This window comes from Lawsonibacter celer, from assembly GCF_014281125.1.
In the GTDB taxonomy this organism is placed as follows: Bacteria; Bacillota; Clostridia; order Oscillospirales; family Oscillospiraceae; genus Lawsonibacter_B; species Lawsonibacter_B celer.
Genome location: NZ_JACOEA010000001.1, coordinates 114,965 through 171,179, shown reverse-complemented (window position 1 = coordinate 171,179; position 56,215 = coordinate 114,965). Strand labels below are relative to the sequence as shown.

Below are 56,215 nucleotides of genomic sequence, written 5' to 3'. Positions count from 1 at the left end.
GCTCCTCCGGGCCGCTCCACACCCCCGTGGCCAAGCCGGCCAGGCAGGCAGCCCCCAGGGCTGTGGTCTCCCGAATGGCCGGGCGGTACACCTCCCGGTCCAGGATATCCGCCTGGAACTGCATCAAAAAGCCGTCCCGGCTGGCTCCGCCGTCGGCCCGCAGCTGCCGCAGGGGCAGGCCCGTGTCCCGCTCCATAGCCCCCACTAGGTCGGCCACCTGATAGGCAATGGACTCTTGGGCCGCGCGGATGATATGCTCCCGTTTGGTGCCCCGGGTCAGACCCACCAGGGTCCCCCGGGCGTACATGTCCCAATAGGGCGCGCCCAGGCCAGTGAAGGCGGGCACCAGGTACACGCCCCCATTGTCCTCCACCTTTTGGGCGTAATATTCCGCGTCCCGGCTCTCGGTGAAAAAGCGCAGCTCATCCCGCAGCCACTGAATCACCGCGCCGCCTACAAAGGCTGAGCCCTCCAGGGCGTACTGCACCCTTCCTCCCAGTCCCACGGCAATGGTGGTCAGCAGGCCGTTGCGGCTGGCACAGGGGGCGTCTCCGGTGTTCATCAGCAGGAAACAGCCGGTGCCATAGGTGTTTTTGGCATCCCCCGGCTCAAAGCAGGTCTGACCGAACAAGGCGGCCTGCTGGTCCCCGGCGATGCCCGCGATGGGCACTCTCGCCCCCTGTATGTCCGTATAGCCGTAGACCTCGCTGGAGGAGCACACCCGGGGCAGCATGGCCCTGGGAATCTCCAGGACGCGCAGCAGGGTGTCGTCCCAGTCCAGCCTGTGGATATCAAAGAGCATAGTGCGGGAGGCGTTGGTCACGTCGGTCACGTGGGCCGCACCGCCGGTAAGCTTCCACAGCAGCCAGGTATCCACCGTCCCGAACAGCAGTTCTCCTTTACATGCCTTTTCCCTGGCTCCCTCCACGTGGTCCAGGATCCACTTGATCTTGGTGGCGGAAAAATAGGCGTCCGGAATTAGGCCGGTGGTCTGCCGGATATGCTCCCCCAGCCCGTCGGCCAGCAGGGCGTCCACCATTTCCGCAGTGCGACGGCACTGCCAGACGATGGCATTATGTATGGGCCGGCCGGTCTCCCGATCCCATACCACGGTGGTCTCCCGCTGATTGGTGATGCCGATCGCCGCGATCTCCCCAGCGCTGACGCCGGTCTTGGCGATGACCTCCATCATCACCGCGTACTGGCTGGACCAGATTTCCATGGCGTCATGCTCCACCCAGCCCTCTCTGGGGTAGAGCTGCGTGAACTCCTTCTGCGACAGGCCGACGATATTCTGCGCCGCGTCGAACAGAATGGCCCGCGAGCTGGTGGTTCCCTGGTCCAGCGCCAGCAAATACTTGCCCATAAAAACGTCTCCCTTTTCTCTTTGGTTGGCTCCGGGTCTAGATATGGTTTTATGATACCATAACTGCGCCCTGATCGCAACGCAAAGGCCGCGCTCCCATCGGAACGCGGCCTTCCCGGTCTTTTACTGGGGCGCCTGATTGCTGAATTTCGTGTAGGCGGTGCTCACCTTGCTGGCCGGGGCCTGCTCCACCTGATACCAGCCTTTGGCCTGGGCAGTCTTGAACAGTTCGGTCTGGGTCTGGTGTCCCTGCTGGAAGATCTTCAGATACTCGTCCCGCAGCTGGACGTTGACGCACTCAGAGGCAAAGGTATCATAGTTGGAACTCATCTTTTTCTCCGCGAGAATCAGATCTGTCATACGTTCCTGGTCGTTCATGAGACGTTCCTCCTTTTACTTCAGGTAGTTGAGCAGGCAGTTGAAATTTTGCTTGTGCTGGTCGGCGTACTTCTGGAAGCAGGCCTTCAGGTCGGATTCCGTGCACTCCTGGGCCGCCGCCTGATATTTGCAGCAGAGCACCTTTTCAAAATCCAGCTGATCGGACAGGCTGTCCAGCTCCTTGGTGGTCAGATTTGCCATGGCGTACTCACTCCTTTTTCTGAATTACGCCATTAGTCTCTCCAGGGCTTTCGTCTTTATGCGGAAAAATCGGGCAACCCTGCTCATTGAAGGAAAAAATCATGTAAGTCTCTCCATCCAGAGTGGCCGGGCGGGCAAAGCAAAACAGCGGCGTCAGCCCAAACGCGCGGCCGCTCCCATAGGGGAGCGCCAGGTGGAATCCGCTCCGGGTCTTTTTCAGCAGCACACCGGACAGCTGCTGCGCCGACCGCGCCAGCAGGCGGTCGCCCAGCAGACGGCCCGGGCAGCGCTCCCGCACCCACCCCGCAGGCGGCTGCGTCTCCCGAATTTCCTCCCGGCGGGCAGCATAGGTCAGCTCCGCCGCTCCGCCGGAGGGGGGCCACAGCTTTCTGTGGTACAGGTCGTCCAGACTCAGGGCGCGGGAGAGGCGGAGTTTTCCTTTTTCCGGAATCATTGCGCCCAGAAGCATCCTCCGCTCCCCATGCAGCAGCCAAACCTTATACAGCCCTCGGTGGTCGTCCTCCATCTCCGCCTGGCATATGGCTCTGCCGCCCTCCTCCCGAACGCGCAGCCATCCGCGGCCGCCGGCCAGGGCATATCGTTCCTCCACTGCGCTCCCTCCCGCCGTATGGTTCCATTTGTCTATATCTATGCGGCGGATTGTGCCGCATGTCATTCCGCATCAAAACACATTCTGAGCCGACCAGGGCCACTCCCCCCTCTTCCATAAATTTATGTCAACCTTTTCCCTCTTATCCATTGACGCGGCCTGTCGAATCCGGTAGAATAGCAGGGTATTGATTGAGATAAGGGGAATCTCTATGAAAAAGGCACTCTCTTTTCTGCTTTTATTTGCCCTGCTGTCCTCGCTGCTGGGAACGCTGACCTTCGCCTCTGCCGCGGGACCGGGCGGCAGTATTTCGGTCTATTTCTACAGCGAGTCGGCCGGGCGTTATGAAAACCTGACAGACGCCGACTTGGTGGCCCTGACGCTGAACGGCAGCAGCCTCTCCCCCGGCGATGTGCCCGCCTTGGTTCAATACCCCGTCCCGGGCGGCAACGGGCGGACGCTGGTCCCCGTACGGCTGGTAGCGGAGCAGCTGGGCGCGCAGGTGCTCTGGGTTTCGGAAAACCGTCAGGTCATCCTGCTGCGGGAGGAGGACACCATTGTTCTCACCCTGGGTTCCGCCACGGCGCTGGTCAACGGGCAAAGCGTGGAGCTGCCGGGCGGCGTACCCGCCGGGGTGGTGAAGTACCAGGGCAAGGAGAGCACCATGGTCCCCCTGCGATTTGTCTCAGAACAGCTGGGCGCACAGGTGGAGTGGGACAATGCCACCTTTACCGCCACCATCCTTACCGAGCAGCCCGAGCCGGAGCCCACGCCGGAGCCTGAGCCCGGCCTTCCGGACTTAGGCCTGGTCACGGACATCATTTCCGATTCGGACGCCCAGACGGTGCAGATCGTCACCGACCACACCCCCAAATACCAGGTGCTGGACCTGGGCGACCGCCTGGTGGTGGATGTTCTGGGTACGCAGATGCCGGACGCCGACCACCTGACCCACACCATCACGGTGGACAACGATTTCATTACCTCCGTGCGCTACGCCCAGCATGGCAATGACCTGGGCTATGGCTATGAGCACTCCGTGCGTGTGGTGCTTGATCTGAAAAAGGGCGTCACCTATGCCAAAAACATCACAGTGTCCGGCCGCTCTGACGGGGTGCTCCTCACCGCCTATAAGAGCGAAGAAGGCGGCACAGACTTTACCCCCTCCACCCCCATTGATCCGTCCAAGTCCACCATTGTGGTGGATCCCGGCCACGGGGGTATCCACCCCGGCGCCGTTTACGAGGGCGTGCAGGAAAAGGATCTCACCCTCTCGATCTCTCTGAAGCTGCGGGATGAGCTGGTGGCCCGCGGCTACAACGTGGTGCTCCTGCGGGAGGAGGACATAACGCTGGACATCTATGACCGGGCATATATTGCCAACGACTTAGGGGCCGACCTGTTTGTCAGTGTCCACTGCAACGCCTCGGGCACGGTGCCCACCTATCAGGGCATCTACACCTACTATCACCCCTCCAGCAACCGCGGAAAGCGCCTGGCCGAAGCCATTCAGAAGCCCCTGTGCCAGATCACCGGCGGCATCGACCGGGGGGTACGCAGCGCCGACTTCGTGGTCCTGCGGGAGACGGAGATGTGCGCCGTGCTGGTGGAGACCGGCTTCATGTCCAACAGTGAGGAGCTCGCCCGCCTGTGTGACGAGACCTACCAGGGCAAGCTGGCCCAGGGGATCGCCGAGGGCGTGGTGCGCTATCTGAACGGGACCTCCGCTCAGATAGCTGAAGCACACGAATAAAAAAGGCCCGCCCCGGCAGCTGCCGGGGCGGGCCTTTTTCTGTCTGATCTCCTAAATGCGCCGGAGTCCCTCCCAGCAGGCCATAATAAAGCAGTGGGGCAAAAACTTGCTGGCCGTGCGCTGTACCAGAGAGGGCAGGCTGCAGGTGGTCACGGCCATGCCCAACCGATTGTCCCGCAAAGCGCGGCTGGCCACCGTCTCCGGCCGGAGGGCAAACGGATAGTGGCGCACGGTCCTGCCATTGGCGGTATCCCTTGCCACCTTCATAAACTCGGTCTTGATCCACCCTGGGCACACCGCTGTAACGCAGATGCCCCGCGGGGCCACCTCCCATCGCAGGGCTCGGCTGTAGTGGAGCAGGAAGGCTTTGGTGGCAGCGTACACATTGAAGCCAGGCAGGGGCTGGAAGGACGCAGAGGAGCAGATCTCCAGGACGCGGCCGCCACGGCCCATGTGGGGGATCACGGCGGCGGTCAGATTGGCTGCCGCTTTGCAGTTGAGATCAATCATATCGCTGGTTTCCGGAAGCGTCATATCCGCATAGGTGCCGAATTTTCCAAACCCCGCCGCGTTGATGAGCACCCGGACATCCGGCTGTTCCTCCTCCATCCGGTCCTTCAGCGCCTCGATGCTCTCCGGCTTCACCAGATCCAGCGCCAGTGCCCGCATGGGGGTGTTCAGCTCAGCCGCCAGCTCTTCCATCCGCCCCGCCCGGCGGGCCACGCCCCAGATCTCGTCCAGTCCGCCTTCCCGGTCCAGCTGGCGGACAAAGGCCCGCCCCAGGCCGGAGGACGCCCCGGTCACAATTGCAATTTTCATGGGTGATCCCTCCCGTCGGGCTCATTGTACCCGTTTTCCCATTTTGCTATAAGCCTATTTTAGTCTATCTCTTCCAGAAAGGCAACCGGTTGACAGATGGACACATTTCTTCTACAATCAAGGTATCTCTTCCTACAGAAAGCGGTGTTTGCTATGGGCGCTCCCGTGCTCTTTCTCTACAATCTGGACACACCCAGGGGCTCCAGGCTCCGGCGCATGTGCCTGCCTCTGGGCATCCGCACAAAGCTGGTGCCGCCCCAGGCCCACACTCTTACGCTGGAGGACCTGACCGGCGGCGCGCCGCCTCCGGAGGACGGCGATCCCGGCTTCTCCGAGGAGATGCTGCTGCTGGCGGGCTTTACCTCGGCGCAGGTGGACGCCCTGCTCCAAGGCTTCCGCCGGGCCAAGCTCCCCCCGGTGCCTCTCAAGGCCGTGCTCACGCCCACCAATTTGAAGTGGACCTCCGTGCAACTGCGGGACGAGCTGCTGCGGGAGCACCAGGCCATGACGCAGGGCCGCGCGCCGGAGCATGCCCGGGACGGGGAATAAAACGCTGCCCGCCCGGGCATGTTAGCCCCAAATGAATTTTTAGGGGGCGATTTTCTTGTATCAACTGCCGGCACTACTGCTAGGCTATGGCTGCGGCTGTTTTCTCACGGCCGAGCTGGTGGCCCTCCGCCGCACCGGCGGCAGCGCCGCCGCCATCGGCTCCGGAAATCCCGGTATGGCCAACATCGGCCGCCAGCTGGGCCTCCGGTGGGGCGCGGTGGTACTGCTGGGCGACATTGCCAAAACCGCTTTGTCCTGTGCCCTGGCCCATCTGCTCTGCCCCGGCCCCCTGTCCACCCTGTACGCCGGGCTGGGGGCCGCTCTGGGCCACAATTTCCCCTTCTGGCGCTCCTTCCGCGGGGGAAAGGGGGTGGCAGTCACCTGTGCTTTTCTCATCCTGTTCTCCCCGCTGTGGGGCGGTCTGGCCTGTCTGGCCGGGCTGGCGGTTACCCTGGCCACGGGATGGCTTCCCCTGGGGGCGGCGGTCATCCCCGCCCTCTTTGTCCCTCTGGCCTTTGGCGCCTACGGCGCGGAGGCCGGACTGCTGGCCCTCTCCGCCGCCCTGCTGATGCTCTCCCGCCATTGGCGCGGCCTGGGGCGCGTATTCCGGGGCGAGGAGCCCTGCGCCTTCCCCTCCAAACAACGCCGGCATCCCTGAGATGCCGGTGTTGTTGCGCCCGTCGAAAAAAAGCGCCCGGATGCATCCGGGCGCTTTCTGGCTGTTTTTTTCGGCTTTACTCCGCCGCGGCCAGCAGCTGCCTGGTGTAGGGGTGCCGGGGGTGGTCGAAGAGCTCGTCCACCGTGTTCTCCTCCACAATGCGCCCGTCCTTCATCACCAGCACACGGCTGCAGATCTGATAGACCACGTTCAGATCGTGGCTGATGAACAGATAGCTCAGGTCGTACTGCTTCTTCAGATCCACCAGCAGCTGGAGGATCTGGGCCTGAATGGTCACGTCCAGGGCGCTCACCGGCTCGTCTGCGATGATGAGCCGGGGGTGGGTGATGACGGCGGCAGCGATGGACACCCGCTGCCGCTGGCCGCCGGAGAGCTCCCAGGGCTTCCGGGAGGCAAATTCCTCCCCCAGGCCGATTTGCTCCAGCATGGCCAGCACCGCCGCCTTCCGCTCCGGCGCGGTCATCCCTCCGGCGGCCCGGAGGGGCTCCTCCAGGATCCAGCCCACAGTGCGGGCTGGGTTCAGGCTGCTGAAGGGGTCCTGAAAAACCATCTGAGGCCGGCTTGAGTGGTGGACGATCTCCCCGTCATAGCCGGGGAGCATGCCCAGGATGGTGCGGGACAGGGTGGTTTTGCCGCAGCCGCTCTCCCCCACCAGGCCCACAATCTCCCCCCGTTCAATGGTAAAGCTCACGTCATGGAGCACCTGCCGGCGCGCCTCCCGGCTGCGGAAGGGGGAGCGATCCACCCGGTAATAGCTGTTGAGATGGCGCACCTCCAGCACCGGTTCTGCCACGTCGGTCGTCCTCCTTTCAGGTGAGCTTTCTTTCCCGTGAAGGAATGGCGGCAATGAGCCGCTTGGTATATGCGTGCCTGGGGCTGCGGAAAATCTCCTCCACCGGCCCGGCCTCGACAATGCGTCCCCCCTGCATCACAGCCACCCGGGCGCACAGCTTGCGTACCACGTTCAGGTTATGGCTGATGAAGAGAATGCCCATGTGATTTTCCCGGTTGAGCCGCCGGAGCAGCTCCAGGATCTGGGCCTGGATCGTCACGTCCAGGGCGGTGGTGGGCTCGTCTGCCAGCAGCAGCCTGGGCCTGCTCACAATAGCTGCGGCGATCATTACCCGCTGCAGCATGCCGCCGGAGAGCTCGTGGGGATACTTGCGGCACAGGGCCTCCGGGTCTGGCAGGTCGGCCTGGGCCATGGCCTCCAGGGCGCGCCGCCGTCGCTCCTCGCGGGAGAGCTTTTGGTGGACCCGCAGGCTTTCCTCCACCTGGGGGCCGATGCGCAGCACCGGGTTCAGGCTGGTCATGGGCTCCTGGAAGATCACAGACAGGTCGCTGCCCTGAATGGAGCGCAGTTCCGCCTCCGAACACTGGAGCAGCTCCCGCCCCCCCAGGGTGATGCTGCCGTCCACCTGGGCCTGGTCCCGGGGCAGCAGGCCGCTGACACTCATGGCCGTGACGGTCTTCCCGCTGCCGCTCTCCCCCACCAGGCCCAGGATTTCCCCCTCCTCCATGGAGAAGGACACCCCGTCCACCGCCCAGCGCTCGGGAGACGCGCTGTGAAAATGGACCCGCAGGTCCGACACCTCTAATAAAGCCGCCATGCTCTTTTCCCCCCTTTTTTACACGCGGCGGCGCCGCTGCTGCAGGCCCTCGCTGAGCAAGCTGAAGCCCAGAATCAGCAGCACAATGGCCCCGCCGGTGCCCAAGGCGTACCAGGGCGCGGACTGGAGATAGGTCTGACTCTCGTTGAGCATGGAGCCCAGGCTGGCAAAGGGGGGCTGTATGCCAATGCCCAGAAAGCTCATGCTGGCCTCGCTGAGAATGGCGTTGTTGAATCCGATGGTAATGGCTGGCAGAAGCACCGGCAGCGTGTTGGGCAGGATATGGCGGAAGAGAATACTCGCGTCCCCCGCTCCCATGAGCTTGGCGCTCTTGATATAATTCAGCTCCCGGCACCGGGCGAACTCCCCCCGCACAATGCGCGCGAAGCTGGGGATGAACAGGATGCCCAGGGCCAGGATGATATTATGGGTTCCGCTGCCCACCACGCTGATAATCACCAGCGCCAGCAGAATGGCGGGAAAGGCCGTGATGGCGTCGCACACCCGGGTGAGGATCAGATCGGGGACGCCGCCGTAATAGCCGCACAGGCTGCCGATGAGAATGCCGAACACACACCCAATGGCCACCACGCACACGGCGATGAAGAAGGAGGTGCCCGCCCCCTGGAGCACCCGGCTGAAAATATCCCGGCCGTAGTTGTCGCCCCCCAGCAGATGCGCCGGAGAGGGCGGCGCGAACTTGGCCGCCGGATCCATGGCCGTGGGGCTGTACGGGGTCCAGAAATAGCCCACCAGAATCAGCAGCACCATGGCGGCGCTGAGGAAGCCGCCGATATAGAGAAAGGAATTCCTTGTTTTTTTCATATTCAAAGGCCCCCTATCTCAGCCGGATACGGGGGTCTGCCAGCTGATAGAGCAGGTCGGCCGCAAAGTTGACGATCACGATCCACGCCGCCAGAATGACCACAATGGCCTGCACCACCGGGAAGTCCCGGTTGGAGATGCTGGCCAGCAACAGCCGGCCGATCCCCGGAATGGTAAAGACCTGTTCGATGATGATGGTGCCCGTCATGATCTCGGCAGCGGACACCGCCAGGAAGGTAATCACCGGAATCAGCGCGTTTTTCAGCACATGCCGGGAGAGGATCGCCCGGCGGCTGTTGCCCCGGCTCCGGGCAGTGCGCACGTAGTCCTGCCCCTGCTCGTTGAGAATTGCCCCCCGCAGCATTTTCACCGTCATGGCGATGCGCGGGATGGCGATGGACAGGGCTGGCAGGATCAGATAGGAAATGCACCGGCCCCAGTCCTCGGTATAGGACACAAAGTCCCCCGGCGAGAAAACCCGCAGCACAATGCCGAAGATATAGCAGGCAAGAATGCCGATAAAGAAGGCGGGGATGCTCATCACCACCTGGTCCAGGGCGGTAAAGAAGCTGTCCAGCGCCCGGCTGCGGACGCTGCCCGCCAGCACGCCCAGCGGGATGGAGAGTACAACGGTAAAAAAGAAGGAAATCACCGTCAGAAGGGCGGTGATGGGCAGCTTCTGCCCGATCATATCGGACACCGGCATATGATAACTGTAGCTGGTGCCCATGTCGCCGGTTAAAAAACCGGTCAGCCAGTCCCAGTAGCGCACCAGTACGGGCCGGTCCAGGCCCAGCTCGGCCCGCAGGGCCTCCTTGGCCGCCTCAGTGGCCTCGGTGCCCAGCAGCTTGGTGGTGGGGTCGCCCGGAATAATTTGAAAGGCGAGGAAGGCGAGGAGCGAAACAATGAACAATGTAATAATGAGAGTAAGAACTTTTTTCGCGGCATATTTCATTCTCCCCGCCTCCTCTCTTTCAGGTTGTGTCCTTATGCCTTGAAAGACAGTTTGGACATGTCAATGACGTAAAGGGGGTAGAAGGTGAAGCCCTCCAGTTTGGGATTGATGGCCACAAAGTCGGCCTGGGCCTGGAGATAGACGTTGGCGGCGGTCTGGCTGAGGATGCTCAGGCACTGCTTGTAGAGAGCCGTCTGCTCCCCGTCGTCCACCGTGCTCTGCGCCTGGGCAAAAACCTGATCGTACTCGGGGTTGTTATAGTTGATCATGTTCTTGTCGTTGTCGCTCACCCAGCGGGCCAGCATGCCGCTGGCATTCAGCGTGCTGGAGTCAAAGCCAACCACTGTGGCCTCAAAGTCCCGGTTGGTGTACACGTCGGTCAGCCAGGTGTTCCAATCCACCTGCTGGATCTGGGCGGTCACCCCCGCCTGGGCCAGCTGCTCCACCAGCACTACCGCGGTGGCCACATGGGGGCCGTAGTTGCTGGGCACCTTGATGGTGAAGGTAAACCCGTCCGGATAGCCCGCCTCGGCCAGCAGGGCCTTGGCCTTCTCCACGTCATGGGGATAGGCATCGGCCAGGCTGGGGTCAAAGTACTTGGTGAAGGCCGGGTACATGGAGGAGCCCACCTTGGTGCCGTGCCCCTCGGCCGTCAGCTCCAGCATAGCATCCACATCCACCGCGTAGCACAGGGCCTGACGCACCTTCTCGTTGTCAAAGGGGGCCACGGCGTTGTTCAGGTAGATGGCCTGCACCAGGTTCATGGTCCCCTCCAGCACGGTGTAGCCGTTGGACAGGTTGTTCACCTGGTCCACGGACAGGTGGGCCACCAGATCCAGAGAGCCGCTGTCCAGCGCGGTAAAGAGCGCGGTGTTGTCCTCATAGATCTTGTAGGTCACCCTGTCCAGGCTGGCGCCCTTGCCGTAGTAGTCTGTGTTACGCTCCAGAATTACATTCTCCTGGACGCTGCGGGAGACATACCGGAAGGGGCCGGTTCCTACGGGCTGGGTGGCCTGGTCCGCATAGTCCTTGGGAACAATGTAGACGCTGGCCACATAGCTGAGAAAATCCGGGTTGGGGGCCGCCAGGGTCATTGCGATCTGGTTTCCGTCCACACTCGTATCCGTGACAGCAGAAAGCGCCTCTACCACGGCGGAAGTCACCGAGGTAGCGGCGCAGGTTTCAAAGGAGTAGAGTACGTCGTCTGCAGTGCAGGGGGCGCCATTGTGAAAGACCACACCCTCACGCAGCGTGAAGGTATAGGTCAGCCCGTCCTCCGAAACACTGTGTTCCGAAGCCACTGCGTCGACATAGTTTCCGTCCGAGTCGGGCTTTACCAGCCCCTCAAAGACGTTAAACATGACCTCTCTAGTTCCTGCGGCCGTCATTTGATACGGGTCAAGACTATCGTCCAGGTCCTGGGCGATCCCCACGGTGATCTCATTGCCGTGGTCCGCCCCGGAAGAAGGTGTAGTTTCGTCGCTGGGGGTGGGGGTCTGTGTCGTGGTTCCTCCGCTGCACGCGCTGAGTGAACCCGTCAGAGCGGCCACCGCCAGGAAAACTGCAAGAATCCGTTTTTTCATTGCCGATTCTCCTTCCGCTGTTTTGTAAAACAGCGTTACAACAAAATAACTTCTTCTCCCATTATTAAATTGTCGCGTTTTATTGTAGAGCATCCCTTTCCAAATTGCAAGGGCTATCTTAAATTTTTTCAGAAAAGCAAACCTGCGCGAAAAAGAGCGCGCGGAGAGTTCTGTGCCGCCTTAGGGCACAGAGCTCTCCGAATCACTCTGCTGAACCATTCCAAACGCCACCATATCCAGGATCTCCTCCGCCGACGTCAGCATGGAGTGCAGGTCGTCCGCTCCGCTTTCCGCGCAGTACTGCTCCGTAATGGTCCAAAACACCGTATATACGCTGTTTAGATAGCGCGCCGCCTTTTGCTCGTCCAGCGTCCTGCGCAGTGTCATACGCGCAATCGTCTGCTGCAGAAACCGGTCATTTTCTTCCCGGAGCGGCCGCCGCAGCTCCTGAATCCGCCCGGACAAACGGCTGGGCGCACGAAGCATGGCGTCCTCAAACATGCGTTTCTCCCGGGGCCGTTCCTGAAAAAAGGACTCCCGGAGCAGAAAAAACGCCTTGATTGCGTCACAGGCGGGCAATGCGGCCAGGTTCTCCGTCTCCTGCCCAATATAGGCCCCCAGCGCCTGAAAAATTGTCTCCAGGCAGGAGAGGAACAGTTCGTCCTTGTTGGCGTAGTAGTGATACATCATGCCTTTCGATATCCCGTGGCCAGCGCAGATTCCATCCATCGTAACCGCGTCATAGCCGGCGCTTCCGAACTCCTCCAGCGCCGCCTGAGCAATCAGCTGTCTGCTTCGCTCCTGCCGCTCCTGCTGTCTCATGCCGCCGACGCCTCCTCTGCTTTATGCAGCTCTCCGGCCCATTCAAATCCCTTTTTCGCCATAAAAACCGCTATGATTTCATTGATGACCGCCGCTGCGGCAATGGTGCCTTGAACAATAGAGGCGTACTCCGGAGCCGGCCCGCTCAAAACGGATACCGCGATGCCGGTAAAGACCAGGGATACCCCGGAGTGGGGCAGCAGGGTAAAGCCAAGATAGCGCTTGACGCTCCTGGGCGCATGGGTGACTGCGCCCCCAAAGTAGGCGCCGCTGTATTTCCCCGCCGCCCGGGCAATGATGTAGACCGCCGTATACGCCCCGGCGCCGAAGATCAGGTGATAATCCAGCGGCGCACCGATATTGAGGATGGCTACAATCAGGGCAAAACCGATCACAGGATTCATTACCCGCATCATCTGATCCAGCTGCTCCTGCGTAATCATGTTGGCAAACACCGTGGAGAATGCCATACCAATCAGCATAAAATTCAGCACCGGAGTGGGCAGTAGGCTGTTGATGAAAAAGCCCAGCCCCGCCGATGCCAGCAGCATCAGGAGCATGGCAGCCAGCGTGCTCCGCGCAGTATGCGTATGGCGCATTATCAGGCCGGCCAGCGCACCGGTGACAATCCCCAGCAGAACCGGAAGAAAGACCAGAAGCAGGACGGCCGCAACGGAAATGTCCTGGGCAGATAGGTTTGCCGACACCAGCGCGATCACCAGGAAGAATACCAGCGCCCCCACCAGATCGTCCAAAGCCGCCATGGGAATCAGGGTTCTTGTCACCGGCCCGGAGGTCTTCATCTCGTTGACAATGGACAGCGAGGGCGCCGGGGCCGTGGCCAGGGCAATCCCTCCGAATACAAAGGCCAGATAAATCGGAATGCCGCTCACCCGGAAGAGAATCCCAAAGACCAGGCTGACCACCAGGAAGGTCCCTAAGGATTCTGTCACCGTTGTGACCAGGATCTGTTTTCCCGCCTTTTTCATCTGCCGCCAGATCAGCTCTGTTCCGATCATCAGTCCCACCGTGCATTCCAGCAGTTTTTCCGTCACCACAAACCAGGATGCGTTTAAAACTGCATTACTCAGCAGATTCACCGCATAGGGCCCCATCACCATTCCGGTTATCAGCCAGCCCAATATGGCGGGCAGCCTCAGCCTGGAAACAAGCTTTCCAGCCAAAAACGCAATCATAATTGTGACCAGCAGCCGTATAATTCCCATCAAGACATCCATACACAGTTCCTTCTTTCAATTATAGACGATATCGTCTATTTTAGAATGGTACAACATTTAGACGATATTGTCTATCAATAATTTGTAAACAATCCCCACCGGACGACACAAAAAAAGACACGACAGATATCGTGTCTTTTTTGACCAATCGGCCCACAGGGCCGGCGCGCGCTGCCCTTTGAAAAAGGTCGGAGCAAGCGATACAGAGCTTGCTCCGATCTGTGTTTGGCTGCCGAAAAAGACGCGCCCGTTTCAGGTTTCGAAAGAAGTGCGCATTTCGATGCGCCGCCTATCTGCCAAAGCTATGGAAACCTTGTTTATTATCACCGTAGACATTGATGTTAATGACAGCACTCGGCTTGTCCGCTTTTTTTACGGAATCTACCTTCTTGTTATTATTGTCCCCAAAAATGAGGGGACTTCTCATCCGTCAATAACATCGACAATATTACAGCCTTATATCCTAATATTGACACCAGCACAAATCCAACTTCTCAAACAGTATGTTCTCTTTGGCCCAACGCCTAACCGCCTGACACAGCCACAGAGAAACACACTTACACATTGACTACGAGCGCAGTCATTGTGCCGTCGTGTCCGTGTGCCACAGTGTCAGGGTGACGAGGGGCTGATGGTGCTTCTCCCGGAAAATATGCATCCATACCTGCAGGTACGATGCCGCTCGCTTTTTAATCAAGAGCCAAACGAAGTCTGATCTGACCGCCCGTACTGGCAGGTGCATTATATTACATCCAGCAGAAGATGCAAAATAATGCGCTATACATTCCGTCTAGCAGGATATGAAAAAGCGGTGTTCTCATAGAGGCTTTTTGAAAATGTTCAGCTGGTCGCTTTAGGGACTTTTCTCTGTTTGGTTGCTCTCAAACAAAAAAATAGAGATCCCCTGTAGTTACAAGGATCTCAGGACATGACAAACCCCGCTTTTCAACAAAAATGTTCGAAAAGCGGGGCTCATTCAATACTGTCACGCCTTCCCCTCCTTTCCGTGGCCGGTAAAAATACCGACACCGCCTCTAATATGGTATTATTATAGCATATTTTCTATTGGGTACAATATATATTATGTACATATTGGGGTACAGTATTTGTTTATAATACGGATCGATATATTGGGTACGATATATTATACTATAATCAGCCAGAGGGACAGGAAACGAAACTTCCTGAACCTGCGAATGGCATACTGGTGCGGTGGCCCAGGAGCTTCACCAACATTCCAGAACGACGCGGGGTCCCGAATGAACCTTGACAACCAAATACCCGACACCGTATAATCAGGACAAGGGGCGATACTGATGGATGAAAGAGCATTGCTTGAAGCTATCGGCCAGATGATGGACGAGAAGTTAGACCAGAAACTACAGCCAATTATTGAGCGGTTGACAACCTGGAGGAATCCAACGAGGAAGGCCGCAGCGGAGTAAAGGCCCTTCTGGAATGGGCGGAAGAGTGTGGGAACGTAATCAAGTTCCTGCTCCCAAAGGTGAAATAAGTACATAGACATAGCCAGACGGTGCCGGATGTTCGATGCCGTCTGTTTTATTTTGCAAGCAAGTCAACACCATGAGCACCAACGAACTAGAGGCGAAGATCCGGGAACTGCGCCAGCTCCAAAGCCTGATTGAGGAGGCCCAGGCGGTGAGCACCGGCCTGCTGGACATCCTGCTGCCCGTCCGGTCTCTGGCTGCCCTGGAGCAGGCGGTGCAGAACGAGGGGGAGGTCACCCGCCTGTCGGAGCGCTGCGGCGTCGGGGGTATGGGAACAGAACATGTGCACCCCCCTGCGCCGTAGCCCACTGCCGCAACTTCGCCTCCTGTACGCCATCCCGGAGGAGGCGGCCACCGGTACATCCAATGGGGCGCTGACCTACTGGCCACCAGGGTGGAGAACCGCTTTGTCCAGGAGGAGAAGATGGGTAAGCCCCCGGAGATCCTCAGCCGCCTGGCCGCAGCGTCGGAGGACGTCGAGGTGCAGGTGGGCGGCCGGGCGGAGACCGGACGCCGGGCCGCCGCGGGAGAGGCGGAGGCCCTTCTGGCCGGGCAGCGGAGGCGGTGGACCTGCGCCTGCGGCGGGGTGATCTCCCGTCTGCTCGGAGTGCGGGCGGCCCGCGGACTAGGAAATGTGAAACTGCCGGATGATCCCCACGCTCATGTACTCGCCCATCTCGCGGGCGAGCTGGTCCAGCAGCAGGTAGAACTCGCTGATGGCGTGGTAATCGCCCAGCAGATCCTGGTCGGCGGCATCGCAGAGCAGAGTGGTATTTTGGACAAACATGCTGCTCCACAGACTGGCGTCCCAGTGGGGGTTGAGCTCGGACAGCTGGGCGGCGGTGAGCCGGTTGAGGTCCAGCCACTGGCGGCGGATGCGCTCAGTCTGGCTGCGCTGCCGCGCGTCCAGCGAGTCCAGATAAGCAGCGTAGTAGCGGTAGAGCGGAGAGCCTGCCGCCGCGGCGCCGACAATGAGCTGGATGCCGTAGTAGCGCTCCATGATCTCGTCGTACTGGGCGGGCTGGGCCTGTAGCTCCTGGTAGATGCTGTCCACGTTTTCCGCGTGAAACAGCCGGCTCTGCATATACATGAGGGCCCAGAAGGTGCTCCCCCGCCACGCATTGATACAGGTGTTGAGTAATATGAGCTGACGCTCGGAGAACGTATATAAGTCAAGCCGTTTCTGTTCCATAAGATCCCTCCTGCCCATAGGGTATGCGCCCGGGGGGCGGTGGGTGCGCGAAGCCTGGGGCTCAGGCGCGGCGCTTTGATATGGTTTGGTTTCCGTCCAATGCCTCTCTTCACAAGTATGAGTGAGGGGGGAGGTGCTGGGCCTCACGTGAGACTGTGTGGATTTCAAGCGGGGAACGGTCACGATCAGCAAGCTGCTCCAGAAGGAGCGCGGCGATACGGGCGCTTATCACCTGGTTTCCACAAAGAACGGAAAGGGGCGCATCATCACCCCCGCCGGCGCCGCTATGGACCTTTTGAGGAAGCACCGAGCCCGGCAGGCAGAGCAGCGGCTGCAAGCCGGAGCACTCTGGGAGGGCTTGTGGCTTGTGTTCACCGATGAATTGGGACATAACCTGTCCGCTCAGACAGTTTACCTCCACTTCAAGAAGCTGGCTGATTCCATTGGCCGCCCAGATGCCCGCTTCCACGATCTACGGCACAGCTACGCCGTGGCTGCTATCCGCTCCGGGGATGATATCAAGACGGTGCAAGGGAGCCTGGGCCACGCTACTGCAGCATTTACCCTAGATGTATATGCCCACGTTACAGAACAGATGAAAAAGGACAGCACAGCCCGCATGGATGCCTACATAAAGACCGTTTCGACCCTGTAAAGGGAAAATTAAAGTGAAAATCAATCCCTAAAAGGCAAAAAAGAACCCCGAAACTATTGCAGTTCCGGGGTTTCTTCTTGGTGCGCGAGGCGGGACTTGAACCCGCACGTGCGTAATGCACACTAGAACCTGAATCTAGCGAGTCTGCCAATTCCACCACTCGCGCATTTGACATTGCGCTTTTGTTTCAGCGCAAGAAAGATATTACCATGGGACATAGGAAATGTCAACCCCCTTTTTTCGCTTTTTTATTTTTACTTTCGGGAAAGGCCGGAAAAATACGGTTGACAAACCTGTGCCGTCCCGCTATAATAATCAGGCAGTCTTTCTTAGACTGTCTGCATTCGCGGATGTGCTGGAACTGGTAGACTGGCTAGCTTGAGGTGCTAGTGGCCCACGGCCGTACGGGTTCGAGTCCCGTCATCCGCACCAAACCAAACATAGCAAAAAGATATCATCGGCATTTCTGCCGATGATATCGCCATTTATACGGCTTTTTAGCCCCCGAAAAGCCCGTTCAAAAATACGTCGTTTTTGAGGATGTCATCAGGTGGTTTTCGCATATTATGTATATTTGAACGCTCATTGTGCCATAACTGTACAGAAAACTATGGTTACAGGTAAAAATGCAAAGAGCGGTCGAAATTGAGGAACAATTTCGACCGCTCTTTTTTGTTTGCAGGAAGGATGAACAATGCTGATCCAAATACAAACGAAACAGACACTCTACCTGCTACGATTTCGATTGCCTGAAAAGAAAAGCCTCCCCGAAGTTGGAGCGCCGATTAAGACACTCGTAACAACGAGGAGGCTAACTTTATGTAGGAATGTGGGTATATGAGTAGTGTGGAATAAAATATGATTGCCTACATTTCTCGTCATTTATCCATTTCGAACTACTCACAAAATGGCGCAGATACAGGGTTACAGAAATTTTTTATCAAAAAAAGGAACCAAAATCCCAACTTTTTATCTGCATTCCCTAGCTAATTAACGATATAGCGCCACAGGAAGGTTACTATCTGACCTCTACTGCAATACGAATCAGGAGAAAAGTGTGTGGTGCTGGTGCCGTTTGTAATGCCGTTTTCAACAGCCCATAATACCGCATCGGCGTAGTATTCATCCTTGGACACATCCACAAAGGGGTTGCTTGCATCCGAATGGATGAAGCCAGCATAGCGCCATAGGAAGGTCACCGTCTGCCCACGGGTAACCACAGCATTTGGAGAGAACGTGGAAGAAGTCGTGCCGGAGGTGATCCCTTTTTCCGCCGCCCACAAGACAGCCTTATAGTAGTATGCATCGCTGTCAATGTCAGTAAAGGAATTGACTGTGGAGGTTGGCTCAGGCTCACCAGCGGCTCTCCAAAGGAACGTCACCATCTCTCCTCGAGTACAGATATTGTTGGGGGAGAAGGTGGTTTCTGTCGTTCCCTTTGTCAAGCCGTTTTGGACCGCCCACAGCACTGCATCAAAATAATAAGCGTTTTCTGCCACATCATCGAAACTTTTAATAGCGGGTTCTTCGTGCTTCTGACTGCTATCCTCATTCGGTTTTGCCACTGTGTCGCCGCTTGTACCGCCGCCACTCGCACCGCCGCCGGTGGAGGTACTTTCCGCGGTAAAATGCTCCGGTAGGCTGCGCGTTATATTGCCAGCCTCATCCGTCAGCACAGTGTACCACTCATAGGTCACATCCTTGGTCAGCCCGACCGCTCTGACCGTCGCTGTCGTATCGCCCGTTACGGTCTTAGTGCCGGCCAGAGATGCACTGCCTGCTGCGAGGGTGATCCCGGTGGTCGTAAAGCTGCGCTCCGTGGTGGCACCCAGATCCAGGGTAATGGCAAACTCATCCTTATTCTTCTGGTACAGGCCTTTTGTTGCCTTGTACTGACCTGAACCGTACAGGGAGAGGGTTTCGCCGGTCAGTGGGGAATAAGTGTTAAAGTACACCAAGTCATTTTCCAGGTCAAACTGCACCATGCGCATGAATTCCTGCCCGCCGTAGGTCAGAGCGGTGTCCTCGCCCTGATAATCCTGCAGAACGCCGTAAAACTCCCGGTCTCCATAAGGACGGATCAGGTCTGCGCCGTCGATATGACCGCAGAATACCAGCTTAATGTTATCGTATTTCTCAATCACCTGAGTGCGCAGCGTTGCGTTTCCGGTAAAGCTGCCACCAGCGTTGAAGTTGTGAGTCAGAATAAACACAGCATAGTCCGGATTATCCTTTACCTGTTGCTCAGCCCAGTCAATGTCATCCTTCTGCATATGGTAGCCGATGGACAAAAGCATGATCTTAGCGCCGCCGAATTCTCCCTTCATACAGATATTATTTGCCGTTCCGGAGGTCGTGATCGTCCAGTCGGTGCCGGCGGCGTTCTCTTCCAGTCGGGAGACCGGGAAATAGGTGTCGCGCAGGCGGTCCTCATTGGGCTTTCCGTCATAGCGATAATCATGATTTCCCAGAGCAAAAGTGTACGGGACACCTTTCTCCTCCAGGACCTTGTAGCCGTCGTCTGTAACTCTCCAGTTGTACTCATAGTTGAGGTTGGAGCGGTTCGAAATATCGCCGGTGTTAAAGGTGATAATGCCGTTCTTCTCCGCAAAGGTGTCCGCAATCCACTGGTATTGGTGGATAAACATCTCAGGATAGAACTGGGACATATACTGGGTATCGGAGTTCCAGAACATGGTGAAGTCGTACTGGCCTTCCTCCGGAATGAAGGAGGTCATATCCGCCGGCTCACATCCCAGGCCGCGGAAAAACAGGACATACAGCAGACCGTCTTCGGAACGGTACTGCTTGCCCTCGATCTGCGCGTCAATGGATACCTTGCCGGAACCGGTGGTCGCACCCACTTTAACCCACTTTTTATCCGTCAGATCATAGGCGTAGGCATGCACCTGGCGCTCGGACTCTCCCTGCCATGTCAGGTGATAGCTGTCCTTGGCTCTCTGCATCTCATTCAGAGTGATTCGGTAGATCTGATAGGGAGCCTCGTCTGTTTTTGTCGTGGTAGTCTGTGCGCTCACAGCGCTGTAATCTACGGCAAGCGGATCGATTGCATCGGGTACATAGGCGTTGGTTCCGCCCTCGTAAACCGCCATATTGGTTTCATTCAACACAACCCTCTCGTTGGTATAGAACTGAACGGTCAGCTTTTCGCCCTGCTGTGCTCCAGTCTGAACCGTCAGCTGCTGGCCGCCGCTGACCGCTTCGCTGCGCAGCTGCGGTGCTTCAGGCGCCTTTGTATCCTCCGTGACAAAGGCGATGACAGCAGTGGCTGTGCCGGTCGCAGAACGCGCCTGCAGCCTGACTTGCTGCTGACCGTGCCCTGTTACAGGCACCTCGACCCGAAAGAAACCGGCCTGAACCGCACCCAGGTCAAAGGTCTGATCGCCGACGATCGCTGTCAGTGCGGCATCCTGGCTGACCATACCGCTCACCGCCTGTTTGCCAGCCTGACAGGGACCGTTCTTGCCCGCTGCATCCGCAGTCAGGCTCAGGGTGTTAGCGCCCTGTTTCTCCGCTTCGCCCACTGTGACGGCATCGCCCAGATAGTTATCCGCACGGAACCGTTCCCACTGCGCGGTAGTGCGCTGACCTGCGATCTGCACCTCGTACAGCGTACCCTTGAACGCGCCGTTGAGATCTCCTGCATCTGTACCGGAATAGGCGCCAATCACCGTAGGCAGATCCGGATTCAGGAAGCTTGCGCTCTCAATAAATACGGTATCCTCCGAAGCGACTTCGCCGTCGATATAGGTGACCACGGTGAAGCCGTCGTAGGTGACCGTGACCAGATGGGGCGTGCCGTCTGCCGCAGGCAGAGCATTGACATAGTTGTACTTCTCCGCCTTATTGCTGCGCCACCACATGCATCCGTAATAGCTGCGCAGTTGGTTGTTCGCATTGACGCCCAGCAGATAGGTATTCTCGCCGGAGGGGTCGCCGGGGTAGTACTTGGACACAATGGCCCGTTCCTGATAATTCATGTCGGCCAGATCCTTTTCAGTCAGGGAGATCACGGCACTGACGCTGATGTGGTCATAGTCGTCACCGACGCTGCCGTACTGGATCTTGCTGTTGGCAAAGGTGGCCGCCTGCTCACCGCCGCGTTCGGAAACCTTGAACGCGCCCGTCACGGTGCCGGTCTGCTTACCGGTGGAATCAGTACGCCGGTCACCGTTTCCGGCGGGCGCCGCGAAGTGCTCGACCAACTGATAATTGTCATTCCAGACATCTTCCCCGGCGTAAGAGGATGCCTTACCGCCAAAATAGACCCACAGGCCGGTAATTCCTTCCGCAGCAACCGCGGGCACACGAACCCAGACCGTGCTGATGCCATTGGCGTTGTAATTTTCCACCTCACAGGGCAGCTCTTCACCGGCCGCAGTATAGAACTTCATGCTTTGGGAGGGTGCTTTGTCGATCTGCACCCGCACAGGCACATCGGAAAATTCCAGATCAGTGTCATTGCGCACGGTGACAGCGCGGCGCTCAGCGGCAGTCTCGTCCAGCCACTTGCCGGCGGTTCCCGCTGCGATGCCGCTCTCCGCGCTGACCAGCGCGTCATAGTTGGTGATTTGTTTCTGCTGCTCATCGCTGAGGGTGTTGTACGCCGCTCTGGCCGCAGCCGTATTACCGCTGCCGATCAGCTTCTCCACGGCTCTCACTTCTTTGTCAATGCCAAAGCCTTCGATCATGGTGGGATTCATGGATTTTTTGATCTCGTAGACCGCTACGCTCAGGCGACCGCCGTCCACAGTGATTCCCGCAAAGGTCTGCACAGAGCCAGCGGATCTGCCTGCCCGCTGGTCGCTGCGCGCAAACAGCGCGATATAGTTTTCCAGCTCCTCCGTCGTCATGCCGATTTGCTGGCTGATTTTCCGGCCGGAGGTGCCGGGCATCATGTAGATGGTGCCGTCGGGATCCACGCTGTATTCAAATCGTTTTCCGTTGACCATCTCGGTGTAGGCGGTCTTCCCGGTAACCTTCCCGTCTTTGACCGCATAAGTGCGCCCCAGAATATGATCGTGCCCCTGGATTACCAGGTCGATCTTCAGCTCGTCAATGATGGGCAGCAGCACTTCGCGCAGCCCCTGAATTTCTTCATCCTGCGCATGGGAGCCGGAGGTATAGGGTCCCTTATGGGTGTTCAGAATGATCCATTCGGCTCCATTTTCCCGCGCCAGCGCCACATCCTCGCGCAGCCACGCCAGCTGCGTGTTGCTGATGCACTGATTGCCGTCCTCATTGGTATTGAGCACCGCGAAATGGACGTTTGCATAATCAAAGCTGTAATACCCTGTGTCGCCCACATTGAAATAATCGGTGAAACCGTCGGCATCATATTCGCCCGCTGCCGGAGCGATCAAAGTATTCATCAGCGTATCCTGGTTGAGATAGTAGAAATATTGCCAGTCAGTGCGCTTTCCCCCAGTCATATCGCCGCCGTGGAGAATGAACGCAGCCTCCGGCACTACCAATTGCGCCGCCTGCAGCGTGGATTGTGCAAGCGTCATGGCAGATATGTCACCGGCATCGGCATCAGAAAGGCTGATCAAGGAGAAGGCATCCTCCCGAGGGGCAGTGGTAAAACTACCCACCTCGGAAAAGGCCTGATTTGTTTTGCTTCCTACGCGATAATAATAGGTGGTATTGGGCTCCAGACCGGTTGCCTTTGCCCGATACTGCATACCCATGGTACCTGCGGCCTCGGCAGGAAATTCCACGGGAGCCTCCATGGATTTACTGGTGCTCAGCTGCACCACGCCGTCCACATTTCTCTGATATTGCCAGCTGAAGGACATTTCCGTGGAAGCATCCCCATTGGGAGTCACAGCCACGCAGTTGACACTGTCACTGCTGTAGCCGAACACTTTGGGCACCGGGTACCCCTCCTCAGACATTTTCCACTGGAGACTGAAGTTGTATCCGATGGCTTCGTAAGTGCTCTGCTCTTTCAGCTGCGCTGCAGTCTTGCTGATCCCCTGCTGATCGCCGTCGTCCGTCACCTGTTGGCCGTTGATGGTGTAGGTATCCAGTGCCAGATTGTTTGCGTAGATGTTCTTCCCATAGGGATCGCTACCGGTAATGCGGTTGGCCTCTTTTTTCTGAACCCCCTCATTCACAGTGATTCCGCCGCCCAAAACTACGTCGCCCCGGAAGGTCATGCTGTTGGTATAGCCACAAATGCCGCCAATGCTAACTGCTGCTGGCGTTTCCAGCACTGTGATCTTTGCGTCGCTGATACAGTACTCAATGGTGCTGGTGCTGGCATAAGCCGCAATGCCGCCGGCCATGGGACCATAGTTACCCGTACGGGGGCCGCAGGTCAGCGTTCCGGTGAACACACTGCTGCTGATCGTGGCGCTCCACTGGCCGTCGTAGCCCAGCATACACACAAGGCCGCCCGCCTTGGAGAGCTTGGGAACGTTCACTTCGCCGTCAATGACCCGGCAGCCGGACACCATAGCGCCCTCTTCCATCAGACCTACGATGACCGCAGCGCCGGAATAGCCGTCAGAGCCGCTGTTGGCCTGGCTTGTGACCTTGGGGTGATCAAACACCAGGTTTTGAATGGCGCCGGAAAGCGAGCGGACAAACCCCAGGCGGTACTGCTTTACCGATGCTGTGTTGGTGTCGTTGATCACCAAATTCTTAATCGCGTGGCCGTCGCCGTCCAGCACGCCGCTGAAGAACTCAATCATGGGGAAATCTTCTGTCAGTGTAATGTCGTCGGTCAGGACAAAACACTTGCCCTGCAGCCGTGCATCGTCCCGGTTCAGCCGCACGGTCACATACAGCAGATCCTCCGCGTTTTTCAGCTGATAGGGGTCTGCGGAGGTGCCTGCGCCCGAAAGCCGGACCGGCGCAATCTCCCCCGCCGCGCGTGGGATCGGATAGCCATTCTCCCCCAGCTTCCAAGCAGCCTCCATATCCCAGCCGTACTGCTCCCAAGTATTCTCCTTCTTCAGTTCGTCGGCGGTAACAGTAATGCCGTCCTTGTCGCTTGGGCTGCTCACAGTAACTTTGTTGACGGCAATGCTGCTGTCGGCGATTTGGTAGTCGCTCGTTCGGAGATTCTGGGCGTCGCCGTAAATGCGCCCCGCACGCATGTAGCCCTGTTCTTCACTCGCTGCGTCATAGGTAATGCTGCCGCCCAGTGCAGCGTTGCTGCGCAGAGTTGAGTAATTGGCGTAACCGCAGATGATACCGGTTCTGGGGTTTTTGCTGGAACCATTCACGATGATTTCCGCGTTTGCCGCACAGTATTCCAGCGTGCTGGTGTGGTTCTGTGCTGCAATGCCGCCGGCCATCGGCCCCCACGTCCCCGTCCTGGGTCCGCAGGTCAGCTTCCCTTGGAAGCGGCATCCGGTGACGGTAGCGGGATTATTTCCATCACGTCCGCTCATGCCCACAATTCCGGCTACCTTGGGCACACCGGGGGCATTGACCTCGCTGTCCATGACACAGCAGCGGCTGATGACAGCGCCTTTGAGGTTTTCGCCCGCCACCACGGCAACTGCAGCGTATGGCGTTTGATCCGAGGCAGCGCTGGAAATGAACGCTTTCTCAAAATGTAAATTCGAAATGGTTCCCCCGTTCTTGCGGATAAAGGCAATCTGATAATCGCCAATGGAACCGGTCTTCTCGTCTTCGATCTTCAGATTGCGGATGGTATGATCCTGTCCATCAAAAGAACCTGTGAATTTGTCGATTGGGGTATAGGTCACGCCCTGCATGTCAATGTTGTCAGTCAGAACATAGTGCGCCGCAGCATAAGCCGTCTGATCCGTATCCGCATTCATCTGCTCTGCCGCATAAACCAGTGTTTCGGCAGTGGCGATCCGATAGGGATCTGCGGCAGTGCCTTTGCCCTCCAGCGTCACGGTCTGCACCTCGGCATCCCTTTCCTGAGACGCTGTATCACCGTCTGCCGGCGTTGCATCACTGCCCGTCTCCATCTGAGCGCTGTCCGCAGCACCGCTCTCCACAGGAGCCTCCTCTGCTGCAACCGCAGTGGCAGGCAACAGCGAAAGCAGCATAGACAGCAGCAAAAGAATGGATATCAGTCTATGTTTCATTGGAAATACTCCTTTAAACTTTATGTCTGGAATAAACAGCGGCGCCGACAATAGTCGCTACCGGAACGGTCAGGATGACGGCGGCAGTCCCGCAAAGCCCCTGCGCCAGCTCCACCGCCAGGTAATCTGAGCTGAGCAGCTGATGCAGCTGCACTCCGTAGGAATAAAACACCAGCATGGTTGTCAGCGCCCCGCCGGTAAACGCAAAAATCAGGGTATTGCTCATGGTGCCAATTATATCCCGCCCCATATTCATCCCTGCCGTAAAGAGCCCGCCTGCCGTTGGACGCGCGGCAGCCTGCGCTACCTCCCGCAGTGCTGAAAGCATCGAGACAGCCACATCCATCACCGCGCCCAGCGAAGCGATCATGGTGGCTGCAAACAACAGCGTAGTGATCTTCAACCCGGTGTTCTGGGCAATGAGCAGCAGCCCCTCTGCCGAATCGGTCTGAAAGCCGCTGATGTGCAGCATGCCGGAGAAGATCCCGAACAGAATGCAGGCGGCGATCTCACCGACCAGTGTGACCAGCATGCTGAGCAATCCCTGGATCGTAAAACCCTGAAGCAGGCCGATGGTGATCACTGTTGAAAGAATGACCACCGTAAAGCCCACCAGCATCGGGGAATGACCGCTGTAGAGCAGCGGCAGCGCCCACCGAACCACCAGCACCACTGTGAAGATCAGCGCCAGCGCCGCATAGACGCCCTTTCTGCGGCCCACCAGTGCCATCAGTGCTAAAAATACCAGCACCATGCACACAATGGACGACGTGCGATCATAGTTGTAGATTGTATAATAAGGTTCCACGCCCTCCGGAGCATCCACACAAACGACCACATGCTGGCCGGGTCGGGCCAAAATATTGTGGGTCTCTGTTAAATAGTTGTCTATCTCCACCAGCGCGCCATCGCTCAGGCTCACCTCAAGGTGCTGTACGCCCAGCGTCTGTCCTGTTCCAAGTGCGCTTTCACTGCACTCTTGGGAGAGAACCTGTGTCACTGTGCCCCGGACATACCGCAGGGTATCGGTCTCATACCTGCGGTAATCCGCACCGTTACCCGGGAACAGCAAAAGCCCAAGGGTGGCCAGCAGCACCGCAAATCCCAAAAGATATGGGATAGAATCCACCACTTTCCTGCGCAACTTTTTATTTCACCACATTCTCTATTTGTCCGGACGGATGATCCTATGCCATCCGTCCGGCAAATTCTTTCTTTATGCTTCTTTCCATTGCAAAAAGCGGGAGAAGATCACCGCCATCTGCGCTCTGGTAGCACCGCTCAGGGGGCTGAGCGTCGTCTGGCTGGTACCGTTGATCACACCGCTTCCGACGCACCACTCCATAGCGCTGCGCGCCCAGCTGTCAGGCTGGTCCGTAAAGTGGGAAAGCTTTCCCGTGGCAGTCACATCCAGGCCCTGGAACTGTGCAAATCGATAGAGCATAGCAGCCAATTCCTGGCGGCTGAGAACGCGCTCCGGTGCAAACACACCGGCTCCAACGCCGTTAGCCAGACCATTGGTCTCCGCCCAGGCAACTGCGTCCGCATAATAGCTGCCCGCAGGTACATCGTTGAAGCTGGCGGCTTTCTGTACTTCTGGTTCCCCGGCCAGACGGTAGAGCATGGTCACCATCATGGCGCGGTCCGTGGGCTGCTTCGGGCTGAATTGATCGTTGCCGATGCCGGACATCAATTTCCGGGATGCCATGTACTGCACGGCATCGTAGAACCAATCCTGCTCATTTACGTCATCAAACACCACAGGCGGTTCATCCTTGGGCTGCTCCGGCTTCACCGCAGACCCATTTCCGGAGCTGCTGCCACCGGAACTGCTGCCACCGGAACTGCTCTTCGTTTCAATCTGTGCCACAGTCACCGTTCCGGAGATCTCGTTTGCTACCAGGATCATCGCGTTGCCTGTAGGGCTGTCATCGGCAGACACAGTGCAGATGCCCTCTGCGCCCAGGTCGCCGGCTCGCGCCAGATCACCGCAGGTAAAGTCACGGACATTCAGATAATCTGCATAGGTCACATGGTTGAGATCGCTGATATCAAAGGCCATGATGCCGCCCATACGTTCCAGACCCACTATGGCATAAATCTTTCCATTTGCCGTTACCGTTGCCACGCTTTCGGGCTCCGGCCCCTTCTTATTGCTGCGCTTGTCCAGCTCTCCGGCAGCGTCGTGACCGGAATTGAAATAGGCGGGGAAGTTCTTGGCGGAAATCTGTTCCAGATTGTCGCCGCTGTCGTAAACCTGCTTCAGCGTCTCCGCATCCCATATAGAGAAGGAGCGGCCGCCCAGCAGATAGGTTTTCCCTTCTTCCAGGCCATCGGTAGCGTCCGTTTTCAGGTATTCGATCTTCTTTCCTGCCTTTGCACCGTCGCTGAGGGTCAGCTCGCCAGAGTCGATGTTTTCATAATCTCCCCACTCCCGGGCGTCACCCTCGTTAGCGGTGAGCAGATAATCCTTGCCGTTGATGGTCGCGCAGGCAATGCCGTCGGGCATATAGACACCGTACACAGATTCATTGCGGATGGCAACGGCTTCGTCCCCATCCAGATCCAGCCCATTGCCTGCCGCGCTGTGATCCTTAAAGCCCAGACCCTTCACATAGACCCACGAATGGTTGGTGAGATCCAGCGCCGCCACGGCATTGTTTTCCTGCAGTGTAACATAGGCGGTTTTGCTGTCCGCCGACACCGCAATGTACTCCGGTTCCAGATCCTCGGCGGGGGATGCATCCTTCTTGAGCAGCACGCCGTCCGCAATCATCTTTTCCCGATCGAGATTCTCAAAGGTGACGGTCTGCGCTTCAGATTTGTCAAGATCCACCACGGTGACGGAGCCCTTTGGGTCGACGGCGTTCTCACCGTAGCCCTCCCGGGGCTCACCTTCGTTGGCTGTCAGGATCTTACTGCCGTCCGGGGTAAAGGTCAGCATATCCGGCTGTACGCCGGCGTCGAATTTCTGCACGAACGCTCCGTTATAGTCCAGCAGGACGATGGAGCCGTTTTCCCTGTAATCGCTGTTCTGCACCGCGATGGCCACCAGATCTCTCTGGGGATTCACATCCACGCTGGTGATATCCCCGGCGCTGAAGCCGTGGAGCTTGCCCATGAGCGCCACGTCGATCCGCTTGATCAGACCGGTGCGGCCGTTTTCGTCGATCTTTGCGATGTCCACTTTCTGGGTCTGACCGCTGACCAGGTACATGCAGTCATTTTCAGGGTTGAACTTGACGATCTCCGCTACGCCGCCATCCTCATCGGCTGTGCCGGTAGCATAGCTGTCCAGATATTGCAGCAGGCCTGTTTCGCTCTTGGTGTTCACATTCTCGGTAAAGTCACGCTCCGCCCCAGAGTGGTTGATGGTGAAGGCGTCCACCACGGTCAGTTCGTCGTTGCTGAGCCGGTAGGTGATAATGCGGAAGCTGTCATCGGTCACGTCTACCCGGGAGACATTGGGGGTTTTCTCCTGATTTTTGACCGCCGCATAGGGGAATTCCTTGTTTTGGATGTTATAGTACTTGCTGCCCGAAGCGGAGTTGGCGGTCACATACAGCACGCCCTCCGGGTCGGTCACGGCGGTGGGGGCATTGCTGCTGCCGTTTTCATATTCATAGTTGTCCGCCGCCGTCACCGGAGTCAGCCCATCCATGATGTAGCTGCGGACATAGACATGGTCATGCCCCATCAGCACCACATCAATGCCCAGCTCGTTGAACACCGGCACCAATCCATTCCGGCGGTCCAGAATATCCTGTTCTACCGCATGGCTGGCCACAGAGTAAATGGAGTGGTGGAAGGTGACCACCTTCCAGCGGATGTTCTGTCTTTCGGTGGCCTTGATGGCCTGCTCCATGAATGCTCTGTGTTCCGCCGTAGACAGATTATTGCTGTTGAGCACCATGAAAAGGGTGTTATGATAGACAAAGTAGTTGTCGCCGCCGGCATTGGAAATGCCCAGCGTCTCCGACTCGTTAGCCACATGGAAGTGATCGTTGTAGGCGCTGCTGGCAGTGTCGTGGTTGCCCACCACGGTGGCCACGGGCATGCCGTACAGCTCCTCATGCTCCAGATATCCGCTGTACTGCGTCTCGTCAGCGGCGGAATTGACCTGATCGCCCGCACTGAGGATGAAGTCCGTTCCTGCAAAATTCGCATCCGTGGCAATTTTGTTCAGGGTCTTACCCCAGTTTTTCCCGTCGTTAGTGCCATTGCCGGAGGCGCCGATCTGGGGATCGCCCACAAAGGCGAAGGTGAAGCCATCGCCGCTGCCGGTGGTAAAGGTGTGAATATCGGACAGGGTCGCACCATTCTTCATCTGATAGGCATAGGCTGTGTTCTCCTCCAGATCGGTTGCGGTAGTCTGGTAGCTGTAGTAACCGGTCTTAGCCGCAGCCTTGCCTTCCGCCTCAAACTGGCGGGCGGTGTCGGGCATTGTATCCGCCGTTACCTCGTCCGCCTTCGCCAGCAGCAGGACGCCCTCGGTCTGTACGTTGGTGTACCATGTGAAGTTCATTTCGCTCTCATCGGCACCCATGGCCAGATTGATACCAGACTGCTTCTCCGCCATGACCTCCGGCTCTTTTGCCGCAATCTCAAACTGGGGCATATAGAACCACACATCAGAGCTGCTCGGCCGCCCTTGATGGATTTCCACGGCGAGGACGTTTTTGCCGCTCTGCAGATTCAGATCGGACAGATCAGCCTTCGTAAAGGTCACCGTCTTGGGCGTAGAAGCGTTGGAGCCACCGTGCTGTAGGTTTGCGGTGATTTCACTGTCATCATAGCCTGCCACCTTTGTGCCGTTAATGTATACGGTAGCCGCATCGTCATATTGGAGCGTGCAGGTCAGGTATTTCATATCTGCGGGATTGTCCACCGTGAAGCTGTGGCGGAAGAAGTAGGCATAGGCATCGTTTGTGCCATCACAGCCCGCCAGCAGGTTGTCTGCGGTATAGCCCTCTTCCAGTTCCTTTGCTCCCTTTTTGGAACCGAAGCTGCCGCTTGCAGTCTTCCACTCGGAGTCGTCGTAATCCACAGCGGTCCAGCTGGTACGCTCATAGCCCTCAGCAGAGCTATCCCCTGCCGGATCAGTATTATTGTCCAGATAGCACCACGTCAGCGCCGCACTTTGCGCCGCAGGCACTGCGGCCTCTTCTGCGACCGCAATTTCCGCTGCTGCTGTGTTTGTGTTCATCTCCGCAGCAGCAGCGGGCATCATACCGACCGTCAAAACAGCCAGCAGGCACCAGCTTACTGTGCGTTTCCATTTTTGTTTGTACACAATATATCCCCCCTTGTCTTATATAAGTTAGGATACTGCGTTTTTCCGTCTGCTCACAACCAACCCAAAGTTATATTCAAGTAAAATTTACGTAAGCTTGCGTTGCTGTCTTGAATCTGTATAATGCTTGGTTTAATACACCGTAGGCAATGTCCGGCCAGGAAAATAGATTTCTTTCTATTTTTGTTTTAATCTGGTGGTACAAAGAAATCCCATCAAGCAAATAGCCGTGCGTTAGCTGGGAAGGAAGGTGTGTGCGTGTCTAAGCTGTATTACAACGGGACCATTTTGACCATGGATGAGAAGTGCCTCGGGCGGAGGCCATCCTGGTGTGGGACGGCTGGATCACCGCCTGCAGCGGACATGAGGCAGCCTTTGCCGCCAAAGACTCCGGCTACACCCGTATCGACCTGGGAGCAGGGCCCATACTGACTGGTTTTCTCGACGGTCACAGTCACATCGCGGGCCTGTCCGCCTCCCTGTCCCAGTACGATCTGGCCCGGGTGACGGAATTCCAGGGCCTTGTCCGTGCCATGCGGGCATTCATTGCGGAGAACGCCATTCCGAACGCTGAATGGGCGGTTGGCACCAATTACGACCACAACTTTCTGACCCAAAGGTGCCACCCAGATCGCAGCATGCTGGACGCTGTCTTCGGCACCCAGCTTGGCATTCCTGCCCAGAGCTAGCTTTATGCCGTCCTTGGTGACTGCGGTCTTTTTCATCCGCTCCCTGTCACACCGTCAGCGCGGACCAAATAGACAACCGTGCTGGGGGTGGCTTTTTTTCGCCTTTGACGGCAATAGTCTCTTCGCCGTCCGCCGCCGCCACGGCTTTCAATATTGCTATCAATGTCCAGACTTTTATGCTGGGCCAGCGAATAAAAAACGCAAATCTGCCCAGACTAACTTTATCTTATAAAGGGGCTGGAAGTTCTATGATTGAACAGGACACAATAAGACTGCTTCGGGAATGTGATGCAGGCGTTAAAATGGGAGTTGCATCTATCGATGATGTGCTTGATCAGGTGCACAGCGATACCCTCAGGGACTATCTGACGGAGTGTAAAAAGCAACATGAACAACTAAAGGACGAGATTCAGACGCTGTTGGACAAATACCATGATGACGGAAAAGAACCAAACCCCATTGCAAAGGGAATGTCTTGGATTAAAACCAACATGAAAATGGGGATGGATAACTCCGATCAAACGATTGCAGACCTGATGACAGATGGCTGTAATATGGGTGTCAAATCGCTGAATCAGTATCTGAACCAATATGAGGCGGCAGATGAAGTTTCCAAGGATATTGCCAAACGGCTGATTCATTTGGAAGAGCAGCTCGCCGTGGACATCCGTAAATTCTTGTAAGAAATAGAGACACCACCTTCACTGCCTAAAAAAGCAGAAGGTGGTGTTTTTTGAAGACATATCGCTGTTTGCCTGCCGTCTAATTCAGCTGATAGATACCCCAATTTAGATATCCGGCAAATGTGACCCATAACAAATATGGAAGCATCAGATGCCCTGCTGTCTGGGAAATCCGATAAAACCATACAGTAGTTGCAAAAATAAGGAGCCATAAAAGAATGAGCCAAAAGAAGGAGAGCAAGTAAAGTGACAAATTAAAAAAGATGATTGACCAGAAGAAGTTAACTCCTAACTGTATTCCATACAGCCACAGTGCCTTGTTGATCGTTTGCTGTGGTTGTGCTGACCTGAGAACCAGATAGGATGCAACTCCCATTAAGACAAACAAAATTGTCCATACTACCGGAAAAAGCCATCCCGGCGGGGATAGAGGCGGTTTGTTAAGGATTGCAAAGGTGTTCATGCTTTCCCGGGATAGCCACGCAGAGATTCCACCAACCGCAAGCGGGACAGCAACGCAAATAAACAGTTGTCTTAGTTTTCGATTCAAAAAATCACCTCCGTGGAACAATTCTATTAGTTTCCATGCCGCACCATGCACTGATACTCCTGGAAATTTTTATACATTATATATTGAAACATGCCTCCAGGGCTCGGCCGGCATCGAATGCATGAAGACGCCTGGCCGGGGATTCAGCTCAAGCGTGCAACGCCCTGACGCTTTAATCAACCATAAAAAATGCCATTAAAAATAGCCTATTTATCGTATTGGGGTAAATCGCCGCAAGCATCCTATCGCTTGCGGCGAGCTTTTCGGTCTCATACCGGAAAGCACCGCGCGCTCCTTCTGACGCTCCCCCCAAAACGCCTCCCTGCGCGGCTGTCGGCGGCCCTGCCGTTTTACTGATGCAGCACATATGCCCGCAGACACGTCAGCACCGCCCCAATATCCCGTTCCATGCACAAGGCGCGCCTGCCCAGCTCCAGGGGTGCCCAGGCCTGGCCGCGGTTGACGCTCACATAAAGCGCACGGGGGTTTTGAGCGGCCATGCGCCAAAACGGGTATTTGATAATCACAGGGGTGTTCTCCCCCACGCCCAGCTCCAGCAGAAGCAGGCGCGCGCCCTCATGGCGGCGCAGGAACTGCTCATAGCGCCCGGCCGCGGCATACCAACCCTCATCCTGGACAAAGGAGGCGTCACTGCGCAGATTCATGGTCATGGGCCTGCCGCATTTGGGACAGTAGGGAATGCATTTAGTGGGAATCCGCATGCTCCTCTGCTCCGCCACCATGCGGCGCACCGCGCTCTCATTGTCGTAGGTAGTCCTGTGGCAGGGCCCGGAGCACTGCCACAGCCCGTAGTCTCCTTGGGTGTAGAACAGCCGTTTTTTATCAAATCCCGCCTTTTGGAAGCAGTGATCCACATTGGTGGTCAGCACAAAATAGTCCTTGTCCTCCACCAGTCGAAGCAGGTCCTCATAGACCGGCTTGGGCGGGTCGGTGTAGCGGTTGATGAGGCTGTTCCGGCTCCAGAAGGCCCAGAACTCCTCCAGGGTCGGATAGGGATAGAATCCGCCGGAGTACATGTCGCGAAAGCCGTACTTGGCCTGGAAATCGGCAAAGTGTTCCTCAAAGCGGGGCCCGGAATAGACAAAGCCTGCCGAGGCGGACAGGCCAGCCCCCGCGCCCACCAGTACGGCATCGCAAGCGCTCAGCCATTCGCCAACCCGTTCAACCTGTTCCGAGAAGCGCCCGGTAGGTCTGGGCATCCAAATCCTTGAAAACATTGAAAATCACCTTTTGAATGGAAGTTTTCTCCTTGAGGAAGTCCCTTACCGTGGCCACGGCGATTCGGGCGGCCTCCCGGCGTGGGAAGTGAAACTCCCCGGTGGAGATACAGCAGAAGGCCACGCACTCCAGTCCGTGCTCCGCCGCCAGCGCCAGGCAGGCGCGGTAGCAGGCGGCCAGCTGGGCGCGGTCCTGCTCCGTCACCTGGACCCGGACGATGGGCCCCACGGTGTGGAGGACATACCGGGCGGGGAGGTTATAGGCCGGGGTGAGTTTGGCCCGCCCGGCAGGCTCCTCATGCCCCTGTTCCGCCATGAGCCGTGCGCAGGCGTTCCGGAGCTGTAGCCCCGCCGCTGAATGGATAGCGTTGTCAATACAACCGTGGCAGGGGCAGAAGCACCCCAGCAGCGCTGAGTTGGCGGCATTGACAACGGCGTCGCATTTCAGCCGGGTAATATCCCCCTGCCATAGGGCCATCCCCGGCCGGCCCGGGACCTCCAGGAGGCCGGAGGCATCCACCACGCCCCGTTCCTCCCGCTCCTCCGATAGCAGCCTGTCCTGGGCCGCCAGAAATTCCGGATCCAGGGACATGGGCGGCCGCAGGTTCATCAGGGAGCGCAAAAGCCGCCGGCGATGCTCCGTCTCCATGGGAACCCGCGCCGCCCAGTCGCGGTATTCCGGCATTTCCGCCAGCAGGCGTGCGTTCAGCGCCTCGATCTGTTCTAGTCTGGTCATTGGCTTTTCAAAGGCGGCGGACGGCCCCCACCGGGCAGCGCTCCAGACATCTGCCGCAGTGCAGACAGTGCTCCTGCCGGATGCGGAAGGGCGTCCCCGCGTCGATTGCCCCCTGGGGGCAGACGGCCTGGCACAGCCCGCAGCCGACACACTCCCTCGTGATCTCATAGCCCCTGACCCTGGGGCGGCTGTTCCCCACGGCATAGGTCTCCCGGAAGATGGGCCTGACCCCCAGGTGGAAATATTCAATGGAGAAGTCCCGGATGCAGAAGATGACGCCAGCCTTCCGGCTGTCCCCGGGGTAGACGTTGGCCAAATAGGGCTGCTCGGAAAAGATCACGTCCAACCACCGGGCCTGCGCCTCCTCCGGGACGGCCTGGGCCCGCCCGGACAGGCGGACCATCTCCTTGAATTTGGTATAGCCCATCACCTGGACCCGGCCGTCCCGCTCCAGCTCCCGGCAGAAATCCTTCCCCCGGGCGGTAAAGAAATACAGGCTGTCCGCCTCATAGTGGATGGCGCTGATGCACCGCACCTGGGGCGCGCCCCACTCATCCACGGTGGCGAAGGACAGCACACCCACATAGCTCAGTTTCTCCAGGCAGGTCTCAGCGTTCATAGGATTTCCTCCTGTTCAATAATCTTGATTCGGCCCGCTCTGCGCTCTTTGGGGCTGGGATAGCCCCCCTCACAGTAGCCTAACGTAACGAAGCACCGGGCGATCCAGCCCTCCGGGATACCCCACTTCTTCATCAGTTCCAGACCCAAAAGCGTGTCAAAGGTATCCTCCCCACGAGCGATGATGCAGGAGGCAAGCCCTAACTCGGATGCCGCCAGAACCATATTCTCGGCACAGCAGAAAGCGTCCGGGACGCCGTATAAAAAGCTTACGGGCGTGAACACCACGCATACCGTCGGCGCGCCATAAAACCCGCTTTTTATGGAAGGGTCGTCGATGATGCTGGGCTGATCAGCGGAAACGTAGCCACCCAACAGTTTGCGCCTGTCCATACTGGCTGCGTTGAGCCGTCCCAATCGCTCACCAGTTCCCGGTCATGAATCGCCGCCAGTACAGACCTCTGCCCGCCGCCGGCGTTGGGGGCATAGCTGCCCACCTCCAGCACCTTCTCCACCAGTTCGCGGGGAATTTGGCGCTTCTGATATTTGCGGATCGACCGGCGGGAGCGCATCAAATCAAAAATATCCATTTCAAACCTCCTTCCAGCACTGGGGGTCGGCGGCGTACATATCGCCGTGGTATCCGGCGGCCACGGCAGGACAGCCCCGGCAGAACCGCCGCAGCTCGCACTTGACGCACTTCTCAAATTTATCATACCGGCGGTATGCCTCATAGGCCTCCCCGGTGAACAGGTCATAGAGGTCGTCGGCGAGGACATTGCCCACCCTGCTCTCCATCCGGCGGCAGGCGTACACCGCCCCGTCGGAAAGAATGGTCATGTGGCAGTTGCCGCAGTTGCAGCCGCCGTAGATCATGTCGTCCTCCGGATAGTCCCTGAGATCAAAAAGGCCCTCCTCATACTGGAATAGGGTCCACAGGTGATCCTTCAGGTTGAAGGAGGTCTTGCAGCCCTCCGCTTCATATTTCTGGAACTTCTCCCAGCACTGCTCCATCATGTCCCGGTATTCCTGGGGCGAACAGGTGGTATCCCGGTCGGCACGTGAGGGACAGTACCGGGCAAATGCAAAGACATCCGCCTCGTGCTCCACCGCCACATCCACTAGAGAGGGAATTTCCGCCACGTTCCATTTGGACACGGTAGCCATGACGGCCACGCTGATGCCCGCCCGTTTCAGGGGCGGGATGGCCGCCAGGGTCTCGTCATAGGAGCCGGGGCGGCGGATGCGGTCGTGTGTGTCCCGCAGGCCGTCCAGGGACAGCTGGTACTTCCGGCAGCCGCAGGCGGCTAACCGCTCACACACCTCATCGCTGAGATGGAAGGGATTACCCAGGATGGCAAAGGGCAGGTCCCGCTCACGCAGCAGCTTGGCCAGGGTCCAGAACTGGGGGTGCAGGATGGGGTCGCCCCCAGTGAGGTAGAAGTAGGGCATCCGGCCCGCCTTTTTACAGAAGGTCCGGCAGTTCCCAATGACCTTCACCATGTCCTCCACGGCCATTTCCCTGAACTTGGCGTGGGAGCCCAATGCGTAGATGTAGCAGTGCTTGCACCGCTGGTCGCAGGCCTCCGTAATATGCCACTGAAACGCAAAGTATTCCATCGTTCACTTCTCCTTAAGGGTTCTGATTGATACACACGCGGGAGCGCGCCTCCCAAAGGGCCGCTGTGCCCTCTCGGAGCCGCCCTCCCGCAGGGAGGCGCGGCCTTGCTCACTTCCCGTCGCCGGCACCGCAGGCGCTGCCGCACGCGCTGGGCTTGGGGTCCGGCTTGGGATCTCCCGCCCCGCAGGCCGTGCCGCAGGCTGTCGCGGCTTTCGTCTCGGCATCCGCGTACCAGGCAAACAAATTCTTCAGTCCCATGATACATTCCTCCATACTTTTGATTGGACCGGGGCGGTTTTCCCGGCCTCTGAACACAGCATAGCATCCGGGAACCGCCCTGAAAAGTACGCACTTTTTTATAACCCAGTCACCTTTTGGTGACCTTTGTGCCGTTGACAGCGCACAAGCGCGGCACTATAATGAGATTATCACGTCCACAAGGAGGTCGTCCGATGCTGACCAAAGAGGAGATGCCCGCCTGCCCGGTGGCCACTACGGTGGCACTCATCGGCAGCAAGTGGAAGCTGCTGATCCTGCGCAATCTGATGGACCGCCCCTGGCGGTTCAATGAGCTGAAAAAGGACCTGGAAGGCGTCAGTCAAAAGGTGCTTACGGACGCTCTGCGCTCCCTGGAGGAGGACGGTCTTGTCACCCGCACGGTCTATCCCGAAGTGCCCCCACGGGTGGAGTACGCACTGAGCCAACTGGGAGAATCCATGCGCCCCATTCTGGACTCCATGAGGCTGTGGGGCGAGGCGTACAAGGCCAGGCAGCTCTGAGGAGGGCGTGTTATGTTTGATCTGACCCAAATTCCCTCCTACCGGGAGAACAACCGTCTGGAGGCCAAGCTGGCCACCGGCGGTCTGCCCCACAGCGTTTGGGAGACCTATTCCGCCTTTGCCAACACCTACGGAGGGCTGATTCTGCTGGGCGTGGAGGAGCTGCCTGACCACTCCCTGCGGGTGCAGGGCCTGCTGAATCCCGAGGAGCTGGCGGCGGAATTCAAGGCCCTTCTGAATGACCGGAGCGTGGTCAGCAGCAACATCCTTACTGACGATCAGATCCGGGTGGAACACGCGCCGGGCGGAGACATCGTGGTCATCGAGGTCCCTCCCGCCCCGACGGACCAGCTGCCCGTCTATCTGGGCAAAAGCCCCTTCACCGGCGCCTACCGCCGCAGCGGAGACGGGGACTACCACTGCACCCGGGCGGAGCTCAACGCCATGCTGGGCGGAAAGGCACATTAACCGGCTTTCCGGCGTCTGTGCCCGATTCATGTTGCCGTGTTCGGAGGAATCCGCCTCAACTAAGCGCCTATGCACATCAGCGTGTGGAATCCGCGCTTTACTTCCTTTCCGCGCTCTGATAGAATCCGTTTATCGGCCGCACAGGCCTATCCGGAGGAGGACCCGGACGCCGCCCCGCCTCCTGTTGCAGAAAGGATGTATCACAATGAAGTTGCTGACCTATCAGTACAGATTCTTTGGTCCCCGCGCCGGTATGAAGCTGGACGATGAAGTAGTGGATCTGACCGCTCTGCTGGGCTGTTCCGAGGTCATTCCGGACATCGGCGCGCTGATCTGCCGCTTTGACGATCCCGTCGCCGCCATTCAGGCCGCTCTGGACAGCGGGGCAAAGCGGGAGACCCTGCCCCTGAGTGCGGTATCGCTCCACCCGCCCATTCTGCGCCCGGCCTCCATCCGGGACTCCAGCCTGTTTGAGGCCCACTCCAACGGCACCAGCAAGCGCAGCGGCCATACCACTCCCCCCATCTGGTACGAACGCCCCATCTATTTCTACGAGAACCCCAATGTGCTCAGCGGGCCAGAGGCGGTCATCTCCCGCAAGGCCGGATCTGTCACCCTGGACTACGAGGCGGAGCTGGCGCTGGTGGTGGGCAGGACGGGCCGCGACATCAAGGCCGAGCACATCCTGGACTACATCTTCGGCGTCACCATATACAACGACTGGACGGACCGGGCGGAGGGCGGCCGTGAGGTGGGCTTCCTGGGGATGCACAAGAGCAAGGATTTCGCCGCCGGGTTCGGCCCCTGGATCGTCACCATGGACGAGGTCATCGACCGCTGGAATAACGGGCGGCTGGACCTGAAGGTGGACGCCTTTGTCAACGGAACGCAGACCACGGATTCGGCCACCGGGGATATGTACTGGACCATCCCACAGCTCTTTGAGGTGGTGACCCAGGACTCCCCTGTGGTCCCCGGTGATGTGATCGGCCTGGGCACCGTGGGCGGCGGCTGTCTGGCCGAGCGCGGCGGGGCGCTGCCCTACCTCTCCGACGGCGACACCGTGGAAATCCGGATTGAGCGCATTGGAACCCTGCGCCAATATGTAAAGAAATGAAAAAGAGGTCCCCCCGGCATATACCGGGGGGACCTCCTTTTTTCGCCCAAAGGATTAAGCGCGCGGCGCCGGGCGGTATTTGAAATTAGATAGTGCTAGCAACACAAAGCTGAACGCCGAAATAACGCCCCAAAACAGATAAACTCTGGCATAGGTCCCGGACAGAGATGCGCTGGCGCCGATCAACAGGTAGCACAAATTGCGAATCAGGCTGGCACCGGTGAACAGTACAGACCACACGCTGGCATAGTTGGCGCGCCCGTACTGGCTGACCAGGGCGGAGGCCATCAGGTTGGCGTTGGCCCCGCCGCTGGCCATTGCCAGCCAGAGGGGCAGCAGAAACAGCCTCTCCGTACCGGTCAGCGCAAAGGCCCCTGAATAGCCGACCACATACAGCGTGGCAAAAATCAGGCTGGCCTTTTTGGTACCCAACTTGGTGTCCAGCACGCCGATCACAAAGCTGCCCACCAGAGAAAACAGGCTGGTCAGGGACATCAGCCCCACGGCGTCCACCTGGGAATAGCCCCGCTCCTGCATATAGGGGACAAAGGCAGTAATGCCGCCCGTGGTGGCGATAAACAGCAGGCCAAACCCTACGATATAGCACAGCCCGTCCTTGGAGCAGATCAGCTCCCGCGCCCTCCAGTCCTGACGACCGGTCCCGCCAAAGGCCTGCCGCTCCTTCCTCGTCAGGGGCAGGTTGTCCGGCAGGAGCCCACACTCCTCCGGGGTATCCACGATCCACCGCAGGGATACGAGCCCCAGCGCCGCAATCACGGCCGCCAGGATATAACAGACGTTGGTAAACCCGATTTGGGGGCTGTACACCGTGATAAACAGGACCGAGGTAAAAGAGGCCGCCATCATGCCGGCGGTGGTAATCCCCATCACCCAGCCCTTTTTCCGCGGAAACCAGTTGGCGATCAGCGCGTTGGTGGCGGTAAAGCTGTAGCCGTTATACAGTCCCTGGCTGACCACGGACCAGAGAATATAAATCCCCAGGCCCGTCCCGTTTCCCAGGACGCACAGGCCGACCGCCGTTCCCACGCAGCTGAAGGCAGTAATGCCCCGCACGCCCTTGGTGATGACCCACCGGCCGATCAGAAAGGTCATCGCCACGGAGAGAAATCCGCCCACAGTATTGACCGAGGTGACCAAGTTGGAGTCCAGCCCGGTCATGACGCAGTACTGCGCCACGATGACGCTGAGCCCTCCGCCGATCAGCGTGCCGTAGATCCAATACATCAAGAAGGAGTGGACCACCATAGAGTAGCCGCGGAGGAACGATTTCTTCTGTGTCATAAACAGCATCCTTCCCAGTCATACCCGCGGCGGAGGCCATTCCCTGCCGCGGGCATGCTTTTTAGTCTGCAATCTTCTCCGTTCCCTTCAGTTTCTGGGTAGCGATGGCGAAGACGGACAGGGCTGCGCAGATCACCGCGCTCAGAATATAGCGGGTGTAGATGGTACCGCCCATCCGCGCCACCGTGGAGGTAATTAAGTAGGGGGTGAGGAAATTGCCGAGCACATTGGCCGCGTTGAAGTAAGAGAAGCCTCTGGAGGTGGCCCCCTTCTCCAGGGTAAGGGGCAGAAATACAAAGCTGGCCGACTTAAAGATGCCGAAGCCGAAGCCGATTACCGCGGTGGCCACGAAGATCAGCCACACCATGGATACGCTCTTGCAGGCGGCAATCAGGAACAGTCCGACTGCCATCAGCACGATTCCGCCGGTCATGCAGGGTTTGCCGAACTTGTGGCAGAAGAACTTCAGGGTGGTTGCCGCGATCACGTTCAGCCCGGCAAAGAGGAAGGAGCCATAGCTGGCCATTTGGGCGTAATTTTCAAAGCCAAGGCTCTGGAACAGGGACGAGGCGTTGCTCTGATACACCATCCAGCACAGCCCGGCGAAAAAGGACTCGATCACCCAGCAGATGAGCGCAGGAGACCACACCTTGACCTTTACAGGGTTGCCGCCACTCTCTCTGGGAAGGCGCTGGAGCTCCTCCCTGGGCTGAACAACCACCGTAATGATCATAACCGGAATGGTCAGGAGAAAGATCCAATAGACACAGGGCCAGTCAATGGCCACCAGCAGGCCGCCGAGCAGCGGGAATACCACGCTGCCCACCGTGGCGGCCACCGAGTTCTGGGCATTCATTTTGACCAGCTCGGCGCCCTCAAAATGGTTGGCGATGTTGATGCCGTTGAGCGGGGTGATAAGGCCCATGCCGATGCCGATGAGAATGCTGGACAGGAACAGCAGCGGCACGCTGGTCTTGGCACAGAAAAATCCGATGACGCCGCCTGCCAGGACGCTCAGCAGGGTAAGCAAGGACATACTCTTCAGGGTCATTCGCTTTTCCAGCCAGATGCACAGCAGGGAGCCCACCACCGCCATTCCGGTGGTCGTGGAAAAAATCAGCTGTATGGTGGACACCGGATAATCCGGATAAGTCTTAATCAGGTCTGCAATAATCAGAGATATAACGTTTTTTGACAGTGCCAGCGCGTTCAGGGATAGGATGGCAATGGCAATCCGGGTCTGAAGCGCGGTCCACTTTGCTGCAGTATGCATGTTCAAATTTCCTCCTCATACTGATTCTCTTGTTCCGGTTACAGCACGGCGATGGGGCGCACCCAGCCCGCGCTCCCCCCCTTGATCTTTACCGGAAAGCAGATGACCTGGAATCCGATGGCGGGCAATTGGTCCAGATTGGTCATCTTCTCCATCTGGTAGTACTCCATCTCCATGCCCGCCAGGTGCCCCTCCCAGATGACGGAGGGGTCCTTCGTCCGGGCAAACTCCTTTGCCACCAGCGGCAGGGGGACATCCCAGCTCCAGGCGTCGGTCCCCACCACCTTGATACCCTGCCGCAGCAGCCACAGGGTGGCCTCACGGCCCACGCCGCAGCCGGTGACCCCGTACTCCGGCCTGCCGTAGTTTTTCTGCGCTCCGGTGTGCAGAAGCACGATGTCCAGGGGCTTGGGCTGATAGTCGATACTCTTGAAATATGCCTCCAGGTCCGCCGCGGTCACCTTATAGCCGTCCGGCTTATCCTGGAAGTGGAGGCACACGCCATTGCCCATACACCACTCCATAGGCATCTCGTCAATGGTCCGCGCCCGCTCGCCGCCGTTCATGGTGGGCGCATAGTGCCAGGGCGCGTCCATATGTGTCCCGCTGTGATCCACACAGGATATCCGCGTGTCCGCGCAGCAGCCTCCGGGTGGCAGGTCCTCTCTGGCACAGCCGTAGGTTTTCATCATTTCACTGGCGCCCGTCTCATGGTCTGAGTACTGAAAGTGTGGACGCATAATCGGGATATCGGAGAGTGTGTCAGGCTCAAAGAGGACAGATAGGTCAATGAACTTCATACTAGGTCACATACTCCTCTCATTTGTTTATGATTTTGCCGCAAATCCTCCGTGCGCACGAAAACAATTGGTCGGCTTTGTATTCATCATACCGGCAATCTGCCGCAAAATAAAGGACCGATTTCACACACTTCCGTGCATTTGGCGCACATAATGTTTAAAATTTACATAGCTGTCACTTTTATGATATAGTTAAAAAATAGATCTGGCGGAAGCGGGAGGGGTTATGGTATTATGACGCTGGAGCAGTTGGCGTTTATTTGTGAGGTGGAGTCCGCCGGCACCATTGTCGCCGCGGCGCGGAATCTTTACGTCTCCCATACCACGGTCAGCCGCGCCATCTCCAGCCTGGAGGATGAACTTGGATTTGCCATCTTTGACCGCTCCAGACGGGGTTCCACCCTGACTGGTAAGGGTGCCGAAACCATTCGCCTGGCCCGGATCATCCTGGAAAACGTCGAGAGCATCAGGTACCTGGGGGAGAACCAGGAGACCAGCGCCCTGCACATCGGCGCCTACCCCATCGGTACCACTACCTTTCTGCAAGATGTGGTGTCCCGCTTCAACCAGCTCTACCCCGAGTACACGATTTTCATCAATCACACCGGCGTAAACGACATCATTTCCGCTGTGCGGGACCTCACTCTGGATTTTGGTCTCATCTGCTGTCTGCCGGAGCTCTGGAACTCCATCTGCGTCGGCGGCCAGGTCACCGAACTGCCGCAGTCCAATCTGGTGGTCATTTGCAGCCCGGATTCCCCCCTGGCCAGGAAGCCCTTTGTCACCCCCGACGATCTGAAAAACGAGACCTTTATCCTGCAAAGCAAGGAGCAGGTCCTCTACATGATGCAGCATGTCTTTTTCCCCGGAGGCATGCCGCCCATCTCCATGTTTTCCAACAACAATGAACTCATCAAAACAACCGTCATGTCCAATCGCATGGTCGCCACCTATGTGGAGATAGTCATCGCGGACGACCCCCTTGTAAAATCCGGGCAACTGGCCTGTGTCCCCATCAAGCTGGGGGACGAGCTGTATAAGCTGAAATATCTCTATGTCCAGCCCCTGAAAAAGCGCGTCAGCGCTGCGGAGCGCACCTTTCTCCGGTTGATACCCTTTTAAATGAAAAAACAGAGGGCCACCCGATCAGGTGCCCTGCATCTGGTAAGATAAAAGTAGACACTCACAAAAAGCGTGAGTGTCTACTTTTTCGTATCTGCTAAAATAAGGATGTTCCGGCCCGGTTGGCCGCCTACGTCGATTTCTTCAACAACCGCCGTCCGGCTGCCGCTTTGGGCTACAAAAGCCCAGTTCAGTACAGAACCGAACTGGGCTTCTGTTAGCTGCACTTTTACCTGTCTACTTTTCCTTGACAGATGCAGCCCGATCGGGTGACCCTCTGTTTTTTCATTTATTTGCCCCGCTTCTCCTGAAGGTACTGGTCCATGGCGGCGGCGGCCTTTTTACCGGCGCCCATGGCCAAAATCACTGTGGCCGCGCCGGTGACCGCGTCGCCGCCGGCGTACACGCCCTCCCGGGTGGTTGCCAGGCGCTCCTCGTCCGCTACCAGGCATCCCTTCCGGTTGGCCTCCAGCCCCGGTGTGGTGGAGCGGATCAGCGGATTGGGGCTGGTGCCTAGGCTCATAATGACCGCATCCACCTCCAGCTCAAACTCGCTGCCCTTCACCTCGATAGGACGGCGGCGGCCGGAGTCGTCCGGCTCGCCCAGCTCCATCCTGACGCACTCCATGGCCCGCACCCGGCCCTGGTCGTCCCCCAGTATCTTCACCGGGTTGTTCAGGAAGAGGAACTCAATCCCCTCCTCCTTGGCGTGGTGGATCTCCTCCCGGCGGGCAGGCATCTCCTCCTCGCTGCGGCGGTAGACCACATACACATGCTCCGCGCCCATGCGCTTGGCGCAGCGGGCCGCGTCCATGGCCACGTTGCCGCCGCCCACAATAGCGGCCCGCCTGATCTTTTTGATGGGCGTGTCGTACTCCTCCCGGTAAGCCTTCATCAGGTTGATCCGGGTGAGGTACTCATTGGCGGAGTAGACCCCGGCCAAGGTCTCCCCCTCGATACCCATGAACATGGGCAGGCCCGCGCCCGAGCCCACAAACACGGCCTGATAGCCGTCGGCAAACATCTCGTCGATGGTGTAGGTCTTGCCCACCACAATGTCGGTCTCCAGCTCCACTCCCATGGCGGTGAGCTTATCCACCTCATTCTGCACAATGGCCTTGGGCAGGCGGAACTCCGGAATGCCGTACACCAGCACGCCGCCGGCGGTGTGGAAAGCCTCAAAGATGGACACCTGATAGCCCGCCCTGGCCAGGTCGCTGGCGCAGGTCAGGCTGGCCGGGCCCGAGCCCACCACCGCCACCTTCACCCCGTTACTCTCCGGGCGCCTGGGCATCTCGTTCACGTTCTCCCGGTACCAGTCGGCCACAAAGCGCTCCAGCCGGCCGATAGCCACCGGCTCGCCCTTGATCCCCCGGACGCACCGGGCCTCACACTGGCTCTCCTGGGGGCAGACCCGGCCGCTGACACTGGGCAGGGCATTGGTGTCTGAAATGATCTCATAGGCGGCTTTAAAGTCCCCTTCCGCCACCTTGGCGATGAACTCCGGTATGTGGATATTCACCGGGCAGCCGCCCACGCAGGGCTGGTTCTTACAGTGGAGGCAGCGCCCCGCCTCCTCCATGGCCTGCTCGGCGGTATAGCCCAGGCAGACCTCTTCAAAATTGTGATTGCGTACCTGCGGGTCCTGCTCAGGCACAGGCACCTTGGTCAGACTCATATTTGCCATGCTCCCATGCCTCCTCTCAATGGATCAGGGTCTTGCCCAGCTGCTCCATGCGGCAGGCATGGCGCTGCTTCTGCTGGGCCTCTTCCCCGCGGTAGACCGCGTTGCGGCTCATCAGCTCGTCAAAATCCACCTGATGACCGTCAAAGTCCGGGCCGTCCACACAGGCGAATTTCATCTTTCCGCCCACGCTCACCCGGCAGCCGCCGCACATGCCGGTGCCGTCGATCATAATGGGGTTGAGGGAGACGATGGTCTTAATGCCATAGGGCTCGGTGGTCTTGCAGACAAACTTCATCATGGGGATGGGGCCGATGGCGATGACCGCATCGTAGGAATTGCCCGCGTCAATCAGGCTCTTGAGCTTATCGGTGACAAAGCCCTTCTCCGCGTAAGAGCCGTCGTCCGTGGTGATGTACAGATTGTCGCAGACGGCTTTGAACTCCTCCTCCAGAATGACGATATCCTTGGAGCGGAAGCCGGCGATCACATCCACCGCCAGGCCCTTGGCGTGCAAGCCCTTGGCCTGGGGATAGGCGATGGCGCAGCCCACGCCGCCCCCCACCACGCACACCCGCCTGGCGCCCTCGGGCAGCTCGGTGGGCAGGCCCAGGGGCCCCACAAAGTCCCGGATGGAGTCCCCCTCCTCCAGGTCGCCCAGCAGCTGAGTGGTCAGCCCCACCTTCTGAAAGATGATCGTCACCGTGCCCCGCTCCCGGTCAAAATCCGCAATGGTCAGCGGGATCCGCTCACCTTGCTCATCCACCCTCAGGATGATGAACTGCCCCGGCTCCGCTTTCTTCGCGATCCGCGGTGCTTCCACCTCCAGCAATGTCACGCTGGCGTTTAATACCTTTTTTCGAATGATCGTTACCATTGCTCTCTACCTCTCAAAAAGTATGAGTACCTAACTTTTTGTTAGCTATCCTCAATTATTGTTAGCATACCACCCAAATCCGCGCTTGTCAACGGCTTCTCCCCTGTTAAATCCATAACAAAAGCAGGCATGGAGCCCATGCCTGCCTATTTTGCCGTTTTCCAGCGAATCTCAATGAAAAAAATTCCATTGCACAGCTGTGCAGAAACCCGGTGTCCCATCCGCTCCGTCAGCGCCTTGACAATCGCCAGCCCCAGCCCGGTATTGCGCCCCGTGCGCATCTTATCCGCCGTGTAGAAGCGGTCAAAGACATAGGGCAGATCCTCCTCCGTCACGTCCCCGGCGGGGTTTCCGAAGCGGCTTATCACCTCGTCTCCCTCCTGGAAGAGCTTAATTTCCAGGTATCCCCTGCCGTGGTCCAGGGCATTGCGGAGCAGGTTGGTCAATACCCGCAGCACGCCGGACGGATCGGCGGCCGCCGGCGGCAGTCCCTCCGCCAGATCCACCTGCACGTCAAAGCCGGCGGCGGTAAAGTCACCGTAGAAGGAGGCCAGCAGACCGGACAGGACGGCCGACAGATCCACCGGCTCCCGGCTGAGGGGATAGTCTCCCCCCTCCAGCCGGGACAGGTCATAAAAGCTGGTAATGAGGCTCTGAAGCGCCTTGGCCCGTCCCTCCACCACAGACAGGTACTCCCGCCGCTCCCCGGGCGGGAGGCCCTCGTCCTCCAGCAGCTGAAGGTATCCCAGAATCGAGGTAAGGGGGGTACGCAGGTCGTGGGAGATGTTGGCGATCTGCCGGCGCAGCTCCTGCTCCCGCTCCCGGTAGGCCGCCTCATCCCGGCGGCGCAGCTCCAGGAGGATATTCACCTGGTCCAGCAGTCCCTCCAAGGCCCGGTTGGGAGAGGTCAGCTTCAGATGGGTAGAGGAGCGGGAGCGCTCCAGTTCGGCCAGCTGCCGTTCCGCGCTGCGCAGGCCGCGGCGGGTGAGCGCGGCCTGGGTCAGCAGCACTGCGCATAAAACAGTCAAAAGGATACAGAAAAGCGCCGTCACCCCAGGTCAACTCCTCTCGTCTACAGCTCCTGCCGCTGGAAAAACAGCAACCCCACCTCTGTGCTGACTGCAAGCCACCCCAGGCCCAGCAGCCAGCAGCGGCCCAGGAATGCCCAGTCCATGGCGTCGGTCAGGACCCCCCAGAAGGGCCCCACCAGGGAGATCCGCTCTCCCATCCTCCCCAGCTGCTGAAACGCCGGCAGCTGGACGGCACGGAAGAGCGGGGGCAGCAGAGGGCCCAGATTGAGGCCCAAAAAGAGCACCACCACCGCCGTCACCGCGCTGCGCAGAACCGTGAAGGCCAGCATACACACCCCCAGCATGCCCAGCCACAGCGGGAGGGCGCACAGGACCACATACCCCAGGACGGCCAGCATCTCCCGCTCTGCCGCAGGGTCGCCATGGGTGCAGAGCACCCAGTTGCTCCCCAGGTAGAAGGCAAACACAATGCCGCATGTAAGCAGGCAGACTGTCAGGGCGGCGCACATCTTGCCCATATAAATCATTGGCCGGGACAGTCCATAGGACACCTCGTTCTTCAGGGTGTCCCCCCGGCGGGTATCCGGCGCGGTCAGCCAGGTCAGCGGGATGACCAGGTACATCCCCAGAATCATCGTGCTGGTCAGCAGGGCCACCATATCCTCAAACTTTCCGTCCGGCCAGCCGAACACCCACCCCAGGCAGAACAGACACTCCCCTGCCAGCAGCAGGCCCACCATCACATAGAGGATCCTGCGGCGGGAGGCCTTATACAGCTCTGCACGGACATAGTTGAGCATGGCGTCAGTTGATCTCCTTTCGGCGGAAGAGCACGAGCCCCACCACAGTGGCGCCCACAAGCCACGCGGCGCCCAGGCCCCAGCTCAGGGCCAGAAAGCGGCCGTCTCCCACTGCCGTCTGGGCAGCCTCCACCATGGCGGAGGGCATAAAGGCCGCGGCGTTTCCAAAGGCCGGATGGACCAAGAGGCCCAGAAGCTTCAGCGCGTTTTGTGGCACCACCAGAATCAGCACGATCAGGATGGCGGCCACCGTGCTGGAACGCACCAGAAAATAGGCCATGATGCTCACTCCCAGCATACCCAGCCACTGGGGCAGGGCCGCCAGAGTGCAGTAGATCACCATCTCCAGGGCCTTGGCGGCGTTGCCCGGCTCACCGGGCAGCAAGGTCAGCCAGCACATGCCCTCATAGAACACCAGCACCGCCAGGGACATCAGAATCCCCAGCACGGCGGCCACGGCCAGCTTGCCCAGGTAGATGCGGGCCCGGGGCAGCCCGTAGGACACCTCGTTTTTCAGTGTGTTGTTTTTGTATTGCTCAGAAAAGACCATGTCCCCAATGAGGACGGGGGCATACAGTCCCACGCTCAGCAGCATGACCGCCATGCCGCCGCCGCTGGCGAAGTCCACGTCATTTCCATGGGAATTGGTAAACACCCATCCGCTGATGAGCAGCGCCGCACCCGCCAGCAGCACCAGCAGGGTTACGTAGGGGTAGGCCCGCCGGGAGACCTTATAGCCCTCGGCACGGATGTAGTCAAGCATGGCGGACACCTCCGATCATGTTCAGGAAGTAGTCCTCCAGATTGGCCCCCCGGCTCTCCGAGCCCAAGAGGGCCACGCCGCCCTCCACCAGGGCCTGGTTGACCCTGTCCGGCGCGTCCATGCAGCTGTACAGCCGGATCACGTTTCCGGGCAGCACCTCGTAGTCCCGCAGGTTCAGCTTCTGCTCTAGCACCAGGGCGGCGCTGGAGGCGTCGTCCACCCGCAGTTCCAGACAGGCCCGGCACTTCTCCCGGAGGGCTTTGGCGGAGATCTGCTCCAGCATGATGCCGTGATCAATGAATCCGTAGCAGGTGGCCAGGTTGGCCAGCTCCGTGAGGATATGGCTGGAGATCAGGATGGTGGTCTGCCGCTGGCGGCACAGGTCCAGGAGGATGTTGCGGAATTCCACGATCCCCTCCGGATCCAGGCCGTTGATGGGCTCGTCCAGTAGCAACAGGTCCGGATGGTTCATCAGTGCCAGGGCCAGGCCCAGCCGCTGCTTCATGCCAAGGGAAAAGTGCTTGAATTTCTTTCTGCCGGTGTCCGTCAGCCCCACCCACTCCAGGGCCTCCTCCGCCACATGCCGGCCAGGGATGCCCCGCTGCAGGCGGTAGTACTCCAGGTTCTGCAGCGCGGTCAGATAGGGATAGAAGCTGGGGGTCTCCACCATGGCGCCCGTCCGCCGGCGCATGGCGCCCAGCCGGGCGGGGTCTGTCTCCCCGAAGAGCTCGATCTGCCCGGCGGTAGGCACGGTCTGGGCGGTAATCATACGGATGATGGTGGTCTTGCCCGCGCCGTTGCGGCCCACCAACCCATAGATCTGGCCCTTTTCGATGGACAGCTCGGCTCTGTCCACCGCCAGGTGGTTCCCGTAGCGCTTGGTCAGCCCGCGGGTCGCCAGTACGATTTCTGCCATTTGGCATCAGCCTTTCTTTTGGATTGTGATGCCAGTATAAATCCAAGTCCATAATCCGGCTTTAAGGAAAGGTGAAGAAAGCATAAAGTTCCCCCGCAAAGGGCCGCCCCCTGCACCTCCCGGGAGCTTACAGCTCGCTCAGCTTGAAGCCGATCCCCCACACGGTCTTGATGTACTCTGCGGGGCTGAGCTTGGCCAGCTTGGCGCGCAGATTGGATATGTGCACGTTGACGGTGTTGTCGTCCCCGAAATATTCCCCGCCCCAGACCTGCTCATATAGCTGCGCGCGGGTAAAGACCTTTTTGGGGTGCTCCATCAACAGCTTTAAAATCTCAAACTCCCGGGCGGTCAGCGCCACCGGCTCGTCCCCGATGGTGACGCTCACCCCCTCCCGGTCCAGCTTCAGGTCCCCGTGGGTAAGCACCGTGTTCCCGTCGGCCGACGAGAACTGCTTGTACCGCCGCAGCTGGGCCTCTACCCGGGCCAGTACCTCGGCGTTGTCAAAGGGCTTGGGAATAAAGTCGTCCGCCCCCAGCCGGAGCACGTTCACCCGGTCCTCCAGCCCCGCCTTGGCGGAGAGGACAAGGATGGGCATGGTGCGCCGCTTGCGGACCCTGGCGATGAACTCCTCCCCCGTCAGGCCGGGCAGCATCAGGTCCAGCAGCACCAGATCATAGTCGTACTGCTCCGCCCAGAGCATGGCCTCGCTGCCCGAGAAGGCCTGTCGGCACTGATAGCCCGCCCCCTCCAGGATCCTGCACAGCAGGCGGTTGATATCCGGGTCGTCCTCCACAATCAAAATATGAGAAGTATCCATCATTATTTCACCCTCAGCCGTTTGGCCAGTTCCCCGTCCGGATCCACATAGGCCGTCTGATAGGTGGTGTAGACCACCATACCGGGCCGGGCGCCGGCGGGCTTTTTTACATATTTCACCGGGGTATAGTCCACCGGCACCTTCTTCCCCTCCCGCCCCTGGGAGAACCAGGCGGCCAGCTGGGCCGCCTCGGTCAAGCTTTGGACGTCCGGGGCCTCTCCCTGGGTCCACAGGATCACATGGGAGCCATGAATCTTCTGGGTGTGGAGCCAGATATCGCTCTTAAAGGCCAGCTTTGTGGTAAGCTGGTCGTTCTGGCTGTTGTTTTTCCCCACTGAGATGCGCAGGCCCGCGCTGGAGCGGAATTCCATAGGCTTGCCCGCCACCCGCTTCTCCCGCGCTCTGGCCTTGGCCGGACGGCGCAGGTAGCCCGTGTCGGAGAGCTCCTGGCGGATCTCCTGCAGGTCCCGCTCCCCCTCGGCCAGGGAGATGTTCTCCAACACGCTGTTCAGGTACTCAAGCTCCCGCCGACCCTTTTCCAGCTGCACGGTGAGCATCTGCTCGGCGGTCTTGGCCTTGTTGTACTCTTTATAGTATTTGGCCGCGTTCTGCTGCGGGGTGAGCAGCGGGTCCAGAGGGATGTCCACCTCTTTCCCCTCTGGGTCGTAGTAGTCCACTGCCCGGACGGATTTCATCCCCTTCTCCATGACGTGGAGGTTGGAGGTGAGGATGTCCCCCAGCTCCCGCCTGCGCTCCCGGTCCCCGGCGTCGGCCAGCTCCTTTTCCTGGTTGGCCAGCTTGCGCCGGGTGCGGTCCCGGGCGCTGGTCACCGATTTCACCAGATCCTGCCCCCGCTGGCGCACCCGCTCCGCCACCTCCCGGCTCTCGTAGAAGCCGTCCAGCATTTGAGAGAAGGACTCCATCCGGCGGCACTCGGTCTCCGGGCCGTACTGGAGGATGGGCAAGAAGGAAAAGTCCACGCTCTTTTCTTCCCGCACCAGAAGATAAGGTGTAAGCCTGTTTTCCTTCACAGTATTGGCCAATTCCTCCAGAGCCCGCGCCAGGGGCACGCCCCCGCCCCCCGCCTGAAAGACCAGCTCCCGCGCCACCAGGGGCGAGAGGCCTGTAATCCGCTCCAACAGGAGCTTTTCCGGCTCTTTGCCCAGGGGATTCTCCAGGGCAGCGCGCAGCTCCTCCGGGGATGCCGTAAGGGGATTTAACTTGTCGGGCGCGGGCGGCTGGCGGTAGAAGAGCCCGGGCAGCACCTGCCGCTGGCGGGACAGATCTCCGTCCACCCGGCGCAGGCAGTCGGTAATGCGTCCCTCCCCGTCCAGCAGGATCAGGTTGGCGCTTCGGCCCATGGCCTCCAGCACCAGGCGGCGCTCCGCCCGGTCCCCCAACTCGTCCAAGGCCTCCAGGTGGAAGTCCAGCAGCCGCTCCGCCGGGGGCTGCTCCACGGCCAGGATGCGGGCCCCGGTCAGGTGCTTGCGCAGCAGACGGCAGAACATGGGGGGCTCCGCCGGATTCTCCCGGCTGAGCTGGGTCAGATGCGCCCGGGGATGGCCCGGGTTGGCGGAGAGCAGCAGGCGCACATTTCCCTCCAGCCCCCGGATGAGCAGCACCACCTCATCCCGGGTGGGCTGATAAATTTTGTCGATTCTCCCCCCCTGGACGGCCCGGCGGATCTCCTGGGCCGCCCCGGCGAGGCAAAATGCGTCCAGCGGCATTTACGCTTCCTCCATCATCTGTGCAAACAGCTCGTTGAGCCGGTCGGTCTGCCCATGCAGCCACAGCCAGCCGAACAGAGCCTCCAGCCCGGTGGCGGTCTGGTAGTCCGCCCTGCTGGCGTTCTGAGGCACGCTGTGGGGGCTGGTGTTACGGCCCCGGCGAAATACGTCGGCCTCCGCTTCGGTGAGCAGAGGGAGCACCCGCTCCATCATCGCCGCCTGGGCCGGGGCGGCCACATAGCGCACCGTTGCCTTATGCAGCCCCTTAGAGGTAGCCTTGCCCCGCAGACACAGCCAGGAGCGCACCATCAGCTCAAAGACGCCGTCCCCCAGATGGGCCAGGCCCAGGTTGCTGATACCCCGGATGACGTCCTCCGGCGCGTTCAGATGAAAATAATCGTTCATTTTGGTATGTTCCCTCATTCGGTTCAAATAATATAGAGAGTATATCGCAAAACAACAAGAAAAACAACCGGGAAAGGATGACCGCTATGGATCAGCACTACCCCTACTCTCTGCCCCCGCTTCCCTATGCTTACGACGCCCTGATTCCCACCATTGGGGAACGCACCCTGCATTTTCACCACGACAAGCACTTTCAGACCTATGTGGACAATCTGAACACCGCCCTGTCCGACTGTCCGGAGCTCCAGAGCAAATCCCTGGAAGATCTGCTGGCCCATCTGGATGATCTCCCGGCCCAGAAGCGCACCCCCATCCGCAACAATGGCGGCGGCGTGTATAACCACTGGCTCTATTTCTGCGGCATGAAGCCGGGCGGCTCTCCCCTGCAGGGCGGAACGCTGGCCGCCGCCCTGGACAAGGCCTTCGGCTCCTTTGACCACTGGCGGGAGCAGATGCGTGCCGCCGCCCTGGGTCAGTTCGGCTCAGGCTACGCCTGGCTGGTAAGCGAGGGCTCAGGCGCGGTGTCCGTGCTCAAGACCGCCAACCAGGACAGCCCCCTGTCCATGGGACTCTACCCCCTTCTGTGCGTGGACATCTGGGAGCACGCCTACTATCTAGACTATCAAAACCGCAGGGCCGACTACGTGGACGGCTGGTTCGGCCTTATCGACTGGTCCTTTGTGCACAAGCGCTATGAGGCCGGCCGGCGATAGGTTTCTTTTCTTTTGGCCCTCCCTGTGGTACAATGGCAGCAACCCACCCTTGCAGGAGGCGTGCCATGAAAACCATCGGACTCATCGGCGGAATGAGCTGGGAGAGCACACTCACCTATTACCAGCTGATCAACGAGCATGTGAAAGCCGCGCTTGGAGGCCTGCACTCTGCGAAAATTCTGCTTTACAGCGTGGATTTCGCGGAAATCGAGGCCTGCCAGGCATCCGGCGACTGGGATCGCAGCGCCGTGCTGCTCACCGCAGCCGCCCAGAGCCTGGAGCGCGCGGGGGCGGACTTTCTGCTGATCTGCACCAACACCATGCACAAGGTGGCCGGTCAGATCCAGGCACGCGTCGGCATCCCCCTGCTCCACATCGCCCAGGCCACCGCCAGGGCCCTCATAGAGCAGGGCATACGGCGAGCCGCTTTGCTGGGTACCAAATATACCATGACTCAGGATTTCTATCAGCAGGCACTGCGTCAGGCGGGCCTTGAGGTGTTGACGCCCCGGGGCGGCGACGTGGAGCTGGTCAACCGGGTCATCTATGACGAGCTCTGCCTGGGCGTCTGCCGGGAGGAGTCCCGCCGGGCCTACCAGGACGTCATCTGCGGCCTTGCGGCGGAGGGGGCACAGGCGGTGATCCTGGGCTGCACGGAGATCGGCCTGCTCATTCGCCCGGAGGATTCCCCTCTGCCCGTGTTCGACACTGCCCGGATTCACGCCGCCGAGGCCGCCAGGCTGGCCCTGGAGGGGTGAGCCCGGTCTTCAGGAATTCCCCCGGAGCACTTGCTCCGGGGGAATTCTTCCGTGCTCGTTCCATTGTGCCATTTCGTGAGCCCATTTGCTTTGATCCGTCTGACGGCGCGGAAAAACGCCCGGAGCATCCGCTCCGGGCGTTTCAGTCTGATCGCTTCGCTTCTTACTTCTGGCTCTCGGCAACGGCCACCGCAACAGCGACGGTGGCGCCGACCATGGGGTTATTGCCCATGCCCAGGAAGCCCATCATTTCCACGTGGGCGGGCACGGAGGAGGAGCCGGCAAACTGGGCGTCGGAGTGCATACGGCCCATGGTGTCGGTCATGCCGTAACTGGCGGGGCCCGCAGCCATGTTGTCCGGGTGCAGGGTACGGCCGGTGCCGCCGCCGGAGGCCACGGAGAAGTAGCGCTTGCCCTGCTCGATGCACTCCTTCTTATAGGTGCCCGCCACCGGATGCTGGAAGCGAGTGGGATTGGTGGAATTGCCGGTGATGGACACATCCACCCCCTCGTGGTGCATGATGGCCACGCCCTCGCGCACGTCGTCGGCGCCGAAGCAGCGCACGTTGGCCCGCTCGCCCTCGGAGTAGCGGATTTCACGGACGATTTTCAGCTCACCGGTGTAGTAGTCAAACTGGGTCTGCACATAGGTGAAGCCGTTGATGCGGCTGATGATCTGGGCGGCGTCCTTGCCCAGGCCGTTGAGGATGACCCGCAGGGGCTCCTTGCGGGCCTTGTTGGCGTTGCGGACGATGCCGATGGCGCCCTCCGCGGCGGCGAATGACTCGTGGCCGGCCAAAAAGGCAAAGCACTTGGTCTCGTCCCGCAGGAGCATGGCGCCCAGGTTGCCGTGGCCCAGACCCACCTTGCGGTCCTCAGCCACGGAACCGGGAATACAGAAGGCCTGCAGCCCCTCGCCGATGGATTCGGCGGCCTCGGCGGCCGTCTTGACCCCCTTCTTCAGAGCAATGGCCGCACCCACGCAGTAGGCCCAGCAGGCGTTTTCAAAACAGATGGGCTGAATGCCCTTGACGATCTCATAGGGGTCAAAGCCCGCGGCCTTGCAGATGTCGCGGCACTCCTCCACGCTTTTGATTCCGTACTGAGACAGGACGGAATTGATCTTGTCGATTCTTCTCTCGTAGCTTTCAAACAGAGCCATTTGTCAATTCCTCCTTTTCTCACTCGTGACGGGGATCAATGTACTTGACGGCAGCGTCGAACTGGCCGTAGTGGCCCTTGGCCTTTTCCAGAGCCTCGTTGGCGTCCATACCCTTCTTAATGGCGTCCATCATCTTGCCCAGGTTGACGAACTCATAGCCGATGATCTCGTCGTCCTTGTTCAGGGCGATGCGGGTGCAGTAGCCCTCGGCCATCTCCAGGTAGCGGGGACCCTTGGCCTTGGTGGCGAACATGGTACCCACCTGGCTGCGCAGGCCCTTGCCCAGGTCCTCTAGGGAGGCGCCGATGGGCAGGCCGCCCTCGGAGAAAGCGGTCTGGGTACGGCCGTAGACGATCTGCAGGAACAGCTCCCGCATGGCGGTGTTGATGGCATCGCACACCAGGTCGGTGTTCAAAGCCTCCAGCAGAGTCTTTCCAATGAGGATCTCAGAAGCCATAGCGGCGGAGTGGGTCATGCCGGAGCAGCCCAGGGTCTCCACCAGAGCCTCCTCGATGATGCCGTCCTTCACATTGAGGGTCAGTTTGCAGGCGCCCTGCTGGGGGGCGCACCAGCCCACACCGTGAGTCAGGCCGCTGATATCGCTGATCTGCTTGGCCTGGACCCACTTGCCCTCCTCAGGTATGGGGGCCGGGCCGTGATACGCGCCCTTGGCCAGGGGACACATGTGCTGCACTTCTGCGGAATAAATCATACCTTTTGCCTCCTTCTCGAAACAAAAAGCTGATGCCCCTGTCAAGCGGTCACAGAGATCATCAGCTTATTTCGTGTTTTCCACTAAACGAGTGAAACCGCCCGTTTCCGCATTATTATATGATACCCTTTTTATAATGTCAAACAAATCTTTTGTCCGCCTAAAAAATGCCCTGTTGCCCCGGTCAAAGACCCCGCCCACGTTGTATCTCCGGGTGCCCGGACAGCATATCTTATAGTTGTAGAGTGCATCAGGCTCTCTGCAATCTGTTTTGGGAGTGCGTTTTATGTGTTGTTGGAACGGTTGCACCAACCGTTGCTGCTGCCGCTGTGATTCCGGCAGTTTTCAGAGCAATGTCCTCTCTGCGCTTTCTGATCTGTCGGCACGCTCGGAGCGTGCCGCCTCTTCCAGCAATCTCTTTCCCGTCTATCTCTCCTATCCGGCCTACCTGACCGAGGTTGGACAAGATACGGACACCGACAGCGGCTGCAACTGCGGCTGCAATCGCTTCTAAATCTATCCCGCCGCCCCAAAGGGGGCGGCTACTTACACGCACTCTGTAAAATGGCAACCCCGCGGGCCGGTCCTTAAGGACCGGCCCGCGGGGTCTTACTGTTCACCCTGTCCCATCGCCTCCTCCAGCTTTTTTAACGCCTTTTTTTCAATGCGCGATACATTCCGCCCCGCCTATTGTAAACGATTGGCCCTAAGAAATTGCTTCC

General features: G+C 58.9%; 54 protein-coding genes and 2 tRNA genes (2 of these 56 cut by a window edge). 16 read left to right on the top strand and 40 right to left on the bottom strand.

Annotated features, from left to right (window positions below; all coding sequences use genetic code 11):
* The 4 genes from glpK to H9Q75_RS00780 form a co-directional block, all read right to left on the bottom strand.
* On the bottom strand, positions 1-1,366 hold the 5' portion of the coding sequence (gene glpK / locus H9Q75_RS00795; RefSeq protein WP_186564269.1) for a glycerol kinase GlpK. It extends 131 nt beyond the left edge of the window; only the first 1,366 of its 1,497 coding nucleotides appear in the window; the start codon lies at positions 1,364-1,366; the stop codon falls past the left edge of the window.
* 123 nt (positions 1,367-1,489) lie between these two features.
* On the bottom strand, positions 1,490-1,744 hold the full coding sequence (locus H9Q75_RS00790) for a spore coat protein (protein ID WP_186564268.1): 255 nt from the start codon (positions 1,742-1,744) through the stop codon (positions 1,490-1,492).
* 15 nt (positions 1,745-1,759) lie between these two features.
* Positions 1,760-1,945, bottom strand: a complete 186-nt coding sequence (locus H9Q75_RS00785; protein ID WP_186564267.1) for a hypothetical protein — start codon at positions 1,943-1,945, stop codon at positions 1,760-1,762.
* Positions 1,946-1,952: 7 nt separating this feature from the next.
* On the bottom strand, positions 1,953-2,555 hold the full coding sequence (locus H9Q75_RS00780) for a hypothetical protein (protein WP_186564266.1): 603 nt from the start codon (positions 2,553-2,555) through the stop codon (positions 1,953-1,955).
* 211 nt (positions 2,556-2,766) lie between these two features.
* On the opposite strand from H9Q75_RS00780, the gene H9Q75_RS00775 reads away from it, so the two are divergent.
* A complete protein-coding gene (locus H9Q75_RS00775) occupies positions 2,767-4,308 on the top strand; it encodes an N-acetylmuramoyl-L-alanine amidase family protein (protein WP_186564265.1) in 1,542 nt (513 codons plus the stop codon).
* A gap of 51 nt (positions 4,309-4,359) precedes the next feature.
* On the opposite strand, the gene H9Q75_RS00770 is transcribed toward H9Q75_RS00775, so the two are convergent.
* Positions 4,360-5,127 (bottom strand): SDR family NAD(P)-dependent oxidoreductase, encoded by a 768-nt coding sequence (locus H9Q75_RS00770; RefSeq protein ID WP_186564264.1) that lies wholly within the window; start codon positions 5,125-5,127, stop codon positions 4,360-4,362.
* A gap of 153 nt (positions 5,128-5,280) precedes the next feature.
* Here H9Q75_RS00770 and H9Q75_RS00765 point away from each other — a divergent pair, with 153 nt between their 5' ends.
* Together H9Q75_RS00765 and H9Q75_RS00760 are read left to right on the top strand one after the other, a co-directional pair.
* Positions 5,281-5,676, top strand: coding sequence for a DUF3783 domain-containing protein (locus tag H9Q75_RS00765; protein ID WP_186564263.1), 396 nt, complete (start codon positions 5,281-5,283; stop codon positions 5,674-5,676).
* A 55-nt stretch (positions 5,677-5,731) separates the two neighbouring features.
* Entirely contained in the window at positions 5,732-6,334 is a 603-nt protein-coding gene (locus H9Q75_RS00760; protein WP_186564262.1) for a glycerol-3-phosphate acyltransferase, read from the top strand.
* 76 nt (positions 6,335-6,410) lie between these two features.
* Here the strand turns inward: H9Q75_RS00760 and H9Q75_RS00755 are convergent, their stop codons facing one another.
* From H9Q75_RS00755 to H9Q75_RS00725, 7 genes are all read right to left on the bottom strand, one after another.
* Positions 6,411-7,148, bottom strand: a complete 738-nt coding sequence (locus tag H9Q75_RS00755) for an ATP-binding cassette domain-containing protein (protein ID WP_186564261.1) — start codon at positions 7,146-7,148, stop codon at positions 6,411-6,413.
* Positions 7,149-7,164: 16 nt separating this feature from the next.
* Positions 7,165-7,965, bottom strand: coding sequence for an ATP-binding cassette domain-containing protein (locus H9Q75_RS00750; RefSeq protein ID WP_186564260.1), 801 nt, complete (start codon positions 7,963-7,965; stop codon positions 7,165-7,167).
* 18 nt (positions 7,966-7,983) lie between these two features.
* On the bottom strand, positions 7,984-8,790 hold the full coding sequence (locus H9Q75_RS00745; protein ID WP_186564259.1) for an ABC transporter permease: 807 nt from the start codon (positions 8,788-8,790) through the stop codon (positions 7,984-7,986).
* A 13-nt stretch (positions 8,791-8,803) separates the two neighbouring features.
* Positions 8,804-9,745, bottom strand: coding sequence for an ABC transporter permease (locus tag H9Q75_RS00740; RefSeq protein WP_186564258.1), 942 nt, complete (start codon positions 9,743-9,745; stop codon positions 8,804-8,806).
* A gap of 32 nt (positions 9,746-9,777) precedes the next feature.
* Positions 9,778-11,328, bottom strand: coding sequence for an ABC transporter substrate-binding protein (locus H9Q75_RS00735; protein WP_186564257.1), 1,551 nt, complete (start codon positions 11,326-11,328; stop codon positions 9,778-9,780).
* A gap of 180 nt (positions 11,329-11,508) precedes the next feature.
* Positions 11,509-12,150 carry a TetR/AcrR family transcriptional regulator gene (locus H9Q75_RS00730; RefSeq protein WP_186564256.1) on the bottom strand — a complete coding sequence of 214 codons (642 nt, stop codon included), beginning with the start codon at positions 12,148-12,150 and terminating at the stop codon, positions 11,509-11,511.
* The gene (locus tag H9Q75_RS00725) at positions 12,147-13,388 is read right to left on the bottom strand and encodes a cation:proton antiporter (RefSeq protein ID WP_186564255.1); all 1,242 of its coding nucleotides are present in this window, start codon (positions 13,386-13,388) and stop codon (positions 12,147-12,149) included. Before H9Q75_RS00725 ends, H9Q75_RS00730 begins: the two co-directional genes overlap by 4 nt.
* Positions 13,389-14,972: 1,584 nt before the next feature.
* On the opposite strand from H9Q75_RS00725, the gene H9Q75_RS00720 reads away from it, so the two are divergent.
* Positions 14,973-15,200: a hypothetical protein gene (locus tag H9Q75_RS00720; RefSeq protein ID WP_186564254.1), complete on the top strand. Its 228-nt coding sequence runs from the start codon at positions 14,973-14,975 to the stop codon at positions 15,198-15,200.
* Positions 15,201-15,521: 321 nt separating this feature from the next.
* Here the strand turns inward: H9Q75_RS00720 and H9Q75_RS00715 are convergent, their stop codons facing one another.
* Entirely contained in the window at positions 15,522-16,088 is a 567-nt protein-coding gene (locus tag H9Q75_RS00715) for a hypothetical protein (protein ID WP_243200631.1), read from the bottom strand.
* A 157-nt stretch (positions 16,089-16,245) separates the two neighbouring features.
* On the opposite strand from H9Q75_RS00715, the gene H9Q75_RS00710 reads away from it, so the two are divergent.
* Entirely contained in the window at positions 16,246-16,743 is a 498-nt protein-coding gene (locus H9Q75_RS00710; RefSeq protein WP_341480873.1) for a tyrosine-type recombinase/integrase, read from the top strand.
* A gap of 78 nt (positions 16,744-16,821) precedes the next feature.
* On the opposite strand, the gene H9Q75_RS00705 is transcribed toward H9Q75_RS00710, so the two are convergent.
* Positions 16,822-16,909, bottom strand: a tRNA-Leu gene (locus H9Q75_RS00705).
* 180 nt (positions 16,910-17,089) lie between these two features.
* Here H9Q75_RS00705 and H9Q75_RS00700 point away from each other — a divergent pair.
* A tRNA-Leu gene (locus H9Q75_RS00700) sits at positions 17,090-17,175 on the top strand.
* Positions 17,176-17,729: 554 nt separating this feature from the next.
* On the opposite strand, the gene H9Q75_RS00695 is transcribed toward H9Q75_RS00700, so the two are convergent.
* The 3 genes from H9Q75_RS00695 to H9Q75_RS00685 all read right to left on the bottom strand — a co-directional run bounded on the left by H9Q75_RS00695 (position 17,730) and on the right by H9Q75_RS00685 (position 30,132).
* Positions 17,730-24,839, bottom strand: coding sequence for an S-layer homology domain-containing protein (locus H9Q75_RS00695; protein WP_186564252.1), 7,110 nt, complete (start codon positions 24,837-24,839; stop codon positions 17,730-17,732).
* A gap of 13 nt (positions 24,840-24,852) precedes the next feature.
* Positions 24,853-25,968: a YibE/F family protein gene (locus H9Q75_RS12595; RefSeq protein WP_186564251.1), complete on the bottom strand. Its 1,116-nt coding sequence runs from the start codon at positions 25,966-25,968 to the stop codon at positions 24,853-24,855.
* Between the two features lie 87 nt (positions 25,969-26,055).
* Entirely contained in the window at positions 26,056-30,132 is a 4,077-nt protein-coding gene (locus tag H9Q75_RS00685; RefSeq protein WP_186564250.1) for a choice-of-anchor I family protein, read from the bottom strand.
* A gap of 305 nt (positions 30,133-30,437) precedes the next feature.
* On the opposite strand from H9Q75_RS00685, the gene H9Q75_RS00680 reads away from it, so the two are divergent.
* Positions 30,438-30,821: an amidohydrolase family protein gene (locus H9Q75_RS00680; RefSeq protein WP_186564249.1), complete on the top strand. Its 384-nt coding sequence runs from the start codon at positions 30,438-30,440 to the stop codon at positions 30,819-30,821.
* Positions 30,822-31,069: 248 nt separating this feature from the next.
* Positions 31,070-31,504, top strand: coding sequence for a hypothetical protein (locus H9Q75_RS00675; RefSeq protein WP_186564248.1), 435 nt, complete (start codon positions 31,070-31,072; stop codon positions 31,502-31,504).
* 79 nt (positions 31,505-31,583) lie between these two features.
* On the opposite strand, the gene H9Q75_RS00670 is transcribed toward H9Q75_RS00675, so the two are convergent.
* From H9Q75_RS00670 to acgA, 8 genes are all read right to left on the bottom strand, one after another.
* A complete protein-coding gene (locus H9Q75_RS00670; protein WP_186564247.1) occupies positions 31,584-32,054 on the bottom strand; it encodes a TspO/MBR family protein in 471 nt (156 codons plus the stop codon).
* 350 nt (positions 32,055-32,404) lie between these two features.
* Entirely contained in the window at positions 32,405-33,274 is an 870-nt protein-coding gene (locus H9Q75_RS00665; RefSeq protein ID WP_243200630.1) for an SIR2 family NAD-dependent protein deacylase, read from the bottom strand.
* Positions 33,237-34,028, bottom strand: coding sequence for a protein-ADP-ribose hydrolase (locus H9Q75_RS00660; RefSeq protein ID WP_186564245.1), 792 nt, complete (start codon positions 34,026-34,028; stop codon positions 33,237-33,239). Before H9Q75_RS00660 ends, H9Q75_RS00665 begins: the two co-directional genes overlap by 38 nt.
* Positions 34,029-34,035: 7 nt before the next feature.
* Complete coding sequence (locus H9Q75_RS00655) at positions 34,036-34,647, bottom strand: 4Fe-4S binding protein (RefSeq protein ID WP_186564244.1); 612 nt, start codon at positions 34,645-34,647, stop codon at positions 34,036-34,038.
* Positions 34,644-35,021, bottom strand: coding sequence for a nitroreductase family protein (locus tag H9Q75_RS12570; RefSeq protein WP_207720721.1), 378 nt, complete (start codon positions 35,019-35,021; stop codon positions 34,644-34,646). The genes H9Q75_RS00655 and H9Q75_RS12570 overlap by 4 nt, the downstream gene beginning before the upstream one ends.
* On the bottom strand, positions 34,967-35,236 hold the full coding sequence (locus tag H9Q75_RS12735; RefSeq protein ID WP_207720720.1) for a nitroreductase family protein: 270 nt from the start codon (positions 35,234-35,236) through the stop codon (positions 34,967-34,969). Before H9Q75_RS12735 ends, H9Q75_RS12570 begins: the two co-directional genes overlap by 55 nt.
* Before the next feature lies 1 nt (position 35,237).
* Complete coding sequence (acgM, locus tag H9Q75_RS00645; RefSeq protein WP_186564243.1) at positions 35,238-36,266, bottom strand: radical SAM/SPASM domain protein, ACGX system; 1,029 nt, start codon at positions 36,264-36,266, stop codon at positions 35,238-35,240.
* 109 nt (positions 36,267-36,375) lie between these two features.
* Complete coding sequence (gene acgA / locus H9Q75_RS00640; RefSeq protein WP_186564242.1) at positions 36,376-36,525, bottom strand: ACGX-repeat peptide; 150 nt, start codon at positions 36,523-36,525, stop codon at positions 36,376-36,378.
* Between the two features lie 194 nt (positions 36,526-36,719).
* Between acgA and H9Q75_RS00635 the strand changes: the two genes are divergently transcribed.
* The 3 genes from H9Q75_RS00635 (at position 36,720) to H9Q75_RS00625 (ending at position 38,631) form a co-directional block, all read left to right on the top strand.
* Entirely contained in the window at positions 36,720-37,046 is a 327-nt protein-coding gene (locus H9Q75_RS00635; RefSeq protein ID WP_186564241.1) for a winged helix-turn-helix transcriptional regulator, read from the top strand.
* Positions 37,047-37,058: 12 nt separating this feature from the next.
* Positions 37,059-37,514, top strand: coding sequence for an AlbA family DNA-binding domain-containing protein (locus tag H9Q75_RS00630; RefSeq protein WP_186564240.1), 456 nt, complete (start codon positions 37,059-37,061; stop codon positions 37,512-37,514).
* Positions 37,515-37,719: 205 nt separating this feature from the next.
* Positions 37,720-38,631 carry a fumarylacetoacetate hydrolase family protein gene (locus tag H9Q75_RS00625; protein ID WP_186564239.1) on the top strand — a complete coding sequence of 304 codons (912 nt, stop codon included), beginning with the start codon at positions 37,720-37,722 and terminating at the stop codon, positions 38,629-38,631.
* Positions 38,632-38,685: 54 nt separating this feature from the next.
* On the opposite strand, the gene H9Q75_RS00620 is transcribed toward H9Q75_RS00625, so the two are convergent.
* The 3 genes from H9Q75_RS00620 to H9Q75_RS00610 all read right to left on the bottom strand — a co-directional run bounded on the left by H9Q75_RS00620 (position 38,686) and on the right by H9Q75_RS00610 (position 42,006).
* Positions 38,686-39,933 carry an MFS transporter gene (locus H9Q75_RS00620; protein WP_186564238.1) on the bottom strand — a complete coding sequence of 416 codons (1,248 nt, stop codon included), beginning with the start codon at positions 39,931-39,933 and terminating at the stop codon, positions 38,686-38,688.
* Positions 39,934-39,994: 61 nt separating this feature from the next.
* Positions 39,995-41,206, bottom strand: coding sequence for an MFS transporter (locus tag H9Q75_RS00615; RefSeq protein ID WP_186564237.1), 1,212 nt, complete (start codon positions 41,204-41,206; stop codon positions 39,995-39,997).
* A 38-nt stretch (positions 41,207-41,244) separates the two neighbouring features.
* Complete coding sequence (locus H9Q75_RS00610; protein WP_186564236.1) at positions 41,245-42,006, bottom strand: cyclase family protein; 762 nt, start codon at positions 42,004-42,006, stop codon at positions 41,245-41,247.
* A 234-nt stretch (positions 42,007-42,240) separates the two neighbouring features.
* On the opposite strand from H9Q75_RS00610, the gene H9Q75_RS00605 reads away from it, so the two are divergent.
* Together H9Q75_RS00605 and H9Q75_RS12925 are read left to right on the top strand one after the other, a co-directional pair.
* Positions 42,241-43,128: a LysR family transcriptional regulator gene (locus H9Q75_RS00605; protein ID WP_186564235.1), complete on the top strand. Its 888-nt coding sequence runs from the start codon at positions 42,241-42,243 to the stop codon at positions 43,126-43,128.
* A gap of 122 nt (positions 43,129-43,250) precedes the next feature.
* Positions 43,251-43,349, top strand: coding sequence for an IS3 family transposase (locus H9Q75_RS12925; RefSeq protein WP_186564234.1), 99 nt, complete (start codon positions 43,251-43,253; stop codon positions 43,347-43,349).
* 68 nt (positions 43,350-43,417) lie between these two features.
* Here the strand turns inward: H9Q75_RS12925 and gltA are convergent, their stop codons facing one another.
* The 9 genes from gltA to H9Q75_RS00555 form a co-directional block, all read right to left on the bottom strand.
* Positions 43,418-44,815, bottom strand: a complete 1,398-nt coding sequence (gltA, locus tag H9Q75_RS00595) for an NADPH-dependent glutamate synthase (protein WP_186564233.1) — start codon at positions 44,813-44,815, stop codon at positions 43,418-43,420.
* A gap of 16 nt (positions 44,816-44,831) precedes the next feature.
* Complete coding sequence (locus H9Q75_RS00590) at positions 44,832-45,689, bottom strand: sulfide/dihydroorotate dehydrogenase-like FAD/NAD-binding protein (protein WP_186564232.1); 858 nt, start codon at positions 45,687-45,689, stop codon at positions 44,832-44,834.
* Between the two features lie 146 nt (positions 45,690-45,835).
* Positions 45,836-46,741 carry a histidine kinase dimerization/phospho-acceptor domain-containing protein gene (locus H9Q75_RS00585; protein ID WP_186564231.1) on the bottom strand — a complete coding sequence of 302 codons (906 nt, stop codon included), beginning with the start codon at positions 46,739-46,741 and terminating at the stop codon, positions 45,836-45,838.
* 20 nt (positions 46,742-46,761) lie between these two features.
* The gene (locus H9Q75_RS00580; protein ID WP_186564230.1) at positions 46,762-47,520 is read right to left on the bottom strand and encodes a hypothetical protein; all 759 of its coding nucleotides are present in this window, start codon (positions 47,518-47,520) and stop codon (positions 46,762-46,764) included.
* Between the two features lie 4 nt (positions 47,521-47,524).
* Complete coding sequence (locus H9Q75_RS00575; RefSeq protein WP_186564229.1) at positions 47,525-48,283, bottom strand: ABC transporter permease; 759 nt, start codon at positions 48,281-48,283, stop codon at positions 47,525-47,527.
* Positions 48,276-49,199, bottom strand: coding sequence for an ABC transporter ATP-binding protein (locus H9Q75_RS00570; RefSeq protein WP_186564228.1), 924 nt, complete (start codon positions 49,197-49,199; stop codon positions 48,276-48,278). The genes H9Q75_RS00575 and H9Q75_RS00570 overlap by 8 nt, the downstream gene beginning before the upstream one ends.
* A 127-nt stretch (positions 49,200-49,326) precedes the next feature.
* Positions 49,327-50,016: a response regulator transcription factor gene (locus H9Q75_RS00565; protein ID WP_186564978.1), complete on the bottom strand. Its 690-nt coding sequence runs from the start codon at positions 50,014-50,016 to the stop codon at positions 49,327-49,329.
* A gap of 2 nt (positions 50,017-50,018) precedes the next feature.
* Entirely contained in the window at positions 50,019-51,743 is a 1,725-nt protein-coding gene (locus H9Q75_RS00560) for an Rqc2 family fibronectin-binding protein (RefSeq protein ID WP_186564227.1), read from the bottom strand.
* A complete protein-coding gene (locus tag H9Q75_RS00555) occupies positions 51,744-52,148 on the bottom strand; it encodes a Mini-ribonuclease 3 (protein WP_186564226.1) in 405 nt (134 codons plus the stop codon). It abuts the gene before it with no gap.
* Between the two features lie 86 nt (positions 52,149-52,234).
* Between H9Q75_RS00555 and H9Q75_RS00550 the strand changes: the two genes are divergently transcribed.
* Both H9Q75_RS00550 and H9Q75_RS00545 read left to right on the top strand, forming a co-directional pair.
* Entirely contained in the window at positions 52,235-52,861 is a 627-nt protein-coding gene (locus H9Q75_RS00550) for a superoxide dismutase (RefSeq protein ID WP_186564225.1), read from the top strand.
* Between the two features lie 65 nt (positions 52,862-52,926).
* Positions 52,927-53,619, top strand: coding sequence for an aspartate/glutamate racemase family protein (locus H9Q75_RS00545; protein WP_186564224.1), 693 nt, complete (start codon positions 52,927-52,929; stop codon positions 53,617-53,619).
* Positions 53,620-53,782: 163 nt separating this feature from the next.
* Here H9Q75_RS00545 and H9Q75_RS00540 read toward each other — a convergent pair whose 3' ends face one another.
* Both H9Q75_RS00540 and H9Q75_RS00535 read right to left on the bottom strand, forming a co-directional pair.
* Positions 53,783-54,781, bottom strand: coding sequence for a GGGtGRT protein (locus H9Q75_RS00540; RefSeq protein ID WP_186564223.1), 999 nt, complete (start codon positions 54,779-54,781; stop codon positions 53,783-53,785).
* Between the two features lie 19 nt (positions 54,782-54,800).
* Positions 54,801-55,493 (bottom strand): iron-sulfur cluster assembly scaffold protein, encoded by a 693-nt coding sequence (locus H9Q75_RS00535; protein ID WP_186564222.1) that lies wholly within the window; start codon positions 55,491-55,493, stop codon positions 54,801-54,803.
* A gap of 286 nt (positions 55,494-55,779) precedes the next feature.
* On the opposite strand from H9Q75_RS00535, the gene H9Q75_RS00530 reads away from it, so the two are divergent.
* Positions 55,780-56,007: a hypothetical protein gene (locus H9Q75_RS00530; RefSeq protein WP_186564221.1), complete on the top strand. Its 228-nt coding sequence runs from the start codon at positions 55,780-55,782 to the stop codon at positions 56,005-56,007.
* A 192-nt stretch (positions 56,008-56,199) separates the two neighbouring features.
* Here H9Q75_RS00530 and H9Q75_RS00525 read toward each other — a convergent pair whose 3' ends face one another.
* On the bottom strand, positions 56,200-56,215 hold the final stretch of the coding sequence (locus tag H9Q75_RS00525; protein ID WP_186564220.1) for a recombinase family protein. It continues 1,562 nt past the right edge of the window; only the last 16 of its 1,578 coding nucleotides appear in the window; the start codon falls outside the window, past its right edge; it ends in the stop codon at positions 56,200-56,202.

What these genes read in the sequence shown, in the direction of transcription:
- H9Q75_RS00790 (WP_186564268.1), bottom strand. Translation starts at nt 1,744, where the DNA reads ATGAACGACCAGGAACGTATGACAGATCTGATTCTCGCGGAGAAAAAG.
- H9Q75_RS00785 (WP_186564267.1), bottom strand. Translation starts at nt 1,945, where the DNA reads ATGGCAAATCTGACCACCAAGGAGCTGGACAGCCTGTCCGATCAGCTG.
- H9Q75_RS00775 (WP_186564265.1), top strand. Translation starts at nt 2,767, where the DNA reads ATGAAAAAGGCACTCTCTTTTCTGCTTTTATTTGCCCTGCTGTCCTCG.
- H9Q75_RS00770 (WP_186564264.1), bottom strand. Translation starts at nt 5,127, where the DNA reads ATGAAAATTGCAATTGTGACCGGGGCGTCCTCCGGCCTGGGGCGGGCC.
- H9Q75_RS00765 (WP_186564263.1), top strand. Translation starts at nt 5,281, where the DNA reads ATGGGCGCTCCCGTGCTCTTTCTCTACAATCTGGACACACCCAGGGGC.
- H9Q75_RS00750 (WP_186564260.1), bottom strand. Translation starts at nt 7,965, where the DNA reads ATGGCGGCTTTATTAGAGGTGTCGGACCTGCGGGTCCATTTTCACAGC.
- H9Q75_RS00745 (WP_186564259.1), bottom strand. Translation starts at nt 8,790, where the DNA reads ATGAAAAAAACAAGGAATTCCTTTCTCTATATCGGCGGCTTCCTCAGC.
- H9Q75_RS00740 (WP_186564258.1), bottom strand. Translation starts at nt 9,745, where the DNA reads ATGAAATATGCCGCGAAAAAAGTTCTTACTCTCATTATTACATTGTTC.
- H9Q75_RS00735 (WP_186564257.1), bottom strand. Translation starts at nt 11,328, where the DNA reads ATGAAAAAACGGATTCTTGCAGTTTTCCTGGCGGTGGCCGCTCTGACG.
- H9Q75_RS00730 (WP_186564256.1), bottom strand. Translation starts at nt 12,150, where the DNA reads ATGAGACAGCAGGAGCGGCAGGAGCGAAGCAGACAGCTGATTGCTCAG.
- H9Q75_RS00725 (WP_186564255.1), bottom strand. Translation starts at nt 13,388, where the DNA reads ATGGATGTCTTGATGGGAATTATACGGCTGCTGGTCACAATTATGATT.
- H9Q75_RS00720 (WP_186564254.1), top strand. Translation starts at nt 14,973, where the DNA reads ATGAGCACCAACGAACTAGAGGCGAAGATCCGGGAACTGCGCCAGCTC.
- H9Q75_RS00715 (WP_243200631.1), bottom strand. Translation starts at nt 16,088, where the DNA reads ATGGAACAGAAACGGCTTGACTTATATACGTTCTCCGAGCGTCAGCTC.
- H9Q75_RS00695 (WP_186564252.1), bottom strand. Translation starts at nt 24,839, where the DNA reads ATGAAACATAGACTGATATCCATTCTTTTGCTGCTGTCTATGCTGCTT.
- H9Q75_RS00675 (WP_186564248.1), top strand. Translation starts at nt 31,070, where the DNA reads ATGATTGAACAGGACACAATAAGACTGCTTCGGGAATGTGATGCAGGC.
- H9Q75_RS00665 (WP_243200630.1), bottom strand. Translation starts at nt 33,274, where the DNA reads ATGCCCAGACCTACCGGGCGCTTCTCGGAACAGGTTGAACGGGTTGGC.
- H9Q75_RS00660 (WP_186564245.1), bottom strand. Translation starts at nt 34,028, where the DNA reads ATGACCAGACTAGAACAGATCGAGGCGCTGAACGCACGCCTGCTGGCG.
- H9Q75_RS00655 (WP_186564244.1), bottom strand. Translation starts at nt 34,647, where the DNA reads ATGAACGCTGAGACCTGCCTGGAGAAACTGAGCTATGTGGGTGTGCTG.
- H9Q75_RS12735 (WP_207720720.1), bottom strand. Translation starts at nt 35,236, where the DNA reads ATGGATATTTTTGATTTGATGCGCTCCCGCCGGTCGATCCGCAAATAT.
- acgM (WP_186564243.1), bottom strand. Translation starts at nt 36,266, where the DNA reads ATGGAATACTTTGCGTTTCAGTGGCATATTACGGAGGCCTGCGACCAG.
- acgA (WP_186564242.1), bottom strand. Translation starts at nt 36,525, where the DNA reads ATGGGACTGAAGAATTTGTTTGCCTGGTACGCGGATGCCGAGACGAAA.
- H9Q75_RS00635 (WP_186564241.1), top strand. Translation starts at nt 36,720, where the DNA reads ATGCTGACCAAAGAGGAGATGCCCGCCTGCCCGGTGGCCACTACGGTG.
- H9Q75_RS00630 (WP_186564240.1), top strand. Translation starts at nt 37,059, where the DNA reads ATGTTTGATCTGACCCAAATTCCCTCCTACCGGGAGAACAACCGTCTG.
- H9Q75_RS00625 (WP_186564239.1), top strand. Translation starts at nt 37,720, where the DNA reads ATGAAGTTGCTGACCTATCAGTACAGATTCTTTGGTCCCCGCGCCGGT.
- H9Q75_RS00620 (WP_186564238.1), bottom strand. Translation starts at nt 39,933, where the DNA reads ATGACACAGAAGAAATCGTTCCTCCGCGGCTACTCTATGGTGGTCCAC.
- H9Q75_RS00615 (WP_186564237.1), bottom strand. Translation starts at nt 41,206, where the DNA reads ATGCATACTGCAGCAAAGTGGACCGCGCTTCAGACCCGGATTGCCATT.
- H9Q75_RS00610 (WP_186564236.1), bottom strand. Translation starts at nt 42,006, where the DNA reads ATGAAGTTCATTGACCTATCTGTCCTCTTTGAGCCTGACACACTCTCC.
- H9Q75_RS00605 (WP_186564235.1), top strand. Translation starts at nt 42,241, where the DNA reads ATGACGCTGGAGCAGTTGGCGTTTATTTGTGAGGTGGAGTCCGCCGGC.
- gltA (WP_186564233.1), bottom strand. Translation starts at nt 44,815, where the DNA reads ATGGCAAATATGAGTCTGACCAAGGTGCCTGTGCCTGAGCAGGACCCG.
- H9Q75_RS00590 (WP_186564232.1), bottom strand. Translation starts at nt 45,689, where the DNA reads ATGGTAACGATCATTCGAAAAAAGGTATTAAACGCCAGCGTGACATTG.
- H9Q75_RS00580 (WP_186564230.1), bottom strand. Translation starts at nt 47,520, where the DNA reads ATGCTCAACTATGTCCGTGCAGAGCTGTATAAGGCCTCCCGCCGCAGG.
- H9Q75_RS00575 (WP_186564229.1), bottom strand. Translation starts at nt 48,283, where the DNA reads ATGCTTGACTACATCCGTGCCGAGGGCTATAAGGTCTCCCGGCGGGCC.
- H9Q75_RS00570 (WP_186564228.1), bottom strand. Translation starts at nt 49,199, where the DNA reads ATGGCAGAAATCGTACTGGCGACCCGCGGGCTGACCAAGCGCTACGGG.
- H9Q75_RS00565 (WP_186564978.1), bottom strand. Translation starts at nt 50,016, where the DNA reads ATGGATACTTCTCATATTTTGATTGTGGAGGACGACCCGGATATCAAC.
- H9Q75_RS00560 (WP_186564227.1), bottom strand. Translation starts at nt 51,743, where the DNA reads ATGCCGCTGGACGCATTTTGCCTCGCCGGGGCGGCCCAGGAGATCCGC.
- H9Q75_RS00555 (WP_186564226.1), bottom strand. Translation starts at nt 52,148, where the DNA reads ATGAACGATTATTTTCATCTGAACGCGCCGGAGGACGTCATCCGGGGT.
- H9Q75_RS00550 (WP_186564225.1), top strand. Translation starts at nt 52,235, where the DNA reads ATGGATCAGCACTACCCCTACTCTCTGCCCCCGCTTCCCTATGCTTAC.
- H9Q75_RS00545 (WP_186564224.1), top strand. Translation starts at nt 52,927, where the DNA reads ATGAAAACCATCGGACTCATCGGCGGAATGAGCTGGGAGAGCACACTC.
- H9Q75_RS00540 (WP_186564223.1), bottom strand. Translation starts at nt 54,781, where the DNA reads ATGGCTCTGTTTGAAAGCTACGAGAGAAGAATCGACAAGATCAATTCC.
- H9Q75_RS00535 (WP_186564222.1), bottom strand. Translation starts at nt 55,493, where the DNA reads ATGATTTATTCCGCAGAAGTGCAGCACATGTGTCCCCTGGCCAAGGGC.
- H9Q75_RS00530 (WP_186564221.1), top strand. Translation starts at nt 55,780, where the DNA reads ATGTGTTGTTGGAACGGTTGCACCAACCGTTGCTGCTGCCGCTGTGAT.